This window comes from Erysipelothrix piscisicarius, from assembly GCF_003931795.1.
Lineage (GTDB): Bacteria > Bacillota_I > Bacilli_A > Erysipelotrichales > Erysipelotrichaceae > Erysipelothrix > Erysipelothrix piscisicarius.
In genome coordinates, this window is the sequence record NZ_CP034234.1 from 403701 (window position 1) to 461371 (window position 57671).

The window sequence follows — 57671 nt, forward strand, 5'->3', positions numbered from 1 at the left end:
CATGAACATGGTGTTGTTGGTGATCCAATCTCTGATATTGAAATTATTGAAATTGAACTCATGCTTGCGGATTTACAAAGTGTAGAGAACCGAATTTCACGTGTAGGACGTAAAGCAAAATCGAATGATAAAGAAGCAATGGCAGAAATGAAGTTATTAGATCGTGCAAAGGAAACGCTTGAAAATAACCGTCCATTAAGCGATCTCAATTTGTCAGAAGATGATGAAAAACTTGCTCGTACGTTCCATTTCCTAACTATTAAACCTGTTATTTATGTAGCGAATATCGATGAAGACAGTCTTATGGATATTGAAAGTAACGAAATGTACCAAAAGGTTAAAGCGTATGCAGAAGCGCGATCATGTCGTGTGATTCCTGTATGTGCAAAAGTTGAAGAAGATTTATCAAGTCTTGAAGATGATGAAAAAGCAGCATTCTTGGCCGATTTAGGGGTTCAAGAAAGTGGATTGGATGTATTAGTTCGTAATAGCTATGAAATCTTAAACTTACGCACTTTCTTTACTGCGGGTCCACAAGAAATTCGTGCATGGACTTTTGTGAATGGCATGAAGGCACCACAATGTGCTGGGGTGATTCATACAGACTTTGAAAAAGGATTTATCCGATCCGAAACGTATAATGTGGAAGATTTGGAAGCGTTTGGAAGTGAACAAGCAATTAAAGAAGCAGGAAAAATGCGCTCTGAAGGAAAAGATTACGTCATGAAAGATGGCGACATCGTACACTTTAGATTTAATAATTAATAAAAGACCCCTTACAAAGGTGGGAACTGACCTAGTTCCGTGATTTGTCGAGGGGGTTTTATGTAAATAAAAAAAGAACCATGGATTTATTTTATGGTATAATGAAACAAAGGTAAGAGGAGGGAATCTTATGAAATTAGTATTAGCTATTGTTTCAAATGATGACAGTACTGTAGTTTCAAATGCTTTGAATAAAGAAAACTATCAAGTTACACGTCTCGCTACAACAGGTGGATTCTTACGAGCAGGAAATACAACACTTATTATTGGTGTTGATGATGATCGCGTCGAAGGATGTTTGGAAATCATTGGTAATGAATGTAGTAAACGTACGGAAGTTGTACCATCTACAGCCTCATATGATATCGGACGTTACGCATCATTCCCTGTGGAAGTTCAAGTTGGTGGCGCAACCGTGTTCGTCATGGATGTAGAGCAATTCCATAAACTTTAAAAAAGAAAGAACGATCTCGTTCTTTCTTTTTTAAATTAATTCAAAATATTCTGGCCAGCGATATTCCCGAATGGGCATGGGCCGATTATTATCAAAATAGAGGACAAGCGCAGGCTTAATGCCATTCCAGTTATCCACAATTTCAAAATGAGTGAGATGCCCATCGGCGATAAGTTGTTTTGCTTTCGCATGATAATTAAAATAAGCCATGATTTCCCCTGCTTTCACCCCTATTCTATACGATTTACATGAAAATATAAAGGCGGTAATACGATGAAACTGACACCAAATCTAATGGTTACGAATGTGAAAGAAAGTATTTTGTTTTACCAAACCGTTTTAGAGATGAATGTTTATGATCAAGTGGATACGGATTCAGTCCCGATCTTCGCGATTCTTGGTCGCGGCGAAACAACATTAATGCTTGAAGAAAAAAATACATTGATTGAAGAATATCCAACACTTCATACAGATTCGATTAATCCTTCTTTAACACTTTTTATTAAAGTCGATGATGTAGAGGCGGAATACAAACGGCTCAAAACACATCCAAATTTAATAAAGACACTCCATAAAACATTTTATGATACATGGGAATTTGCGTTAACAGATCCTGATGGTGTCGTCATTACCTTTGCCGGAGGTTCCTATGAAACCGGAAAAAATTAAAGACGTATGCCTTCAAAATAAAGGAACGGTGTATGACTTTAAAGATGAGTGGAATGCGGAACGCGCTCTTGTAGGTGGGAAAATGTATATGATGATGGGAACCAATAAAGAGGGAAATTCAATTGTAACGGTGAAAGCGGAACCCAGTGAAGGGGCACGCTATCGTGAAATGTATCCAGGAGTCATCACTGAAGGTTACTATATGAATAAAGTTCATTGGATTTCAATTCGTATGGATAAGGATGTGGATGAACCACTCATTGAAACACTTATTAACGAGTCGTATGAACTTATCTTTAAGAGTCTAACTAAGAAAATACAAAGTGAGATAAAATAAAAAGTTCCGCAAGGAACTTTTTATTTTGTTTTGTAATAACGTCGGTGTTCGAAAATTGACTCGAGTGAATATTTCGAAGCATCACCTTCAAGCAATTGATGACTGCCATCTGTAACCAACCGTGATTCAAATTGTTTTTCATAATCAGGAATTGATAACTTTGTACGCTGATCAAGGTCATCTTGATGTGTCATGCACAAGTGTTTTTTGTAATTAGGTTGTAAGATCCCCGAGAAGAACTCGCCCACGGCACCAGAACCATAACTGTATAAACCAATACGATCTCCAGCATTTAAGGATCCTTGTTCGAGGAGACTAAGTAAACTTAAGTAGAGCGAACCGGTATAAATATTACCCACTTGACGATTGTAGAGTGTACTTGTTTTAAAGTTTTCAAACAATGCAGGGTGTGTTGCTTCATCTGCGATAAGTTTGAGTGTTTTTAATCCAAGTTTCGTATAAGGAATATGGAAACAGATTGCTTTGAAATCCTCAAGATTTTGATCTGTTTTATTTAAATAATCTTCATATACGGTGGTGAATAGACGTTGGTACTGCTCATTTGAGTACTTCCCATCTACAAAAGCAACATCACTATAATTCGGTCTCCAGAAATCCCAAATATCATCTGAAAAATAAGATGCATCTGCTTCAAGGGTCATGATTTTTGGATGTGCACTGACTAACATTGCGACTGATCCAACACCTTGTGTTGCTTCACCTCCGGTGTTAAGGCCGTATCGCGAAATGTCACTTGCGATTACGAGAACTTTTTTATTGGGATTTAAAGCGATATGTCCTTTTGCAAGTTGAAGACCCGCAGTTGCTCCATAGCACGCTTGTTTAATTTCAATACAACGGGCAAAAGGGTTAATCCCCAATAATGTATGAATTGAGGTTGCGCCTGCTTTTGATTGGTCAATACCGGATTCTGTAGCGAGAATCACAAGGTCGATGGCCTCTTTATCCGCATCATCTAATATTTTTGAAGCGGCATTCGCCCCCAAAGTAACGGTATCCTGTGATAGTGGACAGACAGCTTGTAGATCTTGTCCAAGTCCGAGAATATATTTGTTTGGATCAATCCCGCGTGCTTGCGCGAGATCCGCCATATCAATATACGTTAATGGGGCATAAAACCCTATTTTATCAAGTCCAATTTCCATGGAATATCTCCTTTTTCAATATGCTTTCATTATAATAGTCTCTTGGCTAATAAGCAAAAATTATGTGTAATTCAAGAATAATTCACACGAAGTAGGGTATTTTAGGCATAAACTTATGGTATCTTGTGTGAAAATGAGCGCTTTTTACGCTCAAATGGTAAACTAGGGTTCGAGATAGAGATAGGCGTTAAGGAAAATGTTGTGTTTATAAATTGTAAACGGTATAATTGTCTAGCCGACATTTTAGAAGGAGTGATTTTTTGCGAGACGTAGTTATAGTCAGTGCTGCGCGCACTGCGATAGGTAAATTCGGGGGAAGCTTCTTGAAGACTTCAGCGGTAGAATTAGGGACTGCAGTAATTAAAGAAGCGATTCATCGTGCAAAGATTTCGCCGGAAGATGTTGAATACGTAGTAATGGGTAATGTCATCCAAACTGGATTGGGACAAAACCCTGCACGACAAGCATCGGTGTTTTCTGGAATTCCATATTCAACACCTGCCATGACCATCAATGAGATGTGTGGATCGGGGATGAAGTCAATTCATCTTGGAATGCAATCCATTATGCTTGGTGAAAAGGATGTTGTAGTTGTGGGTGGTTTTGAGAATATGTCACAAGCGCCTCATATAATAAAAAATGGTCGCTTTGGTTCGAAATTTCAAAACTTAGAGACAGAAGATACAATTCAAAAAGATGGTTTTGTTGATGCGTTTACCAATGAGTTGATGGGTGTGACAGCAGAAACGGTTGCTGAACAGTTTCATATATCGCGTGAGGATCAAGATGCATTTGCATTAGAATCTCAAATACGTGCAACGCGTGCACTTGAGGCGGGACTGTTTAAAGATGAAATTGTTCCTGTTAATAACGGACGTGAACTTATTGATACGGATGAGTTTATCCGAACAAATTCAACCCTGAAAGGACTCCAACGATTAAAACCTAGTTTTAAATTAGACGGAACGGTTACTGCTGGAAATGCATCCGGGGTTAATGATGGTGCTGCTGCACTGATTTTAATGAGCCGTGAAAAGGCTGAAGCGATGGATTTAGAGATAATTGCGACAATTAAAGGTTTCTCAGAAGTTGGGGTTGAACCCGAAATCATGGGATACGCACCTTACTATGCTGTAAAATCTTTAGTTGAGAAAACAAATACTGATTTAAATACCGTTGATCGTTTTGAATTAAACGAAGCATTTGCTTCACAATCCTTAGCGGTTTGTCGTGACTTAAATTTAGATTTAGATAAAGTGAATGTTAATGGGGGTGCGATTTCAATTGGTCATCCAATTGGTGCATCGGGCGCGCGTATTATGGTTACTTTAATCTATGAATTAATTCATTCAAATACAAAACGAGGAATTGCATCGTTATGTATTGGTGGCGGCATGGGTGTCGCAATGATGATTGAACGTGAAGAACCTACTAAGTAGGTTCTTTTTTGCAGGGATTATCGCGGTTGTTTAATATTTAATCCTTGACATAACCATGCTATAATAGTATGGAATTTGGAAAGAGGTACTAAAAATGAAAAAAGTTAGAGTTAGATATGCACCAAGTCCAACAGGATTTCTTCATATCGGTAACGCACGTACAGCGTTATTTGATTATTTAGTGGCAAAACATCACGGTGGTGATTTTGTCCTACGTATTGAGGATACAGACATTGAACGTAATGTTGAGGGCGGTGAGGAATCACAACTTTATTTCTTAAACTGGTTAGGGATTGTACCTGATGAATCTCCAGACAAACCAAAACCAGAATATGCTCCATATCGTCAAATGGAACGTTTAGAAATTTATAATGAATATGTGGAAAAGTTATTAGCGAGCGGTGATGCTTACAAGTGTTACTGTACTACGGAAGAACTTGATGAAGATTATAAGCGTCAAGTTGCGGCAGGACACCAATCAACACGCTACAGCCGTACGTGTCTTCACCTTGATGATGAAACCAAACAACGTTATGAAACAGAACAACGTCCTTACTCTGTAAGGTTGCGCGTTCCAACGGATGCGACATATACTTTTAATGATATGGTTCGTGGTGAAATCTCATTTGAGTCAAAAGATATCGGTGACTGGGTTATTGTGAAGTCAAATGGTATTCCTACCTATAACTTTGCGGTTGTTATTGATGATCACTTGATGGAAATCTCCCATGTATTCCGTGGTGAAGAGCACATTTCAAATACACCAAAACAAATGATGTTATATGAAATGTTTGGATGGGATATTCCGCTATTTGGACATATGACTTTAATCGTTAATGAAAACGGTAAGAAGTTATCCAAACGTGATAATTCAGTTATGCAATACATCAGTCAATATAAAGATCAAGGGTATCTTCCTGAAGCAATGTTTAACTTTATGGCACTGCTTGGTTGGTCACCAAAGGGAGAAAAAGAACTCTTTACACATGAAGAACTCATTGCAGAATTTAGTGAGGATCGTTTATCAAAAGCGCCATCCATGTTTGATGTTACAAAACTTACTTGGATGAATCATCAATACTTAAAAGAAAAAGAAGATGGTGAATGGCTAAGCTTTGTGAGACCATTTGCGGAAGCAGCACACGATCTTACAAACAAAGACGAAGCGTGGATTGAAAAGTGTTTACTTCTCTTTAAAGAACAATTGCAATATGGTGCAGAAATCGGTTCATTAATCGAACCCTACTTTGTTGAACCAGAATTAACCGATTCAGAAAAAGAAGTTTTAGAGTGGGAAACAACACCTGTGGTTGCACAAGCATTCTTGAATAATTTACCAGAATCATGGGATGTGGATTCACTGAAAGAAGCATTTAATGCTGCGAAAACTGAATCTGGACTTAAAGGAAAACCGTTATTTATGGGATTACGTGTTAGTGCAACGCATCAAACACATGGACCTGATTTAATGAGTGCGTTATATCTTTTAGGTCGAGACGTTGTTGAAAAACGTTTAAATGAATACATCAATAAAATTTAAACCAACTTCCGAGCACAAGGTCTTACGAGATCCTGTGCACGGATACATTCATGTACATCATCAAGTTATTTGGGATCTGATTAACTCACCAGAATTTCAAAGACTAAGACGCATCCATCAATTAGGTGGAACAAATCAAGTTTATCATGGCGCAGAACATTCGCGTTTCTCTCATTCAGTTGGAGTATACGAAGTGGTTCGCTTAATGATTGAAAATGTGAACGGATTGTCGGATACACTTTCAGATTTGGAACATATTGCATTATTATGTGCCGGTTTGCTTCATGATGTGGGTCATGGCCCTTTTTCTCATGCTTTCGAATCTGTGACATCGGTTAATCACGAAAAGTTTACGGATCGAATTATTCTAGAGGACACACAGGTTCATAAGATTCTTGTTGAGGCGCATCCAGAGTTGCCGCAACTGGTTGCAGATATTATCGCGCACCGTCATTCGCGCAAACTCTTGACACAAATTATTTCAAGTCAATTGGATGCAGATCGCATGGATTATCTCCTGCGTGATTCATACTTTACGGGTGTTAGTTATGGTGAATTTGATTTATCTCGTATTTTAAGAACACTTATTGTAATTGATGATAAGCTTGTGGTAAAAGAGAGTGGAATTCATGCGGTTGAAGACTATATTATGGCTCGCTATCAGATGTACTGGCAGGTCTACCTTCATCCAACGTCACGAAGTTTTGAGATGATTCTTTTCGCAATTTTTGAACGAATGAAAGATTTGGTTCATGAGGGTAAAGCATTAGGGAATGAGTTATCGTTTTTCAAACCCTTTGTTTCGGGGGGGGAAATTAGTACTCAAGAACATTTTGAATTGGATGAATCGACCTGCTATGCCGGATTTATGTCCTTAACGAAATCTAAAGATCCCATCCTAAAAGACTTAGCGTTACGTCTTTTAAATCGTAAACTCTTTAAATATGAAGATCTCGAGTCTTCACAACAATTTGATGCGATTAAAGAACGGGTACAAAGTGCCGGTTTTGATAATCGCTACTATGTTATTAGTGATCAACAATCGCAAATCCTTTATTCACCTTATGTTGAAAATGGTGAAGAGGGGTTATGGGTTGTCCTAAAAAACGGTACACTTGTAGAATTAACCAGCGCATCCTCAATCGTTCGGGGATTCGCGACGGGTGAAAAGAAACAGGACGAAAAGATTTTCTACCCTGAGGAGGTATAATCATGAAAAAACAAACATATATCAATATTCGTGAAAAGGTGATGAATGAATTGCCTGAAAAGACAGTTACGTTTTTATTCAGCGGATGCGGCGTTCGTCGTTCAGCAGATGCGGAATACCCTTTCTCAGCGAATCGAAACTTTTATTATGTAACCGGTATTGAAGAACCTGAAGCGGTTGTTGTTTTTGAAAAAGAAACAAATCATGAAATCCTATTTTTACGTGAAATTAATCCAGACATGGAAAAATGGGTAGGATATTTTATGACAAAAGAAGAAGCGCAAACAATTTCGGGGATTGAAGATGTCCGTTACTTTAATGAATTTGATGCGTATGTAACATCAGTTTTAGATTCAGGACTCTCAATTGGAGTTGATATGGATCACGATACCATTGGCGATGTTGAACATTCATCCGGTCTTGTCTTTGCGGATGCGGTAGGCGAAGAAAATGTTGTGGATATTTTTGAATGTCTTGTACGTTGTCGCCAAATGAAACATCCTGAAGAAGTGGAAGCCATTCGTCACGCGATTGATGTAACGGATCATGCAATCAAAGCAATGGTAGAAGAAATGAAACCAGGTGCCAATGAAAATGACATGGCTGCGCGCTTTTTATATGAAGGCAATAAGGCCCACGGCGATTTAATGTTTGACACAATTTGCGCAAGTGGTAAGAATGCGACCGTGCTTCATTACATTTCAAACAATCAACCGTTAAATGATGGCGAACTTGTTTTACTTGACTTAGGCATTCGTGTTAATGGTTATGGTGCCGATATTTCTCGTACGTTCCCAATCAATGGAACGTTTACACCACGCCAAAAAGAAGTTTATCAAGAAGTCTTGAATACGTTCCACATCATTAATGAATCGGTTAAACCTGGTATTTCAATTATGGAATTAAATGAAATCTCAAAAGAAACATTAGGACAATCATGTATTAAACTCGGACTAATCGATAATATTGAGGAAGTAGGGCGTTACTACTATCACAGTATTGGTCATTCACTTGGTTTGGACACACATGATGTTTGGATTGATCGTGGCCAACCCTTAGTACCGGGTAATGTTATTACAAATGAACCGGGCCTCTATATCGCTGAAGAAGGTATTGGAATTCGCATTGAAACAGACCTACTTGTAACGGAAAATGGATGTGAAGATTTAGCCCCACAAATCATGCGAGAAATAAGTGAAATCGAAGCGTATTTTGTGAAGTAATGTGAATGTAAAATGAAAGTGTGTGTATTGAAGCACACTTTTTTACTTTATGTAATAAACATGTTGACATTGTTGTTCAAAGCCATATAATACATAGGTGAAATACGTAAGGGGGATCTCCATTAAAACTAAAGTCACTATTAAGCAAAAGTCTCGTGATGAATCCATTCATCACACCGATACCCAAGCCGATCTCATAAACTATGGACCGTATCAACGCATAATGTATGACGAAGAAGATGCATATGTTATTCTTGATTTCACCAATGATGAAGTATCATTTAAGCGGCAAGGGGAATGGTTAACACAAGGTGTTTTCTGTAAAGGCGAACAAACAGAGTTGCTCGTCTCAAGCGCACAGGGAATTATCGTGTTCGAGGTTGAAGTAGAAACATTAGAAATTAGAAGTGGTCTTCTTTATATGAGGTATCATTTGAAGCAAGCTGGGTCACACGTTGATACGCTTGAATTCGAATGTAGGTGGGAACCGGAGGTATAAACTATGTCATCAAAATCATTAAGTGATATTGCATATGAAAAATTAAAACGAAAACGTAAGGAAATTGTATTTAGTAAATTATGGAAAGAAGTCGCTGAAGAAGTGAATTTTTCTGAGGAAATTTCAAAACGAAAAGTGGCATCATTCTATAATGCAATGATGATGGATTCACGATTTATCTCATTAGAAGGAAATAAATGGGATTTACGCGAACGTCATACTTTAGAAAGTTTACAAATCGACCCTGATTTATTAGATACTTATGACGATTATGATGAAGATTGCGAAGAATTTGAGATTGTTCCAAGCATTGAAGAAGAATAATTGAAGTCTTTGGTTGAACTCATATATTAAGTTTGCTAAAATATAAAAGGGCAGCAGCTTCCAAATTTATTGGGAGCTTTTATTTTTGTAGTAGAAGGAGATTAGACATGGCAACAAAGTATATATTCGTAACCGGAGGTGTTGTATCCGGAATTGGTAAAGGAATTATCGCTTCATCGATAGGGCGATTGCTCAAAAATCGTGGCATGAAAGTGTTCATGCAAAAGTTTGATCCATACATTAACGTAGACCCAGGAACAATGTCACCATACCAACATGGTGAGGTTTTCGTAACGAAAGATGGTGCCGAAACAGACTTAGACTTAGGTCACTATGAGCGCTTCATTGATGAAGAGTTAACGAGAAATGCCAGCATTACTACAGGTCGTGTCTACTCAAGTGTTATTAATAAGGAACGAAAAGGTGCATATTTAGGTGCAACAGTTCAAGTTATTCCACATATCACAGATGAAATTAAAAATAAAATCTATGATGCTGGAAAAGAATCGGGAGCGGATGTTGTTATCACTGAAATTGGTGGTACAGTAGGGGACATTGAATCACTTCCATTTTTAGAAGCGGTACGTCAAGTCCATGCGGAAAATAAAACTGAGGATGTTGTGTTTGTTCATACAACACTCATTCCTAAGGTTCCTGCAAGTAACGAATTCAAAACAAAACCAACACAACATAGTTTTAAAGAACTCATGTCACACGGTATCAAAGCAAATATTATTGTTACACGTTGTGATGAGCCTTTAACACAAGATATGAAGAATAAGATTGCGCTTTTCTGTGATGTGAATGAGAATGGAATTATTGAATCACGCAATGTGGAAAACTTATACGAACTTCCACTTTCTTTCGAAGCGCAAGGACTTGATAATTATATTCTTCATAAATTTGGTTTAGGTGATTTACCTGCAGCTGACATGACAGAATGGTCTGCGATGATTGACAGTGCAAAAAACCTACAACATAAAGTTAAAATTGGTCTTGTTGGGAAGTACGTTCAGCTTCATGATGCTTATTTATCTGTGAGCGAAGCACTCTTACATGCGGGTTATGCATGCAGCAGTGAAATTGAAGTTGAATGGATTGACTCAGCTGAGATTACAGCCGAGAATGTTACAGAAACACTTAAGGGGTTAGATGGTATTCTTGTACCTGGAGGATTTGGATTACGTGGTGTAGAAGGTAAAATTTTAGCCGCGCAATATGCACGAGAAAATAATGTTCCGTACTTTGGAATTTGTTTAGGAATGCAAGTAGCGATGATCGAGTTTGGTCGTAATGTATGCGATTTAGAAGGTGCACATTCAACCGAACTGGTACCGGAAACGAATTATCCTGTAATTGATCTTATGGAAGACCAATTACAACACACAGATCTTGGTGGTACATTACGTTTAGGTAATTATTCATGTCAACTTGATCATGAGGGTAAGGTGTATGATCTTTACAATCATGAGGATGTTATTTTTGAACGTCATCGTCATCGTTATGAATTTAATAATAAATATCGTGAGCAATTTGAGAAGGCTGGAGTACGCTTCAGTGGATTAAGTCCTGATGGTCAACTCGTGGAAATTATTGAGCTTAAAGACCATGATTATTTCGTGGCATGTCAATATCATCCAGAGTTTAAGTCAAGACCAAACCGTTCACATCCATTATTCTACGGATTTGTGAATGCGTCTTTGCAATTTGCGAAAAAAAGAGTAGAATAGATATATAAATAGGAGGAATTTATTATTATGGCATTAGTATCAGCTAAAGGCATTTTGGAAGCAGCACGTGACGGACACTACGCTGTACCAGCAATCAACATTAATAACTTAGAGTGGACAAAAGCAGTTCTTCTTCAAGCAGAAGAAATGAAATCACCAATCTTGTTAGCAGTATCAGAAGGTGCTGGTAAATATATGACAGGTTACAAAACAATCGTTGGTATGGTAAACGGTATGTTAGAAGAACTAAATATTACAGTTCCAGTAGCATTACACTTAGACCACGGTAGTTTTGAAGGTGCTAAAGAATGCATCGAAGCAGGATTCACATCAGTAATGTATGATGGATCACACTTACCATTCGAAGAAAACTTAGCACAAACAAAAGCAATCGTTGAATTAGCACATTCAAAAGGTGTTTCAGTTGAAGCTGAAGTAGGTTCAATCGGTGGAGAAGAAGACGGAATCATCGGTACAGGTGAACTTGCAGACCCTGCAGAATGTAAAACAATCGCTGACACAGGAATTGATTTCCTAGCAGCTGGTATTGGTAACATTCACGGTAAATACCCAGAAAACTGGGCAGGTTTAAGCTTTGAAACTTTAGAAGCAATTAAAGCTGCTACAGGAAGCATTCCTTTAGTATTACACGGTGGTTCAGGAATTCCTGAAGACCAAATCAAAAAAGCAATCGCATTAGGTGTTTCAAAAATTAACGTTAACACAGAATGTCAATTAGTATTTGCTGAAGCAACACGTAAATACATCGAATCAGGTAAAGATTTAGAAGGTAAAGGATTTGACCCTCGTAAACTTTTAGCTCCAGGTACCGATGCAATCCGTGCAACAGTTAAAGAAAAAATTGATATGATGGGTTCAGCTAACAAAGCTTAATTCGATACATATATAAAACCATTGGCATCGTATGATGTCGATGGTTTTTTTGTGCAATCATGTCGGTTATAAACAAAGTTGACCAAACTGAAACCGATTTAAATTAAAGATGCGTTAATATTCACAAACTTTGTGGATGTACCCTTGAATTGCCGGCCATCTCAACGTAAGATTACATTTGGAACTTGGAGGAGACTTATGTATTCATTAGATGAAACGGTTGAACGTGTATCCGATTTAGGGGTTGTGAAGGTACATAAAACCTTAAAGCAACAATGGATTCTTGGATTTATTGCTGGGGCAATGATTTCGTTAGGGTATCTTGCCTATATTAAAATCGTAGCGACTGTAGATGGCGGATTTGGAAATGTTTTGGGTGCTAGTGTATTTCCGATTGGTTTAATTGTGATTTTGCTTGCCGGGGGAGAATTAATTACAGGTAATATGACCGTAGTGGGAACGTCTTATGCAAATCAAAAAGTTACATTAAAAGAACTCGTGATGAATTGGGTTGTTATTACACTTGCGAACTTGGTAGGGGCTGTGTTTGTGGCGTTGGTTTTAGGACGTGGAGAGCTGAGCCATTACAGTGAAACGGTAAATCGTTTGGCAATGGGTAAAGCATCGTATTCCCCATTCGCGACTTTAATCTCAGGGATTGGTTGTAATTGGTTTGTAGGTTTAGCGGTATGGCTTAATGTCGCAATGAAAGACGGTGCTGGAAAGATTATGGGGATTTGGTTTCCAGTTATGGTTTTTGTTTTGCTTGGTTTTCAACACAGTGTTGCGAATATGTTTTTATTAACTGCAGGGATGCAAAATGGTGTGATTCAATTTTCTGAATTCGCATCAAATATTTTATTTTCCTATGCAGGTAATATCATTGGTGGTGCAGTTTTGGTAGGCTATCTCTATACTCAGGCATCTCATGCAAAGAATCACAATCTGTGATTCTTTTTTTGCGTATGTGCATGTTTTACGCTGTTTCGTATGGATATCAATGATCTTGGATAAAAGATGCCATGCATGTGTTTTGGACGGATAGGGACGCTGTATTGAGCTTTCAGTCCATTTTATTTAAAAATCGGAAGTCATTTATGTACAAACTATTCTTGAAAAATTGAAGCTTATTTTGAAGTTTTCTTGAATTGATTACGGAATGAAAACAGGCGTAATTTGTTTCAAAGTGTATTTTGCGTTATACTATTTATATCATTATGATTAAAAACATCATAATTGACTCTTAATTAAGTTGTGCTTGAATCAACATTCTGAATGAATTTTAAGGGAAATGTCGCGTACATTTTTTTTATGCGACAGCATTAAAATAGGAGGAAAATATATGATCGAATACAGAAATGTTAAGAAGGTTTATAACGACAAAGTCGTTATTGAAAACTTAAATCTAAAAATAAATCAAGGCGAATTTGTATGCCTTATCGGACCATCAGGTTGTGGAAAAACAACAACATTGAAGATGTTGAATCGGATTATCAAACATGATGGTGGGGAAATATATATTAAAGGTCAAAAGATTGATGACATGAATGTCATTGATTTACGTCGAAATATTGGCTATGTCATACAACAGATTGGCCTTTTTCCAAATATGACTCTCGCAGATAATATTGCGATTGTACCAAGGCTTTTGAAGTGGGATGAACAACGTATTGATGAACGGGTACGGGAGTTAATGCCCCTTGTTGGAATGCCTTATGAGACTTATGCCAGTCGTTATCCATCCGAACTTAGTGGTGGACAACAGCAACGTATTGGTGTATTACGTGCACTTGCCGCAAACCCTCCCGTGATTCTTATGGATGAACCATTTGGTGCATTGGATCCCGTAACGCGTGATGCTTTGCAAGATGAAGTGAAGTCAATTCAAGAAAAATTAGGTATTACCATTGTCTTCGTTACTCATGACATGGACGAAGCCATAAAAATGGCAGATACAATTGTCTTTATGGAAGGTGGAAAAATTGTTCAAAAAGCAACACCCGAAGAGATGTTACGTCATCCTGCTACCAAGCAAGTTAAACAGTTTATGGGAAAACAGATGCACGAGAATGGGTCTTCATTTGATTTGACGTGTGGAGACTTAATGAAACCGAATGTCTTTAAAGTGTTTGAGCGAAGACCGATTCTTGAATGTCTGGGGTTAATGCGTACCCGTGATTTAAACAGTGTTGTGGTGGTGGATGAAGCGAAGAGATATTTGGGGGTTGCTTGGATTGATGAGATGATTTCAAAACGCGATACCTATCAACGGGTGTCGGAAGTTGTTGAACGAAGTGTGCCAGCCTTTAATCAAAATGAGGATGCCCAACAAGCAATTGGTGAAATTACCGAAAATAAACGCGATTACGTTATTGTGATTAACGATGATCGTGAGGTGATGGGGATTATTACACGGGGTTCGATTGCACGAAGTCTAACGAATGTTGTTTGGGGTGGTGATAGTAATGAGTAGTGCATTGCTTCCCGAACTTTTAAAAGCAATCATGACACATATTAAATTTGTCGTGGTCGCAGTTACGTTTGGATCCCTTATCGCAATCGTTTTAGCCTCAATCCTATCCCGTTTTAAAACGATTTCTAAGTATGTGATGCCCATAATTGGATTATTTCAAACCATTCCAGGAATTGTTTTTATCGGGGTGCTTTTTGTATATACCGGGATGCGTCCGAAGACCATCTATATTGCCCTTACGGCATATGCGATTTTTCCAGTCTTAAAAAACACTTATGCAGGAATTTTAGATGTGGATGCAAGTTATGTCGAAGCGGCACGAGGTATTGGTATGACCCAATGGCAGTCACTTTTAAAGGTTGAATTGCCTATGGCGGTGCCTTCAATCTTTGCAGGTATTCGAATGTCCACAGTTTACACCGTAAGTTGGGCAGTCCTTGCGGCGATGATCGGTCAAGGTGGACTGGGCGTATTTATTTATCGAGGCATTGATACCAATGTTCAAGAAACAATCTTAATTGGAGCGATTCCATCGGCTATCCTTGCAATTCTTATGGGATACTTTGTAGATTATCTTCAAACAAAATTTATGCCTAAAGGCCTTATAACAGGAGGTACACATCATGACCGTTAGTATGGTTTTAGAACATCTATTTCTTGTTTTAGTATCTGCTTTTTTTCTTTTAATCTTAGGTCTTATGATTGGGATGATTGCGTATGTCTATCCAAAATTTAAGAAACCGATTTTATTAATCGTAGATATTCTACAGACAATTCCAACACTTGCGATGTTGGGGATTTTGATGGCCTTTTTTGGGCCCACAAAGAAAACTGTGATCATTGGTTTGGTGCTGTATTCATTACTCCCCGTTGTATTAAATACTGTTACAGGATTGGAAAGTGTTGATCCGGGAATTCGTGAAGCAGCCCAAGGGATGGGAATGACGAAAATTCAAAGGCTTTTCAAAGTTGAATTACCCATAGCGTTTCCATTTATATTCTCAGGAATGCGTATTGCAGTCGTGACATCGGTAGGGGTTGCGGTATTTGGTGCGCTTGTGGGTGGTGGCGGATTGGGCTCCATTTTATACCGCGGTGTCCGTACACAAAATATGAAACTATTGGGTTATGGAACGCTGGCCTTGGTCGTTATATCCCTTGTGATTGATACCGCGATGGGACAGTATGAAAAACGTCTGATCGCCAAGCAAGGAGGAAAATCGATATGAGAAAAATAATCATCTTAGTCGTTGCGCTTCTCGCTCTAAGTGGTTGTGGAAGCCGTCAAGAGGGTGATCTTGTAATTATTGATGGGGATATTGCGGAGATGAATGTTGCGACCTACATGGCAAAAATCATGATCGAAACGCATACAGATTACTCGGTGTATATCCAACCATCGATGGCATACAATTTAGCCTTTGATCAAATAAAAAGAGGTGCCATGGATATGACATTAAGTTGGGATGGCACTGTACTTACAACATTTTTAAAACAGGATCCTCAGGATATTCCATCAAGTCAATCGCTCTTTGATTTCACAAACAATCTCGCTCAAGAAAATGCAAACGTAAAATTACTCGAACCACTAGGATCTGCGAATTCTTATGTTGTTGCAATTACGGATGAACTTTCCCAGGCCTATAATATTAAAACAATCTCAGACCTTAAACCGCTTGCTCAAGATCTAATCTTTGCGGCAGAGCATTCATTTTTTGATGATAACGGCTCGGTTCGTTATAAGCCCTTAACGAAGTTTTACGATATGGATTTTAAAGAAGCGAATTCAATTGATATTGGCTTAAAACTTGCGGGCTTGGTTAGTGATAATATGGATGTGACTTTGGTGACAAGCGCGGATGGAATGGTGAATCGTTATCCTGTCACAATGCTTGAAGATGATCTGAATTTCTTTCCTCGTTATCAATCCGCTTTTCTTGTTCGAGCGGACTTAGAACACGATTTTCCAGGGGTTGAAGCGGTATTGGAAAAACTTTCAAATTCAATTACGACAGACGAATCACGACATCTAAACTATCTTGTGGATGTAGAAGTTAAAAACCCTGAAACCGTTGCGCGCGATTTTTTAATTCAAAAAAATTTAATTCAAAAACCTTAAATAATTTATTTAATACCTATGTACCGATCTCATTTGATATTCATAATCTAAGAATATCAAATGAGATCGGTACATAGGTATATTTTCTATTCATTATCGGTTATAATATCAATGGACAAAAGGAGTTGTTTGAATGGCAAAAGTTATAAAAATTGAAGGTGGACATCGTTTAAACGGCAAGGTAAGAATTAGTGGAGCAAAAAATGCTACAGTGGCATTGATTCCTGCAGCCATTCTCGCATCTGATAGTGAAGTTAATATTTATGGCGTTCCTAATATTTCGGACGTTGAATCTTTATCAGTATTATTAAGAGAACTTAATGTAAATGTATCCTCCCCAACCCCTGATCATTTCCAAATTAATACAACAGGTATGAAAAACGTGGATTTAGATCATGAAGCAGTTACAAAATTACGTGCATCATATTATTTTATGGGAGCACTTTTAGGAAAATATCGATATGTAAAAATGCAAATGCCGGGCGGGTGTTATCTCGGACCGCGTCCTTTTGATTTGCACTTAAAAGGATTTGAAGCACTGGGTGCTTCCATTGAATACAAGCATGGTTTATATGAAATCTCAGCGGAGCGTCTTGTTGGCGCGAAAATTTATCTTGATTTTCAATCTGTTGGGGCAACAATCAATATTATGCTTGCAGCAGTTTTAGCTGAAGGTAAAACAATCATTGAAAATGCTGCGAAAGAACCTGAAATTATTGATGTCGCAAACTTTTTAAATAAGATGGGTGCGAATATTCGTGGTGCAGGTACAAACGTGATTACCATTGAAGGTGTAGAACGTTTGACGGGTAAGCCACATGAGATGATTCCGGATCGTATTGAAGCGGGAACCTATATTATTATGGCAGCAGCGGCTGCGGATGATATGACGATTGAAAATATCATTCCTCAGCACTTAGATGCTTTGATTTCAAAACTTATTGAGATGGGTGTTGATATTGAAGTGGGTGTGGATTATGCTCGCATTCGAAAATCTGATAAACCGCTCGAAGCAATTGATATTACAACACAAACCTATCCTGGTTTCGCAACAGACCTCCAACAACCGTTAACGGCACTGCTTACACAAACGCACGGCCATTCCACGGTTAAGGAAACAATCTATGCTGAGCGATTTAAACATTGTAATGAATTAAACCGCATGGGCGCAAACATTCAATTGATTCCTGCGCAAGCATCAATCGAAGGTCCTTCGAAATTATATGGATCTAAGGTAGAAGCAACGGATTTACGATGCGGAGCATGTCTTGTGATTGCGGGATTGATCGCCGAAGGTGTCACTGAGATTAGTGAAATCTATCATATTGATCGTGGTTACGACGATATTGATAATAAACTCACTGCTTTAGGTGGCGTTATTTGGCGAGAAGATAAAGCGTAATACGAAAACTTAATCTTTGTGAAATCAAAACGTTTGTATACTAAGTACAAACGTTTTTTTGTGAAATACGTGAATTTGTGAACATTGTTATTTCAGTAAACGCTTACAAAATAAGCCTTAAGCATGTACATTTTAAGATATATGATACACTTGTATTACTAAAAAGGAGATGTGACCATGAAAGACTCTAGAACCGGTTATGTTCGTAAATTTGAAACAATGGGAATGGTGGACGGACCGGGAATTCGTACCATCGCATTCTTATCAGGATGCCCATTACGTTGTTTATTTTGCCATAATCCTGATATGTGGAAAACAGATCCGGAAGATGCCATTACCGTTGATGAATTGATGGATAAGCTTCGCCGATTTAAGCCATATTTTGGTGAAGACGGAGGAGTAACCTTCTGTGGTGGGGAACCGCTCAACCAACCTGAATTTTTATATGAAGCAATGAAAGCATGTAAAGCCGAAGGCATTAGCACATGTTTGGATACTTCAGGTTTTGGACGTCCGGATACGTTTGATGATATTCTGAGTGTGACAGACACAATTCTTTACGATATTAAAGGATTGGAAGAAAAAAAATATCGTGAAATGACGAGTGCTCCAATTCGGGTTACACATCAATTCCTTGAGAAAGCACAAGAACATGGTGTTGCGACATGGATTCGTGTTGTTATTGTGCCAGGATTCCATGATACCTACGAATATATGGATGAACTTGCAGAATATATTGCACCGCTCAATAATATTGAACGCATTGAATTGCTCCCATATCATACAATGGGTGTTAATAAGTACAAACTCATCGATAAAGAATATCCACTTGAAGGTGTTCCGCCCATGAATCGTGATGTTTGTGCTGACTTACAAACATATTTACGTGAAAAAGTAGAAACACTTCGCAAAGAATTATAAAAAAATGACCAGTTCCTTTAGGAACTGGTTGTTTTTCTTTTATCAAATCTCAACCGCACCACTTTCACTTTTATTAAAGTCTATCTCATAGGCCGTTTTGAAGTCAAATATTTTTCGCGGCATTGAGTTAATTTTGAAGCAAATATCATCAAGATATTGTTGCGCTATATCATACATTGATTTTCCTTTTGGTATAAACCTTCTAACGATTGCATTCGCTCGTTCATTGGTTCCACGTTGAAAAGAACAGTATGGATCACACTTATATAGTTTCACACCCAACCGCTTGGCTGTAATTCCTAATGTTTTAAATTCAAGTCCATTATCTACTGTTATCGATTTCGTGGTTATATTATTCTCTTCAATAAATTTTCGAATTAAGTTTGATGTGTAATAGTCATATCGATATTCTGCTTTAATAAGCCAGGTCATTCTTGAGCAGCGGTCTACAATGGATATAATCGCTGCAGATTCATGTTTCTTACCGATTATAGAGTCGATTTCGAGATGGCCAATCTCGTTACGTTCCTCAATGTATTTAGGTCTAAGGCTAATTGGAAGTACCGTTTTCTCTTCCAAGTTCCATCTCAAGTGATTCATCATTCCACTAATTCTCTTTTTACGTTTTCGACGTTTATAGCACATTCTATTTGGTTTTATATCAAGTTTACCTTGATTAATCCAGTTATAGACTTGCTGCGATGAAACACACGGTTTATATGGATGATATCGTTTATAGTTACTCAAGCATACTTCTACCCAATGAACTTTAGGATCATAGTGAGAATGCAGATATTCGATTAAGTGGGAATATTTTTCTCGAATATCAATCGTTCGTTTCTTATAGACATTATTTTTATATCTAGAAATCGTAGAATGAGATATATTGAGTTTACGTGCTGCCTTGCGCATAGAGTAGCCGATGCTTAATAGAATATCAATTTGGTCTTTCATTTTTTTATCTAATTGTTTATACTTCATATGGGAGCTCCTTTTAGTGAACCGCACCCCGAATCTTGGACAAAGATGAGGAGGTGCGGTTGAGATTTGAATTTAGGTTGCTGAGTCCATTAGATTCATAGGTTATGGAAAAGCCTTCCATACCATGTCGGAAATGATGTTGTAAGGGACCGAGTGTACTTTGTTTTTTGCTATCATTAGGATTGGAGTATGAATTACTCATCCCATTCATTGTAATGGAATACGATCCAGAGGTGCCATGAGGGAATTCTGTATAAGCGGACATCGCATCCGATTCAATATCTAAATTACCAATAATTGAGTTGATGTAAGCCGATGTACTTAATCCATTAAGGCGAATTGACCCTCCACCATCATTGATTGTTATTTTGGTATTCATACTATCGATTTTATAGTCAGCGATTAAATTATGTGCGGTAATGTTTGAATTCATACCATCGATTGAAATGGGACGTACCGCATCATCGCCCAACCCTTCCAAAATAATATTGGATTTAATGGTTTCAAAATGTATTGTACCCATATAGGAAACAGGGATTTCAATTTCTAGGGAATCAAAATTTGAGATATTACATTTTCCAAAGTGACATGTGGACGGAATGGTTCCTACCGTCAATGTTTTATGATTGATTTCAGCACGATATTGCTCTAGGTTTCCAAATCCTTTAATTGTGATTTCTGGTTTTTCAACATATTTAACTGTTAATGTATTGATAATTCCTGTTTCAATTCGAATCGCTGAAACATCCTACTTAAATGTATGCGTAACGTCTTCAAAGTCATTAGGATTTAAAATGGTCGTTGAGTCATTGAGTACATTCTTGAGCGGGATTCCGATTGCGAAACTTAAGCAGACACATCCGCAGATTACCATTACAATCGGAATCCAAATTTTACGAACGCTTTTCATCTATGCATTACCTCCTAAATTAAATTGAAAGAATTTCTTAACGAGATAGTTTAGACCTTTAAAACCATAAATTGTAAGCCATGTGGTTCCGACGCCAAGGAGCAAAAGACCAAGTGATGTGAGGGCTAGAAGGCCGAATGTAGGGATGGTAATCATTGGTAAAATGCCTCCAAAAAGGAGGGGAATGGACACAAATGCTAAGACAATTCCTGAAATAAAGAATCCAAATAGAATCGCATAGGCCGCTAAGACAGGACCGATCAAGAAAAATGCAATAATGATTTTAACTAGAATTGTCAATACACGCTCCGAGGAATCGCTTTTAGGTTCATAATGATGTGGTTCTTCATAGATTCTGCCACCAGTATACTGACGTGCCATCTCAATTAGATCACCCAGTGTTCGTGAAATCTCAGCTTCTGTTTTTCCTTCGGCAAGTCCAAATTCAAAGTGCTCGTGGACATCTTGAATAATATCATCAATCTCGTTTTGTGGTAGAATTTGTAGATTTTTTCTCAGTATGTATAAATATTCATTTTTAGTCATGGTTTTCTCCTCCCAATAATTCATTTACATGGCCGGTAAATACGAACCATTCGTCGATGCGTGCTATGGTATAAGTTTTCCCTCGATCGGTTAGTTCATAATATTTCCGCGATGGGCCTTGGGTTGATTCCACCAATTTTGTGGAAACATATCCATCATCCTTAAGACGTTTCAAAAGTGGATAAATCGTTCCTTCAGTAATTTCGATGGTCTCAGAAATCTTACTGATTAATTCATATCCATAATATTCTTTTTGAGATAGCAGTGATAGAACGCAGAGCTCTAAGACGCCTTTTTTAAATTGAGTGTTCATAATCTCACCTCGTTAATACGATATATCACACAGTACCTTATTATACAAGGTAGTGTTTTTGTAATTTATTTCTGACTTGCATTTTCTCGGTAAATAAACCGCTATCGCGTGGATGTTTAAGGTATAATAAAGTTAGTTTAAGAAGAATGAAAGGGAATGAAATGGAAAAGACCGAGTATGAATTATTATTAGATGCTTGTATTTTAGCCGGAAAACTTATGATGGAAAACGGTGCGGAGATGCATCGTGTAGAAGATACAATGAATCGCATTTTGGAGTCTAAGCAAGGTGAAGGTGCTGGGGTTAGTTTTGTTTTACCTACGGGTATCTTTGTAACGACTTCAGATGGTGAACAAATTAAAATGAAGCGAATTCAAAAGCGTCGAAGTAATTTAGCGAAGTTAGCAGATGTAAACCAATTATCACGTCTCTTTAGTGCCAATGAAATTGATGTTTATGAACTCTATATGAGTTTGAAAGAAATAAATAGTGATGCAATGCAATATCCGGTATGGATGAAATATGTTGCGGCAGCATTCGTGAGTGCGTTTATGATGTTGATTTTTGAAGGGTCTCTTTTTGATTTTCCAATTACAATGCTTCTCGGAATGATTGGCTTTGGAATTCATTATTATGCTTCTAAAAAGTTAAATGTTAAGTTTATTGCGAAATTCATTGCCTCGTTTAGTATTGGTGTTTTGACGATTTGTTTACAAAGAAAGGGCCTTATTATAGATTTTGAGACGGTTATTATTGGAAGCATTATGTTGATGGTTCCTGGCATTCCTATCATGAATTCGATTCGTGATTTTCTTGTAGGCAATACAATATCGGGAACCGTATTTATGGTTGAGGCATTGTTTATTGCGATTATGATCGGTTCAGGTATCATGGCGTCACTTCAAGTAATGGCAGGTGTATTTCTATGATGACAATTGTGATACAGCTTGTGAGTGCATTTGCAGCAGCACTTGGATTTGGCATTATTATTGACGTACCAAAGCGTGCGTTGGTTTTTTGTGGCATCACGGGCATGATGGGATGGATTGTGAATTGGAGTTTGATACAACATGGATTTGATACGACATTAGCAATATTTATCGGTGCCGCAACGGTATCCATGTTATCCATGCAGTTTGCGAAGTACTTGAAAATGCCAACAACTGTTTTTAATATTCCTGCAATTTTCACATTAGTTCCAGGGATTATGGCCTATCAAACTGTAAAGGCATTTATTGGTGCTGATTATATATTGGGTATTGAATTACTCGTTCGAACCTTTACATTGTCAGTAACGATTGCGATTGCAATTGTTATGACAGAAGTCATTTATCGATTGGTGGTTCGTGTGATTCAACGTAAGTTTTGTCGTTCATAAAAAATGATAAACAAAAGGGGGAGTTATAATGAGTAAACGTATTTTAGATTGCAATGCGAGTGATTTTCTGACGATGGATGGTACAACCTTAAAGAATGCCATTAAGGCAGCAGAAGGTCGGACAATTTGTTCTGAAAATGTTGTTTTTGGCTCAGTCCAAGGGGGCATTACCAACGCAGAAGTTGCAAAGGCATTTGGTGCAGATTTAATTCTTCTCAATGGCTTTGATACACTCAAACCATTCATAGAGGGGCTTGGTGATTGTGAACCGCATGAAACGATACGAAAGCTTAAAAAGCTGGTAGGACGTCCCATTGGTGTGAATCTTGAACCGGGGGATTTTAAAGCAGCAATGTTAGAGTCGCAAGGCGTTATTGCCGAGGGCCGAATGTGTTCTGAGAAGACACTGAAAGCAGCTGAAAATCTTGGTTTTGATTTTATATGTCTTACTGGAAATCCTGGAACGGGTGTTACAAATCGTGAAATTGAGAAAGCGATTCAAAGTGCACGTACGCACTTTAGTGGAATGATTATTGCGGGGAAAATGCATGGTGCAGGCGTTGATGAATCGGTTGTTCCTAATGAAGCAACGCTAAAATCGTTTTGTGATGCGGGGGCGGATGTTATCTTGATGCCAGCAGTAGGAACGGTTCCGGGATTTACAGATGAAGAACTTATAAGTGCAATTAAAGTAGTTCATAATAACAAGGGTCTTGTCCTTACAGCTATAGGAACAAGTCAAGAAGGATCAAGTAAATCAGTTATTGAGAATATTGCAATTCGCAATAAGATTGCTGGTGCAGACATTCAACATATTGGTGATGCCGGTTATGGTGGACTTGCATTGGTGGAAAATATTTTTGCGCTCTCGGTTGCGATTCGTGGTATCCGCCACACGACAACCATTATGTCCCGTTCCATAAACCGTTAATACAATTTTTTAGAAAATGATACCCATTTTATCTGATTTCGTTTATCATTAGGTATAAATTCAATTTTCAGTTAGGATGGTAGACATGAAGAAAAAACTCGGTTTATTGAGCATCATTTTATTAGGCATTAACGCTATTATTGGTTCAGGTATTTTTCTTTTACCGAATAAAGCAATGGCACTCATGGGAACAGCAAGTTTAGGTGTTTTTATTTTCAATATGTTTGTTGTGATGAGTATCGGATTGTGTTTTGCGGAGGCGGCAACGTATTTCAATAAAAACGGTGGTCCCTACGTTTATGCGAAAGAAGCATTTGGTGACTTTATCGGCTTTGAAGTTGGTTTTATTAAGTGGGCCATTTGTATCATTGCTTGGGCCACCATGGCCGTAGCGTTCGCAACAGCGCTTGGACAAATTATTCCAGCAGCTCAAGACCCAATGATACAAAATTGTGTGGTCGTTTGTATTTTAGTGGGACTCGGGATTGTGAATGTGATAGGGGTTAATGTATCTAAGATTCTAAATAATGTCGTGACGGTTTCAAAACTGGTGCCCATGCTCATGTTTATTGTGATTGGAATCTTTTTTATTCAACCGGGTAATTTCCACCCGGTACAAATCGAATCAACCGGTAATTTTGGAAAAACAGCATTGCTGTTATTTTATGCATTTACCGGATTCGAAAACATTTCGGTTGCTGCAGAGGATATGGAAAATCCGCAGAAGGATTTACCGAAGGCAACGGTGATAGTGATGATTGTTGTTTCGTTTTTCTATTTTTTCATACAGCTGGTATCAATTGGAATTCTAGGACCAGAACTTGCGAACATTCCAACACCGATTCAGACTGCAATGGGGATGATATTAGGTCCTTTTGGATCTGCACTGGTCGCAGCGGGTACGCTTGTTTCTATAGGTGGTATAAATATTGCGAATTCATTTGTTACACCACGATGCGGTGTTGCACTTGCGGATGACGGATTACTTCCTTCATTTATCAGTAAACGAAGTAAACGTAATACACCCACATATGCCATCTTAATTTCAGTTGGTGTTGCAATTCCGATTGCACTCTCAGGGAGTTTCGCAACGCTTGCTGCAATCAGTGTTGTTTCGCGATTTGCACAATATATACCTACATGTTTATCTGTTTTGGTCTTTCGCAAACGCAATCAGCCTACGGAATTTGACTTTAAAATGCCCTTAGGTCCAGTTATTCCGCTTTTTGCGATTACCGTAAGTTTTTGGATGTTATCACAAGCAACCATGGAACAACTGCTTTGGGGGCTTGCAGGCTTGCTTATTGCAGTGCCTTTCTACTTTATAATGAAGTACAAGCGTCAAGATCCAACTGAGGCTTGATTGAACAAACAAAAGGGGTGTTAACATGAAAAAAAATAAAGAGAGTCTTTCCCTTTATGCACCAATCTATATCATCATTGCTATCGGCTTAGGGTGGCTTGTTTTTTCAAGGACCGGTAACTTCTTTTTTATAACGACATATCTTCTCGATATTGCTATCATCATGTCTGGGGTGGGTGTGTATAAATATAATCGAGAGTCCTTAAGTCATTTTGAAACGCCAGTTCTTTCAAAAGAAGTGCGATTTTTAGGTGTGTTTCTTCTGTGTTTATTTGGGATTAGTATCTTTTTATTTTTAACGCATCGTCTCGAGTTGGCCTATCTGATTACAGTGTCGATGCTTGTTGCCGTGGGCACGCTTGATTTTACGTTGAAATACAAAGAACTAAGAAATCGAACAAAGTAAAACCAATGAAACAATGCATCCAGTTGTGTAATCGATTCATAAAGCATACAATAATCATAAAGGTGGTGATCCTTTATGATTACGTATCAACAAGATATCAAACTTGAATTGAACGATGTTTTGAAGCTGTATAAAGATGCGGGTTGGTATACCTATACAAACAATCCGGAAAAACTCATGCGAGCGATTGAAAATTCAATGATCACGCTTACGGCCTGGGATATGAACCAACTTGTAGGACTTATCCGTGCTGTCGGTGATGGCGAGACCATTCTCTATGTTCAGGATTTGCTTATTCTGAATGAATACCAACGTCAGGGAATTGGGCAAACACTTCTGTTGACATTATTATCTCTGTATCCCGACGTTCGACAAACGGTCTTGGTAACCGATAATAATCCAAAACTCATAGAATTTTACAAACGAATTCCCATGACACTTATTGAGGATGCCCAGGGGAAATGCTTCGTAAAATATCGGAAAGGGGTCTCATGAAAGAAAACGGTTATGGCATTGGATTCGGACTCTTAATTGGAACGACGGTCGGAGTTCTGACGAACCACCTATCTACCTACTCAATGGTTGTGGGACCAAGTTTCGGACTTTTAATTGGCATTATCATTGAAAACATCATTAAAGCATACAAAAACTAAGCGCTCATTTTAAGTCGGCTAAAGGCGCAAATAAGGCTTAAAAAGGCATTCATTTCAATTTGAATTCAAAGCAAACTGGGGTGTGTTAAAATTTCATGATATGCATAAGCAATTTTATTGCGCTTTACTATCGGATATGATATTATAACTTAGCACTTATCTAAAGTGAAAAAACTTTAGGCGGAAGGAGACATGTACATATGAAAAAAGGAATTCATCCAGAATACCACCAAACTAAAATTGTTTGTTCATCTTGTAATACTGAAATTGAAGTTGGTTCAACAGCAACAGATCTACGTGTAGATACTTGCTCAAACTGCCATCATTTCTATACAGGTAAACAACGTTTTGCTAATGCAGCTGGACGTATTGACAAGTTCAATAAGAAATATGGTATAAAATAAGGTTCAACCTTATAAACAATGAAAAGAGTGTTGGCGACAACGCTCTTTTTTATGAGTAAATTATGAAATGTAAAAATATAGTGTTATTTTTAGGACTTTGTGTATTAATTTTGTTAAAATACGATAGAATAATAATGATGAGGTGAAAGAATATGATGTATCATCAATATCAAGAGGGTTATATCGAAGTCATTACAGGCTGCATGTTCGCTGGAAAGACTGAAGAGCTAATTCGTCGTATTAATGTTTTAAAATTTGCACATAAAAACATTATTGTTTTTAAGCCAGCTGTGGATAATCGCTACAGTGACAGTAAGGTCGTTTCGCATGCGGGAACTAGCGTGCAGAGTGTTGTAGTTGATAATGCGACAGACATCTTAAAATACGTTACGAAAGAAACGGATGTTGTTGCGATTGATGAAGTTCAATTCTTTGATGAAGAAATTGTTAAGGTGTGTGACCATCTTGCTTTAGAAGGCAAACGTGTGATGGTTGCGGGTCTTGACATGGATTTTCGTGGTGAACCTTTTGGCGTAATTCCTAAATTAATGACTACTGCAGAGTTTGTAACAAAACTAACGGCGGTTTGTACAGAATGTGGCGCACCCGCGACACGTACACAACGCTTAGTAAATGGAAAACCAGCATCCTATCATGACCCCGTTGTGATGATTGGTGCGAGTGAAGCGTATGAAGCACGTTGCCGACACGACCATATTGTTTTGGACAAACCTCAAATTAATGGATATAGCGAAGGTGATAAATAATGATGGAAAAAACAATGAGAGACCGTCTTGAAAAGATCCAAGCACGTGATGAAGAAATCACTGAAATGATGATGTCTTCAGAAGTGTTGTCGGATCGTAAAATGATGGCAAAATTAGGTAAAGAGCAATCGTCCATGCAACAAGTCTTGCATGCATACCGACAATTCTTAGAAGCAGAAGACTTTTTCACGCAAGCACAAGAAATGCTTGCGGTCGATGAGCCTGAGTTGCAAGAACTTGCAGCGATGGAATCTGCGGAATATTCTGAAAAAATGGTAAAAATTATTGAAGAACTCGAAGTTCTGTTGGTTCCTAAAGACCCATCAGATTCCTTTGATGCAATTGTGGAAATTCGTGGAGCAGCGGGTGGCGATGAAGGAAATATCTTCGCAGGTGACTTATACCGTATGTACACCCGATATGCAGAAAGTCTTGGATACAAATATGAATTAATTGAAGCAATGGATGCTGAAGCGGGTGGATATTCTTTAATTTCATTCGTTGTTAAAGGTGCGGAACCATTCCGTCACTTTAAATTTGAATCGGGAGCACATCGTGTTCAACGTGTGCCAAAAACAGAAACACAAGGTCGAATTCATAGTTCAACTGCAACCGTACTCGTTTTAGCGGATGTTGAGGATGAAGAAATTGATATTGATCCAAACGATCTTGAAATCGATACAATGCGATCATCCGGTGCCGGTGGACAACACGTTAATAAAACGGACTCAGCAGTCCGTATTTTTCACAAACCTACAGGGATTGCAGTGAAGTGTCAAGATGGTCGTTCACAACACGATAATAAAGATAAAGCAATGCGCTTAATTCGTGCTCGTGTTTATGAAGAACACCAACGTCGAGTACAAGCAGAACGTCATGGCGAACGTCAGTCGAAAGTTGGTACTGGAGACCGTTCTGAAAAAATACGTACATACAACTATCCACAAAATCGTGTGAGTGATCACCGAATTGGATTAACATTACAAAAATTAGATATTATTATGGAAGGTAAGTTGGATGAAATTGTTAATGCTCTTCTTGAGCAAGAACAAAAAGAAATCCTTGAACAAGGTGCTTAATGACTTATAAAGATTTAGTTAATGAGGGAACAGCGATTCTCGACAAAGCAAATATCTATACGGGCTTCGCTCGTGTTTTGATGCTTGAACTTTTACGAGATCAAGACTTGGATATGTTTGCTATTTACAATGAAACGGTTGATGCTGTTTTCTCTGACGAATATCGAAATAAGATCAATCAATTAACTACAGACGAGCCTTTAGGGTATGTCTTGGGCTATGAATGGTTCTACGGCTATAAAATGTTTGTGAATGAGGGAGTTCTTATACCGCGTTCAGAAACTGAAGAGCTTGTGGGTCATCTTTTATCGGATATTGATGCACATTTTGATACACCCGTAATTGCGGATGTTGCTTGTGGTAGTGGTGCTATCGGCATTGCTTTAGCGAAAGAATTAAACTTAAAAGTATATGCTTCGGATATTAGTGAAGAAGCATTGGAAGTAGCACGCCATAATGCGGATTACAACCAAGCAGATATGGAATTTATGCAAGGAGATATGTTAGAACCATTAATCGAGAAAAATATTAAACTTGATGTTCTAGCATGTAATCCACCTTATATTAAAAATACAGAACATATTCAAACATCGGTATTAAATAATGAACCTCATGTTGCCTTATTTGGTGGTGAGGATGGTTTGTTTTTCTATCGCAAAGTGTTTGAAAAGGCACATCTTGTTTTAAACGATAAAGCAGTGATGGCTTTTGAGATTGGTTTTGATATTGGAGAAGCCGTTGTTTCTTTAGCTCAAGAATTTTTTAGTGACGCTAAGATTGTGCTTCGTCAAGACATCAATGGCCTTGATCGTATGGTCTTTGTCTACAAGGGTATTAATCACGAAGATTAGTATCTTTTTTTGGGGGATGTGTATGATAAAATAGACGTAGAGAGTAGAGGAAACGATATGGATACAAAACGATTTAATAAAGATCAAAGTGATGATATTGCACAAATGATTCAAGAGGGTGGGCTTGTCGCGATTATGACGGATACAGTATATGGCTTGGCTGCAAGCAGTGCCGATGGTGCTTTGTATCAAAAGCTAAAGGATGCGAAGGAACGTCCTGAGAATAAACCATTCCCATTGATGGTTGGTTCCCTTGATCAAATTGAGTGCGTTGCGGAATTAACAGACCGTGATCGTCACCTCATGAAAACCTTTATGCCAGGTGCTGTGACATTTATTTTTAATATCAAAGATGGCGTGTTCCCTTTCTTAGGCGATCAACGCACAATTGGTATTCGTATGGCAGATGATGTATGGGTTCAAGACATTATTAATAAAGTAGGCTATCCAATTTGGCTTCCATCCGCAAATCGTTCTGGGTTTGATACTGCAATTTCATCGGACATGGTTATTGATCAACTTGATGGCCGTATTGAAGGTGTGGTTTTGGGAGAGTGTGTCGGAGGGGTTTCATCCAGTGTGTTTGATATTACAGGGGATGAAATTAAGTGTTTACGACAAGGTGTTATTACATTAGAAGAAATCAATAAGGAGGTAGGATTATGAAAATCGCTATAGCAGCGGACCACGGAGGGTTTGAAACAAAAGAGGGACTCCGTTTAGTTTTAGAAGAAATGGGTCATGAAGTTAAGGATTTCGGGGTTTACTCCGAGGAATCCCAGGACTATCCTGATTTTGCGTATCCTGCTGCAAAAGCAGTAGCAGAAGGTTTGTATGATCGAGGTGTTGTTGTTTGTGGAACCGGTGTTGGGGTTTCAATCGTGGCGAATAAGGTAAAAGGGATTCGCTGTGCGCTTGTGACAAGTACGGAAGTTGCTCAACTTACACGTGAGCACAATGATTCAAATATGCTCGCATTGGGAGGCCGTACAACGCCTTATGAAACCAATGTCGCAATTCTTAAGACATGGATTGAGACACCATACAGTGAAGATGCACGTCATGGTCGTCGTATTTGTAAGATATCTGATTTAGAGACCAAGGAGGGCCGTGAATGAGAGATACAAAAGTATTTGAAGCCATTGAATTAGAAGAGCAACGTCAACTTGATCACATTGAGTTAATTGCTTCAGAAAATTATGTTTCAGATCAAGTACTGGAAGTTACCGGAAGCATTCTAACGAATAAATATGCGGAAGGGTATCCTGGAAAACGCTATTATGGCGGTTGTGAGTATGTGGATGTTATTGAAAATTTAGCGATTGACCGTCTTAAAGAAATTTATGGTGCAGAGCACGCGAATGTTCAACCCCATAGTGGCTCTCAAGCGAATATGGCCGTGTATATGACTGTATTAGAACATGGTGATGTAGTTTTAGGGATGGATTTAAATTCGGGTGGTCATCTTACTCATGGACACCAATTAAACTTCTCGGGAATTAATTACACATTCTTCGGATATGGTGTTGATAAACACACTGAAATGATTGATTATGACTATGTATTGAAAAGAGCCTTAGAAGTTCAACCTAAATTAATCGTGGCAGGAGCAAGTGCATATTCTCGCGAAATTGACTTCAAACGTTTTAAAGAAATTGCGGATGAGGTTGGCGCTTATCTTATGGTAGATATGGCTCATATTGCTGGTCTTGTAGCTTCAGGACTTCATCAAAGTCCCGTTCCTTATGCAGACTTTGTAACAACAACAACGCATAAAACACTGCGCGGTCCGCGTGGGGGAGCAATTCTCTGTAAAGAAAAATATGCTCGTAAACTGGATCGATCCGTATTCCCTGGAATGCAAGGGGGACCTTTAATGCATGTGATTGCAGGAAAGGCTGTGTGCTTCTATGAAGCGTTGCAACCAAATTTCAAAACATATCAAAAACAAGTTATCTGGAATGCACAAACACTTGCAGATGCGTTTGCGGATTTAGGATACCGTTTGGTAAGTGGTGGAACCGATAACCATTTAATTCTTGTGGATGTGAAAAACAGCATAGGAATGACGGGGGCACATGCGGAAAAAGTCCTTGATAAAGTAGGTATTACCATAAACAAAAATGCAATTCCTTTTGATTCGGAAAGACCAGCAGTCACCAGTGGAATCCGTCTAGGATCTCCTGCAATGACAAGTCGCGGCTTTAAAGAGGAAGAGTTTAAAAAGATTGCTTATTGGGTTCATGAAGCATTGACGCACTATGAAGACGAAGAAATCTTGACACGAATTAGTAATGAAGTAAAAACATTAACACGTCAATACCCGGTGAGAGGAGAAAGAATATGATTACAGTATTAAATCACCCATTAATTACACATAAACTTACACAAATGAGAATGGAATCAACAAAAACAAAGGATTTCCGTCAAAATCTCGATGAAATAGCAGGTCTAATGGCCTATGAAATCACACGTGATCTCAAATTAGATCCAATTACAATTCACACACCATGTGGAGAATATGATACATTTGAAATGAAACGTGATGTTGTTTTAGTTCCGATTTTACGTGCAGGCCTTGGTATGGTTGATGGAATTCAAAATTTAATTCCAACAGCAAAAGTAGGACATGTTGGTGTATATCGTGATGAAGAAACACTGATGCCACATGAATATTTCGCAAAATTCCCTGAAAATCTAGCAGAATCTGAAGTCTTGGTTTTAGACCCAATGTTAGCAACAGGTGGTAGTGCAGATGCAGCGATTGAAATCGTTAAAAAACATGGGGCAAAGACAATTAAACTTGTTTGTCTTGTTGGTGCACCTGAAGGGGTAGAGCTTATCAAAAAAGCACATCCAGATGTTGATATTTTCTTAGCGGCATTGGATGAAAAACTCAATGACGATGGCTATATTGTTCCAGGTCTTGGTGATGCTGGAGACCGTATTTTCGGTACGAAATAATTTCCAAACCACAGTTTTTCTGTGGTTTTTTGTTTTGATTCATGCATTACTAAAAGGAGGGGTTCACCATGATTGTGGAAGTGTGTGCAGGAAGTGTAGAAGATTGTATTGTTGCGAATGCATGCGGTGCAAATCGTATTGAACTAAACAGTGGTCTTTATCTCGGTGGTTTAACACCGAGTGTGGGCATGCTTATATCAGCGAAAAAATATACGACGTTACCAATTATTACGATGGTTCGTCCCCGCGGCGGCGGATTTTTTTACTCTATGATAGAGTTTGAGACAATGGTTCTTGATGCAGAGCGCTTAATTCAAAGTGGATCCGATGGTTTGGTTTTTGGGTTTCTAAATGAAGATGCCTCAGTAAATAAAGAACGAACCCAACAATTCGTAGCGATGTGTAAAAGTGCGGGAATTGAATCTGTATTTCATCGTGCTTTTGATTGTGTGAACGATCCCATTCAAGCAATCGAAGATTTAATTGCTTGTGGGGTTGATCGTGTATTAACAAGTGGTCTACAAGCTCAAGCAGGCGCGGGCACCGATTTATTGGCAGACCTTAATGCGAAGTATTCTGGGAAAATTGAATTTTGTGTGGGTGCAGGCGTGAATGAGCACAACGCTTTAGAAATTGTGGATAAAACAGGGATTACACAACTTCACAGCTCATTTAAAACGTGGTATTTGGACCCGACAACTCAAAATGATACGGTATCGTATGCTTATAGTGATTTAGGTGCCTTCGAGGGTGTGAGTGAGGAAAAACTCAAAGTGTTTATCAAGACGATTCAAAGTCGATAAAATCTGTTATAATATTAAAAACGGTGATGGAGTTCACCATAATTGCGACAGCTGATAACTCCTACATAGACCATAGGGTCTTTTTGTAGGAGTTTTTTTTATGGAGGCGTTATGATTTATACAATCGTGTTAATTATTGCTTTAGGTTTTCTTTTGAAAAAGGTAGGACTAAGACTACACCTACCACCGTTGATTTTGTTGGTTCTTATGGGAATGGTTATAGGGCCTTTTGGGTTGGATTGGATTCATCCAACGATTCAAGGGTTATCCCCGACATTAGAGGTGTCGCTCTGATCATTATTCTGTTAAGGGCGGGGTTTGGGATTGATCGCGAAAATCTTATGCACGTGGGTCGACCAGCGTTACTTCTAAGCTTTGTACCGGGAGTTTTTGAGGCGGTGACGGTAATGGCTCTAAGTGTCTACTTATTGGGGTTCACTGTAATACAAGGCGGGATGATGGGGTTTATTTTAGCCGCGGTGTCACCGGCTGTTGTTGTTCCCATGATGGTTTATCTTGAAAAGAGCCAAATAGGCACAGAAAAAAAGATTCCGACACTCATATTGGCTGGAGCTTCCGTGGATGATGTAGTCGCTATCTCAATCTTCTCTGTTTTTCTAAGTCTTGCGACTGCAAGGACGGCCTCAATGCTTCAAATTATGCTTAGATTACCCGTAATGATAGTTTCTGGAATTATTTCCGGGGTAATGCTGGGGCGCCTTATCAGTGCATTGGGGAAGCATACAAAATACACGGTAGTCCTTCTACTCTTTCTCGCTTTTGTTTTACAAAAAACAGAAAGCGTCTTTCCGGTTGCATCACTTCTAGGAATTATGGTGAGTGCCATAACAATTAAAGAGTATAATCCACAGATATCGGATTATCTTTCGCAGGCGATGGATTCACTCTGGATGGTTGCGGAGGTGTTTCTTTTTGTGCTGGTTGGTGCGCAAGTGGATTTTAAAGCCGCGCAGTCATCGGGTATAATCGGAGTTGTGATCATTATTGGTGCTCTTTTGATGCGTATGGTCGGTGTGTTTATTTCATTGATTAGAACAGATTTAAAGCTTAAGGAACACGTTTTTGTAGCAATTTCATACATACCAAAGGCAACAGTTCAAGCCGCGATTGGTGGTACACCCTTGGCGCTTGGATTGGCACATGGCGATGTAATTCTTGCGTTATCGGTGCTTGCGATTTTAATGACAACACCTTTGGGAGCAATTGGAATGAATTTAAGCGCAAAGGGACTTCTGGAATGAACGAAAAACAAGAATATCGTAAATTTTGTTATTTTATATTATCAATGGAATTTCGATGTGTTATTTGGTATAGTAATATAGGTGAATAATTATGCATGATATCCAAAGAATTGTTTTATATTTCGTATGTTTTCTCGCAAGTGCGTATGCGCTCAGTGGGATTGATTTTCATAAAGTGATGCGAAAAGGTAGTGAAACGCGTATTCAATTACTCTACATATTCTTATCTCTTGGATTAGGTTATGTTGTAGCGCAGTTTTTAATGGGATTATCATTCGCTTATTTCATGTAGAAAAGACGAGAGAATTGGAGGACAAAGAATGTTTTCAAAAGCAGTCGGAATTGACTTAGGTACCGCAAATATTTTAATTTATGTAAAAGGCGAAGGCGTCGTTTTAGACGAACCTTCTGTAGTATCCATTGATGCTGAAACTAAAAAATGCCTTGCTGTAGGACAATCAGCAAAAGATATGTTAGGACGTACACCAGGACGTGTTCTAGCAATTCGTCCATTGAAGGATGGGGTTATTGCAGATTTTGAAGTGACAGAAATGATGCTTCAATATTTTGTTAGAAAATTAAACCTGAAGGGGATGTTTTCTCGACCAACAATTTTAATTTGCTGTCCATCAAACATTACATCTGTAGAACGTAAAGCGATCAGTGATGCTGCTTACCGTGCAGGTGCAAAACGTGTTTACATCGAAGAGGAACCAAAGGTTGCTGCAGTAGGAGCAAATCTTGATATTTCTAAACCAGCGGGATCAATGGTTTTAGATATAGGTGGAGGAACAACGGATGTTGCAATCCTTTCACTTGGAGAAATCGTAACAAGTACCTCACTAAAAGTTGCGGGAGACCGTTTAGATCATGACATTATCAAATATGTTAAAGATACTTATAAACTTTTAATTGGTGATCGTACCGCTGAAGAAATTAAAACACATATTGGAACTGCTCGTATTGACAGTGTCAAAGACATGGAACAAACTACAATTGCGGTCAGTGGTCGCGATTTAGTTACAGGTCTTCCAAATACAATTACATTAAAAGCGGAAGAAACAGCGAATGCAATGCACGAAAGTCTTCAAGATATTGTTCGCGCATGCCGTACTGTTCTTGAACAAACACCTCCTGAATTATCAGCAGATATTGTAGGACGAGGAATTGTCCTTACAGGTGGTGGTGCTCTATTACATGGCCTTGATGAATTAATTTCACATGAATTAAGTATTCCAGTTTATGTTGCTGAAAACGCATTAACTTGTGTAGCTGAAGGAACAGGAATCATGTTAGAAAACTTAGACTTAGTACGATAATTACAACTAAGTGTTTTAAAAAGAGCCAATGGCTCTTTTTATTTAGGGAGTATTCTATTAAAAGATTATCTAGTTTCGGAGGGATTTTTATGATGAAACTAGAACCTGGTTGGCTAAAAAATGTGAAAACCGGTCCATTCATCGGACGGTTGAAGATTATTTAAATACATATCGAAGTTATATTTATCTGTTGCCACCCTACTATATTCGAAAAGAATGTATCAGTGGTCTGAATCGAATGTGTCGGCAAAAAAATTGGTCGTGTGAATCGTTGAATTTGAGTGTATCGATTGGGGATATCTGTTATATGGAGTTTGGGCAGGCTTTTATCAATGAAGCCGGTTATCAACATTTTGGATTGGTTATGGGAATTTTCAACTATAAACTATTTGTCGTACCGATGACTTCAAATTATGAAATTATTCAGCAGGCGCGCAATATTAATCAGTTGGGAAAGCGCCATTTATATTACATTGGGCAGATTCCGGGTCTAAATAAGTCTTCGGTACTCTTCCTTAACGATTGTAAATATGTTAATTCAGCAAGAGTGATTTCAATTAATGGACGAATTGATCCGAATGGACCGATGTTTAAAGAAATTCGTGATCTGATTATAAAAGAAACGTTTGGTATGGAGGTAAGTGAAGATGCATAAACAATGGATTGTAGGTGTATCGGGAGGCCCTGATTCAATGGCCCTTCTCGATAAACTTTCGCAACAAGGCATAGATTGTGTTGCGGCCCATGTTAACTATGGTAAAAGAGAAACAAGTCAACGTGACGAAGACATCGTCAAAGCATATTGTGAAAAACATCAGATCACATTCGAATGCTTGAACTATATCGATGATGGTCAAAACCATAATTTTCAACACCAAGCGCGGGAGTTTCGTTATGCCTTCTTTAGAAATCTTGTAAATAAGTATCAAGCCGAAGGCGTCGCGGTTGCCCACCACTTTAACGATGATTTGGAGACGTATCTTTTCCAAAAAAAACGAAATATGGAAAGTGAGCACATTGGCTTGGCCGAGTATACACAAATCATGGGGATTACAGTTTGGCGTCCGCTTTTGGATATGACAAAAGCAATGATTCTTAAGTATTGTGAAGAACAGCAAATTCATTTTGGTATTGATGAATCGAATTTAAGTCTTGACTATACACGCAACCAAATACGTCATGAGATTTCGAAGATGGATAAGGCATCATATGAAAGTTTAGTTAAAGAAATGGTTGCTGCAAAGCAATGTGGTGAAAAAAGGAGTAAAATAGTGAGGAGTATCGCCTTACAATTGGGTTCTAAAGTTAAGGTCGATATGTATGCTCTAATCCAGGATGGAATACGGACACGCGTGCTTCGTTTGTGGATGTCACAACATGGAGTCGATACGCATACAATGAGTGGACGTTTTCTGAAAGAACTTGATGAACTCATTCTGCAAGAAAAGGCATTTCTCCAGTTTGGGGACATGCGGCTGAGTTCAAGTTATGGTGAACTATCCCTTGCAAAAAACGCTGCATTTGAATATCACTATAATGAGATAAGGTATGAATCTACGAATCATTTTATCTTAAGTAAGACGGGTCAAACGATTCAAGGTGTAACCCTTTCTGAATCTGATTTTCCAATTGTGATTCGAAATGCCCGTGAGGGAGATGCAATTAAAATGCGGTTTGGAACGAAGTCATTAAATCGATTCTTTATTGATCGAAAAATACCACGTCATGAACGTGAATTGTGCCCTGTTATTGTGAATTCTTCGCAACAAATTGTGTTTGTTGTGGGAATGGGTTGTGATGCGCATCATTACTCTAACAATCCCAATCTTTTTATGTTAGAATTATAGTTATCGCAGGAGGATTATTTATAGTATGCACCAAGATGTAGAGAGTATTTTGATTAGTGAACAAGAAATTGAAAAAAGATGTGAAGAACTCGGACAAGTTATCACAGAACATTATAAAAATGTAGAAGGTCCGCTCGTACTTGTGGCACTTTTAAAAGGATCCGTACCATTCCTTGCACGCCTCATTAAGTATATCGACCTTGATATCGAATTTGATTTCATGGATGTTTCAAGTTACGAAGGTACGGAATCATCACGCGATATTCGAATTTTAAAAGATTTGGATCGTTCAATTAAAGGCACGAATATCTTACTTGTAGAAGATATTGTGGATACAGGAAATACCCTAAAAGCAGTTATTAAACTCTTAATGAATAAGGGCGCTAATGATGTAAAAGTTATCACATTGTTGGACAAACCATCACGTCGTGACGTTGATGTATATGCTGACTTTATTGGGTTTGAAATCGAGAACCTATTTGTAATCGGTTTTGGTATGGACTATTATGAAAAATATAGACAATTACCATACATTGGAATTTTAAAAGATACAGTCTATAAGTAAGGAGTGAATCCCGTTGAAAAACAATAAAAAGAATAATATTATCTTGATGGTAATGACTGTAATGATGGCACTTGTTATCATGCAGTTAGCTGCACATCAAACACAAAAAGTTTTACCTGTTAAAGAATTCTACAGTGTTGTAGAAACAAAAAAAGTTGAAAATACAATTATTAAACCAAATAATAATGTTATTGATATTACAGGTGTGTATGTTGAAAATGATCGTAAGATTGGATTTTCAACACGTTTACCCAATACACCAGAACAACTTAACGCAGTAACGAAGTTACTTGCTGCGAAAGATGCCGCAATGTTGACAGCAGACCCAAATGAAAGTAATTTCTTTGTGGATTTCTTGCTTGTAATCATTCCTTACATCTTATTGGGTGGATTTATGTTCTTCCTTTTCTCAAAAATGGGAAATGGTGGTAATAATAAAGCCTTTGAATTCAGTAAATCTCGTGCTAAGGTCCAAGGTGATATTAAAGTTCGCTTTAAGGATGTAGCCGGTGCTGAAGAAGAAAAACAAGAAATGGAAGAGCTAATTGAGTACTTACGCCATCCAAAACGCTTTGAAGCGATGGGAGCTCGAATTCCAAAAGGGATGCTGCTTGTAGGCCCTCCAGGAACGGGTAAAACATTGCTCGCGAAAGCAGCTGCTGGAGAAGCAGATGTACCATTCTATGCAATCTCCGGATCTGACTTTGTGGAAATGTTTGTGGGTGTTGGTGCGAGTCGTGTTCGTGATATGTTTAAAAAAGCAAAAGCAACAGCGCCTTGCATTATTTTCATCGATGAAATTGATGCTGTCGGACGCCAACGTGGTGCTGGTATGGGTGGTGGACACGATGAACGTGAACAAACACTTAACCAACTTCTCGTTGAGATGGACGGTATTGAAGAAAATTCAGGGGTTCTTGTATTAGCGGCTACAAACCGTGATGATGTCTTAGACCCTGCGTTGCTTAGACCAGGACGATTTGACCGCACAATTACGGTTGGGTTACCTGATGTAAAAGGTCGTACTGAAATCTTACAAGTTCATGCACGCAATAAAAAAATTGCAGATGATGTTGTCCTCAAACACATTGCGCGTCGTACTCCAGGGTTCTCAGGAGCTGATCTTGAAAACGTATTGAACGAAGCAGCAATTCTTTCGGTTCGAGAAAATAAAACGGAAATCACGACCGATATTATCGATGAGGCGATTGACCGTGTTATTATGGGACCTGCTAAAAAATCGAAAAAATATACTGAAAAAGAACGTTATATGGTTGCGGTTCACGAAACCGGACATGCAATTATTGGTATTAAACTAAAAAGTGCTGATAAAGTACAAAAAGTCACAATTATTCCACGTGGACAAGCAGGTGGTTATAACTTGATGACACCTCGTGAAGAAACCTTTACACACAGTCGTTCAGACTTAATGGGTAAAATCACAGGGTATCTTGGTGGTCGTGTTGCTGAGGAAATTGTCTTTAATGAAATTTCTACAGGTGCATACTCTGATATTCAATCCGCTACCAAAATTGCACGTGCAATGGTTACTCAATATGGTATGAGTGACTTAGGACCAATTCAATATGATAGTAACGATGGAAATGTTTTCTTAGGAAGAGATATTTCTCAACCGCAAAACTACTCCGGTCAGATTGCATTTGAAATTGATAAAGAAGTTCGTCATATTATTGATCAATGTAAAGAAGATGCACGAAAACTTATTGAAGAAAGCCGTGATCTACTTGATCGTATTGTTGAAGCACTTCTTGAATATGAAACAATTACTGCAGAACAAATTCAAAATATTGTTGAAGGCCGTGAAGCCAATGACGATGGTGTGATTGCAGCTGAAGTTGTCAGCGAAACAGTTCAAGAACCTGACACAACAATTGATACAGAAATTTAAGCTTAGAGGGAGCCCCAATTCGTTGGGGCTTTTTTAAGAAAAAGGAGATAATGATGAGTGATAAAATCGTTCGCGCAATGGCGCTAAATGGCAATGTTCGAATTTTTGTGGCCAAAACAACAAATCTCGTGCAAAAAGCACATGAACTTCATGGGACCTATCCGGCTGCATCCGCTGCACTAGGTCGCACCCTCAGTATTGGTGCAATCATGGTAACAACATTAAAAAATGATGATGAGAAATTAGTTATTGAAGTTCGTGGTGATGGCGAATTAGGCCATATTTTTGTTAATGCAGATAACAAGGGGTTTGTGCGAGGTCTTGTATCAAATCCTTATGTACATAAAGTAAACAGCATTGGTAAACTTGATGTTGGTGGATCCATCGGTAATGGAACCCTTCGTGTAACACATGATGTGTTAGATGGAATGGCGTTCAGTTCTCAAGTAGAACTTCAATCAGGTGAAATTGGTGATGACTTTGCTTATTATTATGCACAGAGTGAGCAAATTCCATCAGCGGTTTCAGTGGGTGTCTTAGTTAATGAAGATCTATCCATTAAATCTGCAGGTGCAATTTTAATTCAGGTTCTTCCTTCCGCAACAGAAGAAGATATTTTGGAAATTGAAAAAACACTTGCTAAGCTTCCGCCTGTATCAAATCTTATGATTGAAAAAGATGCGATTGAAGTGTGTGCAGACCTATTTAGTGATGTTTTGATTCTTGAAACAACGGATACGCAATATTATTGCGGATGTAATAAAGAACAGATGGCGGATGTCTTACGTACCTTAAGTACGGACGAGCTTAAAGAACTTATTGCGGAAGATAAAGGGGCCGTTTTAGAATGCCATTATTGTCATTCAAAATATGAATTTAGTGAAGACGATTTAAATGAAATCATTTGCGAACGCAAGAAGAACTAGATTGTATCTTCTTGAATTTGGGGAATACGAATACACAGAAACCATAAATTATGGTATGATACAACACGAAAAGCGATGAATTTGTTTCATATTAGTTAGATGCTTGCGATAGTATTAAGAATAAATTGTTGTTATGTGTGATTTTAACGGCCGTTTCACTAAATTAGATGAATTCATTGGTAGAATTTGATAAGATAGAATCAGATTATTTACATAAGAAAGAGTGATAATATGGGACATGAATTAACAGAACAAGAAATTGTTCGTCGTGAGAAAATGGAGGCTTTGCGTGAACAAGGTATTAATCCTTTTGCGAGTGGATTTAAACCTGAAGAACGCTCATCCGACATTGTTGGTGCTTACGATAGCAAATCAAAAGAAGAACTCGCAGAATTGGAAGCGACAACTAAAATAGCAGGTCGTGTTATGACGAAACGTGTTATGGGTAAAGCGGGTTTTATGCATCTTCAAGATCGTGATGGACAAATCCAAGTTTACGTTCGAAAAGATACCGTTGGAGACTTAGCATTTGAGTACTTTAAGGAGCTTGATTTAGGGGATATTTTAGGTGTTGAAGGAACAATTTTCCGTACTAATCACGGTGAATTATCCGTTAAAGCAAGTGAATTAACACACCTTACCAAAGCATTGCGACCATTACCTGATAAATTTCATGGTCTCCAAGATAAAGAAGAACGCTACCGTCGTCGTTATTTAGATTTAATTATGAACGAAGACTCACGCCGGACTGCCATGTTGCGTCCGTTAATTATGCGTTCCATTCGAAAATTTTTCGATGATCGCGGTTTGGTTGAAGTTGAAACTCCTGTTTTAACACCAATCTTATCTGGTGCAGCTGCACGTCCTTTTGTGACACACCACAATACATTAGATATGGAATTTTACTTAAGAATTGCGACAGAACTTCCTTTAAAACGCTTAATCGTTGGTGGTATGGAAGGTGTTTATGAAATTGGTCGTTTATTCCGAAATGAAGGAATGAGTCCAAAACATAACCCAGAATTTACAACAATTGAAGCTTATGTCGCATACGCAGATATGTATGACATGATGGATATCAGTGAAGGTTTGCTTGAATACCTTGCGCATGAAGTTTTAGGAACCACTGAAATTGTATATCAGGGTACAGAACTTTCTTTGAAAGGACCATACCGTCGTGTACATATGGTTGACTTAATTAAAGATGTAACTGGTATTGATTTTTGGAATGTTACATCAGATGAAGAAGCTGTTGCGATTGCGAAAGAACATAATATTAATATGGCAAAACATCAATTATCATTTGGTCATGTTGTAAATGAGTTCTTTGAAACATTCTGTGAAGAGAAGATCGTTCAACCTACATTTGTTTATAGTCATCCTGTCGAAGTATCACCATTAGCAAAGAAAAATCCTGAAGATCCTCGTTTTACTGATCGATTTGAGATGTTTATTGATGCACGTGAATATGCGAATGCATTCTCCGAGCTTAATGATCCAATCGATCAACGTGAGCGCTTTGAGAGTCAATTGAGTGAACGTGAACTTGGAAACGAAGAAGCGAATGAGATGGATGTTGATTATGTTGAAGCGTTAGAATACGGAATGCCACCAACAGGTGGAATCGGTATCGGTTTAGACCGCCTCATTATGCTCTTAACAGACAGCGCAAGCATTCGTGACGTCTTGTTGTTCCCACATATGAAAAAAAGATAAGAGAAAAAAGATACTAACACAGCGTTAGTATCTTTTTTTATAAAAGCCATAGTAAACCAAGACAAGCCGATACAATAAGAATATGAGTAGTTTGAAGCTTAAATTTATAACTTAAGCCAAGCACGATTGCAAATGACACAACGGTCAAAGCACTAAACTGACTTTCTTTTAGGATTAACATGGAAAAAATGGTTACCGTTGCAAGGCTAATCAGTGTAGCAGAACTAATACGTAATGACTTAAGAATAATTTCCCAAAGTTTTTTGTGAGTCGCATTAACGTAGGAACGATACACAGTAAGGGTCAATACGACGCCGATTAGGACACAACCCAAGGTTGCGGTCATGGCCCCAGGAACTCCAGCAATGTTTAGTCCTAAAAAAGTGGAGATGTTTACTGTTAACGGACCGGGTGTCATTTGGGAGATGGTTATCATATTGATAAACTCTTGGGTGGTAATCCAACCATGGACATTGATAATTCGATTTTCAATCAAAGGAATGGTTGCATAACCACCACCTAAACTAAACAATCCTACATATAAAAATTCTACAAACAATTTAATCAACGCTAACATGGCGCAGCTCCCATCGGTTTAAAAGATATACAAACATAAAATTGAGGATAAGAATAAAAACAATGTGTATTTTGAACACCAGCGAAAGGATTAATCCCGTAGCATAAAACATGATTGCGGATTTTTGATCTCTTTGGTATAGATCCTTCACCATGTCGATGACAAGGCGCACCATAATGACAGCAACACCAACCTCTAATCCCTTAAAAATTGCTTGGATAAGGGGTTGGCCCATAAAAAAATCATAAGAATAAGTAATCACTGAAATGATAAATAATGGTGGCAAGACGGTGCCAATAAATGAGGCGAAGCCTCCAGCTTTACCGTTAATTTTATAGCCCACACCCGTTGCAAGATTTACGGAAATGGCACCCGGTGCAGATTGAGCAATCGCCGCTAGGTCTTGTAATGTGTCTTCGGTGATTAATTGTTTCTCTTCCACATATTTTGTACGTAAAATGGGGATGGTTATGTATCCACCACCAAAGGACACCGCGGATAAGAAAAAGGATGTATAAAATAGTTCGAAATTTGTAATTTTCTTCATAAAAAACCTCCGCTTGTATTCTAGGTAATTCTTAGAGATAATTATAATAGATAGAATGAATAAAGGTATAACCGTATCGTTATGGAGGAAGGCATGAATATCCGTTTATTAAAAATTTTTAAGACAGTTTATGAATTAAAGTCAATTACAAAGGCTACAGAGATTTTGTACATATCACAGCCCGCTGTATCGCAAGCAATTAAGGAACTTGAGACGGTTTTAAAACGTAATCTTTTTGTGCGTAAATCAGGAGGAATCGAACCAACACCGTTTGGTACTCAATTTTACGTTCAGGTTACTCATTTTTTAAAAGGGTATCATCAGTTTGAGTCAGATGTTTTTAAATTGGATCAGTCCAATCCATTACGAATTGGTTCCAGCATTACGGTTGCCAAGACCACACTCCCGGATATTATTAAAGATTTTGAGGCATTGAATTCAACCAATAAAACAGTAACAACGATTGCGAATGCTCAAGATGCCCTTGAACTGTTGGTTGAGGATAAAGTCGATGTTGCCATTATTGAAGGGACAATGCAAGACGATGGTTTTGAAACGATCCATCTTGGTTCTGATGAACTAAAATTTTTCTCAAAAACTCCATTTGATATTTCGACACTCGAGTCATTACTTCAACATCGAGTCTTGCTCCGAGAGCCGGGCAGCTCAATTCGGAATGCATTTGAAGAATTGCTTTTAAGAAATGGATTGGTTTATCAAGCAACATGGCAAGCTGTGAATTCTGAAGCAATCCTATTTGCGGTAAGTCAAGATTTAGGAATTGGTTTTTTACCGGAAGTTCTCATTGATGATGTATTTTATATTTATAACGATATCAAGTCAGATATTCGTACACCGATAACTCTGTGCTATCGGAAAAATCAAGTTTTTGAAGATCCTTTAAATGAATTTGTGGAGATTATAATCAAGGCGTTTGGTAAATAATACGAATTCCTTTAATCCGAGCGTGTGATATGTTAGAATACTAAAAAAGAAGAGGTGACTTATGGATTATTCAGTATTAATTGTTGCCGCTGGAAAAAGCAGCAGAGGGTGCAAGTTACGCAAAAGCACTTGCCTCATTTAATGACTCTAAAAGTGTTTTAGGTCAGACAATTTCCGTGTTTATGCATGACACGCAATGTAAACAAGTCGTAATTGTTGCGAGTTCTGCCGATATGACACGTGTTGTGAAATCGAATGGAAGCGGTAAAATTGTTTATGTTAAAGGTGGGAAAACACGTCAAGAGAGTGTGCTAATTGGTCTAACAGCCGTCTCTGAAGATGTTGTTTTTATTCATGATGGAGTACGTCCATGGTTGCGTCAAGGTTTAATTGATAAACTTCTTGTGCGTATGCAAACTGAAAAAGCATGTGTACTCGGGTTACCTCCTACCAGCCGCATGTGCCGAGTTGTAGATGGTTATATTGAGTCAACAGTTGATACGGATTCTTTCATTCAAACCCAAACACCACAGGCATATCACACTTCATTTATTTTGAGTTGTTATGCGAAAGCAAATCGATCGGGTGGAACGTTTATGGATGATTCAGAAGTTGTCTCCGCATTCTCAGACGTTAAGATTGCAGTTGAAGCGGGCGATTCGCGAAATCGGCGATTTATACTTAAAAAAGAAGATTAGGACATTAGGTCTGTGAAACTTATTTAGTGATGACGGAATAGGTTTACATAGACCTTTTTGTTTGATATAATGAAGAACGGATAAAATATAAAAAAATATCCTTGCTCGAAAGAGCCATAGACCAGAAGGAGGTGTACAAATGCGCAAATATGAAGTAATGTACATCGTGAAACCTACATTAGACGAGGAAGCTCGTACAGCAGTTATTGCTAAATTACACGCTATCTTAACAGATAACGGAGCAACAATTGATGATGTTAATGAATGGGGTTTACGTGAACTAGCATACGAAATTGAAGACTTCAAAAAAGGTTACTATGTAGTAACTCAATTTACATCAGGTGACGAAGCAGTTAATGAATTTAACCGTTTAACACGTATCAATAACGATGTAATCCGTCACATGATCGTACGTCAAGACGAAATCTAATCAAAAACACAAGGGGTGATTATTTATGATTAATCGCACTATATTAGTGGGTCGTTTAACTCGAGATCCAGAACTTCGTAAAACACAAACAGGTAAATCAGTCGTATCATTTACTGTAGCGTGCAACCGCCGCTTCGGTCAACAAGATGAAACTGATTTCATTAACTGTGTGGCTTGGAATCATACAGCTGATTTCATGGCGAATTACTTGCTAAAGGGTGCTTTAGTAGGGCTAGAAGGTCGAATTCAATCGAGATCATACGAAGATGCTACTGGCAAACGTGTGTATGTTCAAGAGGTAGTTGTGGATACACTTCAGTCACTTGAATCACGCGCACAACGTCAAGAACAAGGCGCAAGCCAAGGTCAATATCAGAATCAAGGCGGAAATCAAGGTGGATCAAGTTATACACCTTCATATCAACCAGATCCTGAACCATCATTCTCAATGGATGATGAACCTGTTCTCGATATAACCAGTGACGATCTTCCATTCTAATCGAAAGGAGATTTGTTATGTCATTCAGAAAATTCCGTGGACCACGTCGTAAAGTTTGCTATTTTACAAAAAATAACGTAAAAACAATCGATTACAAAGATGTGGAATTACTAAAACGCTTTATCTCAGCAAATGGTAAAATTATTCCTAGACGTGTTACAGGTACAAAAGCTAAATACCAACGTCCATTAGCAACAGCTATTAAACGTGCTCGTCAAATGGCTTTATTACCATACGTATCAGATAACTAAGATATACAAAAGCCTCTCTAACGAGAGGTTTTTACTTTATGGAGGATACTATTATGAAGAAAACATTGAGTCTTACTTATGGCGCAATGACTGTTGCTTTAACAGGTATTATTTTATTTTTTGATCGTATAACTGCAGGTTTTTTTATGACGTTTCTTGCGCTGCCTTTAATTGTTTATGGTTCGTATTGTGAGTGGTCGTATGCTTTCGTTGTCTATCTCTCATGTATCATTATGGCGGTTATTATGTCTGGGCTTTTCTCAACTGTTTTAATGATGGCGGGTTATGGTGCCGTAGGCTTAGCGTATGTTTACTGTATGAAAAAGAATGCCTCCCCATCGCGGAGTTATCTTGTTATGGGAGCGGTTATTGCATTGTTTTACTTTATAATGATTCGATATTTTGGACCTGCATTCGGTATGGATTTTCAAGAAATCATACAATCTGTGAAAGGAATACTAAATGTTCACAATTCATGGGTGCTTTATGGGATTTCCATCGGTATGGTTCTGTTTACAATGGCTATGGAGCTCTTTATTATTAAAACGGGTTCGGACATCATTTTAGTGATGTTACATCGCAATAGAAAATAGTGTTATTTTGTGATAAAATTTAGGGTGAAAACCTAGGGGGTTTATTATGTCAAATCGATTTGAGACTCTTAAAACACGTTTAATGATTTTAACTTTGACCCAATTGGTGGTCCTCTTCTTTTTCCATGTTTTTATTAATAAATACTTATATGTTGTTCAATACATTTTCCTTGTGATTGATTTTGCGATTATCTTTTATATCTTTGCAACCGCGATTACAAGTCGTAAGGAGCGTGTTATCTCTGTTGCGGATGTATTAGGTCAGGAAGCACGGTACGCTTTTGAGTATGCAAATATGGGGATTATTACGCTTGATGATCAAAATACAATAACGTGGATGAGTGAACTTTTTGATGAACTTAATATTCTCGGAACGGGAGAATTGGTTACCGATATTTTTCCATCAATTGTGAAAATAATAAAAGGAAATCAAGAAACCATGACAATTCGTTTTGATTCGCATGTTTTTGAAGCATCAACAATGGGTCAGAAAAACATCGTTTTCTTTAAAGATGTTACCGAATTGAATGAACTTGAAATTATTAATAAAATAACCAAGTTGTATTGGGAATTGCCCATCTTGATAATTATGAAGAAACAACACAGTACGAAGAAGAACAAACGATTGCCTTTATTGATTCAAACATTCGTCAGGCTGTTGTGCGATGGGCGGATAATCATGAGATGTTTGTGCGTCGTATTCGACCAGACCGTTATCTTTTAGTACTCAATGAGCAAGTGTTTCAGCGACTTGAGAGTGAACGATTCTCGATTGTGAATGAGATTCGAAAACAAGCTACAAAAATTGACGCAAGCATTACCTTGTCATTGGCTTTTGCACGACACAGTGATAATTTTAAAGATTTAGAAGATATGTCGAATAAAGCACTTGAAATGGCACAGAGTCGTGGTGGTGACCAGGTTGCAATTAATACTAAAAATGAAGTAATGCGATACTTTGGTGGAAATACTGAAGCTGTGGAGAAACGAAGTAAGGTTCGTGTACGGGTCATGGCTCAAAACCTCGGTGAACATATTTTAGAATCCAGTAATGTCGTAATTGTAGGACACCGCATGATGGATTTTGATTGCTTCGGTAGTGCCTTGGGTGTCTCATCAATTGTTTCAGTTTACAATAAAGAAGCATCTATTGTGATTGATTTAGAGGACACTGAGGTTAATCTTGCAGGCGGAATTCGAAAGCATCGTGAAGAATTTGAGAAGGATCACAATTTAGTAACACATGAAAAGGCGCGCGAACTTATTGGGCCCAATACATTACTTATTATGGTAGACCATCATTCCTTACAACAATGTCAATTTCCAGATTTAGTGGATAAAGCAGAAACGATTGTGGTGATTGATCATCATCGTCGTACGGGTGATTTCAAGTTTAAACCAACACTAACATATATTGAATCTTCCGCGTCATCTGCAAGTGAGCTAATTGTTGAGTTGTTCCCATATCACCGTCGAAATGTTGTTATTTCAAAGTTGGAAGCAACCTTTATGTATACGGGGATGTTGATTGATACAAATCGATTTAGAAATCGAAGTGGAAGTCGAACATTCCAAGCAGCTGCTGAGTTACGAAAATATGGCGCTGACTTAATGGAAGTTGAGAACATGCTTCGAGATGAATATGAAAGTTTTGAAATGAAGAATAAAGTATTAAGCAAATGTGAATTTTTCGATGATTACTATGTGATTGCGGCCTATAAAGATGAGTTATTACCACGGCCACTCATGTCACAAGCGGCTGATGAAATTCTCACGGTTAAAGAGGTTGAGGCTTCATTTGTGGTTGCTTATGTTGATGAAGATATTGTGGCCATCTCATCGCGTTCAAAAGGAGAACTTAACGTTCAAGTTGTGATGGAACGCCTTGGTGGTGGTGGACACTTTACGGGTGCCGCGGCTCAAATTAAAGGACAGTCGATTCATGAAGTAGTGGAATCGTTGAAAAAATCTATAGAAAATGTAAGAGAGGAAAGTGAATAATATGAAGTTGATTCTATTAAAAGATGTTAAAAAAGTAGGTAAGAAGAATGATATTGTTGAGGTAGCCGATGGTTATGCACGTAATTTTTTATTACCCAATAAACTTGCAGTTATGGCAAGTGATCAAAGTCGTGAAATTTTAGACCACCAAAAAAAAGAACATGCTGCAGAAGTGCAAGCGGAGATTGAAAAAGCGAAAGAACTCGCAAAAGAACTTGAAAAAATCACTTTAGAATTTAAAGTAAAAGTGGGTGAAGGGGGTCGTGTATTTGGATCTGTATCCACAAAACAAGTAGAGGATGCATTGAAGAAAGAACACAAAATCAAAGTAGATAAGCGTAAATTTAAACCAAATGGTCCAATTACTCATTTAGGATCGAACCGTATCCAAGCAACATTGTATGGAGATGTAACCGGAGAAATCCATGTTAAACTAATTGCTGAATAAAAGGAGGAACTATGCGTAAATTGCCTTACAGTCAAGACGCGGAGATGGCACTTTTAGGAACACTATTGGTGTTTCCAGAGTCTGTTGCAGTTGTTGAAGAATATGACATGCAAGTCGATGACTTTTATAATACCGAGCACCAAAGAATATTTTCTCATATGTTAGAAATTATTGAACGTGGCCGTGTTTTAGATGCGACGACTTTAATAACACGATTAAAAGATCAACATGAAATTGATAGTGTAGGTGGTGTTGAATACTTATTTGCCCTTACGGAAAACAGTGCGACACCAGCAAGTGTGAAGCATTATATCGAAGTAGTTCAAGAAAAAGCACAGATGCGACGTCTTATCGATGTTGGGCAGTCTATCGCTGAAAAAGGGTTTGACTCTACAACAGAACTTACCGCACTCCTTGATGAAGCAGAACAGAGGATTTTAGAAGTAACGCGTGTCCGTCGAACGACTGAGATGCAACAAAGTCGTGATGTTGTACGAGAAGTAATCGACAATCTAAATCGTATTCGTGATAATCATGATCGTATTACAGGTTTGAAAACAAATTACAGTCATTTGGACAATGTCACCAATGGATTACAACGGGGTGACCTAATCATCTTGGCGGCGCGTCCCTCTGTAGGGAAAACCGCTTTTGCGTTGAACCTGGCATTGAATGCTGCACGTCACAACAAAGATGAAAAAGCAGGTATGGCAATCTTTTCTCTTGAGATGCCTGCAACACATTTGATATCTCGGATGTTAAGTGCTCAATCTTCCGTTAAAAGTGAGTATTTACGAACCGGCAACCTCAATGATGAACAACTCAATAATGTTTATGCTGGCGCGAATGTTCTATCGAAACTGAATATTTTTATTGATGATAGCTCAACAATCACCGTTCCAGAAATCTTTTCGAAGTGTCGAAAACTTAAAGCTGAAGGAAATCTCGATATGATTGTAATTGACTATATTCAGTTAATTACAGGACGCGGTAAAACCGAATCCCGTCAACAAGAAGTATCTGAAATTTCCCGTGGACTGAAACAATTAGCTCGTGAGATGGATTGTCCAGTTATTGCTCTGTCTCAGTTATCACGTTTAGTAGAACGACGAGACAGTAAAATTCCTCAATTGAGTGATTTACGTGAATCCGGTTCAATTGAACAAGATGCGGATATTGTTATGTTCTTATATCGAGAAGATTACTATAAAGATCGTGAAGGCGAGGATGACGACGCACCTCAAATGCCAAAACCAGAACAACAAGAAGTATTACTTAAAATGGCGAAACACCGTAATGGTGCACTGGCAGATATTACCCTTATGTTCAATGCTTCCATCAGTAAATTTTATGGAGTAGCCGGAGAAGGAGGTAGATTGTAATATGAAAAAACATAAAAACCTCATTATGATATCCGTTGCATTTCTTTTTGCGATTGGATTGGGTTACCTTTACAAGTCGCCAACTTCCGCAACAGAAATAAAAACCGCGTATGAAGCAATCGATTCGTCATCCGCGATTTTTCCTCAAGAAGTAGTTACTGTAAATGATAATCCAGTGGTTATTACAAAACTTTATCGTGAACAGAAACTTGTCGGCGTTATTAAAGATTCAACACGCTTACAAAAAATGTTCGATGAAGTATATGAAAATGAATATAAAGAAGAATTTCCAGACTCAAAGCTTGGATTTATTGATGACTTGATTCAAGTCGATGAGATGAGTTTTAATATTTATGAAGATCGCGATAATGATATTTTTGACTACCTTTATAAAGAAAATTTATTTGCGATTGAAGCAAATAAGGTAACGTTTTCAAATGGAGCCATTATCTACGTAAAAAACTCCGAAGATTTTGATTCGGCGCGCGATAAATTTATCCAGAACTTTACCAGTGAAAGCACATTTGATGCCATTAAAAACAATAAAAAAATTCCAGCGATTACCGATTATGGAACGAAGGACATCGATGTAAAAGTTAAAGAAACCGTTAAAGTAACGCGGGGTCTGGCAACGAAAGATAAGATTTTAAAAGATGAAACGGAAATTCTTACGTTCCTTAGTTATGGGTATAATCCTAAAGTTGAAACGTATAAAATTAAGCCGTTTGATACATTAGAAGGTATTGCATACCATAGTGGAATGAACGTAAATCAAATTCAGTCCATCAATGCTGATAAAATTAAAGACGTAAATCAAGTGCTTGAAGTCGGTTCGGAACTACGAGTAAGTAAGTTTGACTCACCATTTACCGTTACCGTAACAAAACAACGTATGACGACGGAACCCGTTTATCCTGAAAAAACGGTATATCAATCTGATCCAGAACTTGCAGAAGGAAAAGAAGTTGTGGATGTTGTGGAACAAAATGGTGCACGAGATGTTATTTACGAAGACGTTTATGAAAATGGTGCATCCATCTCAACGAAAGAAATTTCAAGTAAAGAAACTAAGAAACCAGTTCGTGGTGTCATTCGTTATGGAACTAAAGTTGAACCAAAAGTAGGTAGTGGAGCTTGGCGTTGGCCATTAGACAATGCCTATGTCCTCTGTGGATATGGTTGTTATCCAAATCACTCGGGTACTGACTTCTCGACACACGGTAGTGGATACGGTCCAATTTATGCGATTGACCGTGGTGTTGTAACTACAAACTCCTATGATCCAGGTGGATGGGGTAATTATATTGTTATTGACCATGGTAACGGATACCGTTCCCTCTACGCGCATATGGCAAGCCCAGGATATTTCCAAGCAGGGCAAACGGTTGCGAAGGGTGAAAACATTGGTTATGTTGGTATGACGGGTCGAACAAGTTATCCACACGTTCACCTCGAAATTATTGTAGGTGGAGGAACACGTGTTGATGCATGTGGTGTTATTGGCTGTTAAGGCTTAATCAAATCGAAGTATAAACGAGATTACGGTGTCGTTTGTGCTTTCCAAAAGGAGTTGGTTTAATGAAACAACATAAAGAACTGAAATTAATCCTGATAACTTTTGTAGTCTCAGTACTTATTGCGTATGCAATCGAAACTGTGAGTGCGAATGCGAGTGTTGTGGATTTATACAAATTAACCGATACATCTACATCAATTTTCCCACAAGCGGCTCAAGGGAAGTCCGACAAACCGATTGAGGTTACAAAACTTTATCGCGATAATAAACTAGTGGGGATTATCAGCGATGGCTATAAACTTAATAAGATGTTTGACAAAGTATATGAAGAAGAATATAAAGCGGAATTTCCGGATTCAAAATTAGGGTTTATTGATGATCTAATTCTGGTTAAAGAGCTAAGTTTTAATCGCTATGAAGATCGTGATGATGAAATCTTTCAATATCTCTATGATGAAAAATTATTTGCGATTGAAGTAAATCAAGTGAAGTTTTCAAATGGTGCGATTATTTATGTCAAGAATATTGATGACTTCAACAAAGCGCGTGATACCTTTATCCGAAACTTTACGGATGAGAAAACTTTTGAAGCGATGAAAAACAACCATAAAATCGAAAGTATCAAAGATTATGGAACTCACGATGTCAATGTGGAAGTTGAAGAGACGGTTCAAATAAGCAAAGGACTCACGTCAAAAGAAAACATTCTTATGAATGAAAGTGATGTATTAACCTTTTTAAGTTATGGATATAATCCTAAAGTTGAAATTTATGAAGTTCAGCCTTATGACACAATTGCAGGGATTGCTTGGCATAAAGGTATGGATGCAAATCAAATAAAATATATAAATAGTGATATAATTAAAGACGTAAACCAAGTACTTGAAGTTGGATCAAAACTTCGAGTAAGTAAGTTTAATTCTCCATTTACCGTTAAAATTACTCGCGAACGAATGACTTCTGAAGTTGTTTATCCCGAGTCGACCATCTATGAATCGGACCCGGAATTATCGGAAGGGAAAGAAGTTGTGGATGTTGTGGAACAAAATGGTAAACGAGATGTGGTTTATGAAGATGTTATTGTGAATGGTGCTCCGAAGTCTTCAGAAGAAATTCGGACTCAAATGACCAAAGAGCCAATTCGTGGAAAAATCCGTTATGGAACTAAAGTTGAACCGCGTATTGGATCGGGTAACTATCGTTGGCCTTTAGATAACGCGAATATCTCTTGTGTATACGGAAATTCCTGTTATTACAATCACAATGGAACAGATTTTGTACTTAATGGTGGAGGATTTGGTCCAATCTATGCGGTTGACCGTGGTGTTGTCTCGGAGACGGTAAGTGGTTGTTTCGAAGGGAATTATGGCTGTGGAAGTGGCTGGGGAAACCATATCGTAATTGATCATGGTAACGGCTATACAACACTTTATGCACATATGGCTACCGGACCATACTTTAATGTTGGAGATCTTGTAAAGCGCGGAGATAATATTGGCTATATGGGTATGACGGGAACGACTTATGGTCCTCATGTTCATTTAGAATTCCGTTATCATGGCGTGCGGGTGGACCCATGCTCTGTTATGGGATGTTAGATAAAGGAAGATGTTTATGAAATATTCAATGCTTGCAAGTGGATCTAAAGGGAATTGCTGTCTTGTGGAATCGCAAGGGGTTCGAATTATGATTGATTGTGGAACCACCAAGCGTTATCTTAAGCAAAGTTTTGAATCACTTGAACTAACATTTGATGATGTAGATTGTGTGTTGATTACGCATGATCATAGCGATCATACAAGTCAGCTTAAACATTTTTCACACCATCAAATCTACTGTCCTTCTGATATTGTGTTCAATCATATCAGAGTTGAACCGTATACAAATTATCACGTTGGACCATTCGTAATTACAGCCGTGAAAACATCTCACGATGCGGATGATTCAGTTGGCTATATTGTGGATGATGGACATCGAAAACTTGTTTATATTACTGATACAGGATATATTCGAGAACAAGATTTTGAACTGATTCGTGATGCAGATTACTACATACTTGAGAGTAACCACGATCCTGAATTGTTAATGCAAACCAATCGTCCTTATGCCATAAAGCGTCGTATTTTATCGGATACAGGTCACTTGTCAAATGAAGAAGCGGGTGTTCTGTTATCAAAAGTTGTTTCGGAAAAAACAAAGGAAATTTTACTAGCCCATCTTAGTTCGGAAGCTAATGATGAATATTTAGCCCTATCAACAGTTCGTGAATTAGTTGATAATGAGGGGATTGAATTCAATGTCGCTAAACAATTTGAAATTGTAATTGGAGGATATCAAATATGAAAAAAGACCAAGGCTTTAAAAACACATTTATCGGAATTTTAGTTATTTTACTTGCTTGGAATGGATTTTTAACATACCAAGTGTATGATTTAAACAATCGCCCTACAGTCACAGAAAAGACAGAAGATGGAAAAACTGTTGAGAAAGTTGTCACAGAATTTGAAACAGATCCAACAAAAGTCGTTGAGAATGTTCGCGACCAAGTAGTGAGTGTCTTAAATGTTCAAGGTGGACAACTGGCGGGTAGTGGATCTGGAGTTGTATACAAAAATGAGGGTGGTAAAATTCATATCATTACCAACAATCATGTAACGGAAAAAGGGGAACAGTTTTATGTTCAGTTCTCTAATGGTGAAAAAGTCGAAGCGAAATTGTTAGGATCAGATCCATTTACCGATCTCGCATTGCTTCAGGTAGAAACCGAATCGGACGTAAAACCCATGAAACTTGGAGATTCATCGGTTGTTAAAGTAGGGGAATTTGTACTTGCAATCGGAAGTCCCGTCGATTTGGAATTCGCAAACTCAGTAACGTTCGGGGTTATTTCGGGTAAAGACCGAAAAGTTCCGGTAGATTTAAATGGTGATCGTAATCCAGATTGGGATATGGTTGTTATGCAAACAGATGCCGCAATTAACCCGGGAAATAGTGGTGGTGCCCTTGTGAATATGAATGGCGAATTAATTGGTATTAATTCAATGAAACTTTCTTCGGCTCAAGTTGAGGGGATGGGATTCTCGATTCCAATCAATGAAGTGGTTCCAATCATTAAACAAATTGAAGAAACAGGTAAGGTTCAATATCCCGTGATCGGAATTTCGGGTGTTTCCGTTTCAGAAATGAATCCATTCCTAAGAAATTACTATAAAGTGCCTGCGGATGTAAGTGCCGGCGTCTTTATTGCGGAATTAACACAAAATGGCCCAGCCCGAAAAGCAGATATTAAAGAGGGTGACATCTTAACTCACATTAATGACAAAGCTATTTCGAGTTATCGAGAATTTAGACGCGAACTTTATACACATAAAGTGGGCGATGCTGTTAAACTCACCATAAATCGAAATGGCGCAACACATGAGGTAGAGGTAACATTGCAGTGATTAAAATAATCGCAATTGGAAAAATAAAAGAGAAACCAATGCAAGCACTGATCCAAGAGTTTGAAAAACGTCTTAAACCCATTCATGCCGTTGAGATGGTTGAACTTACGAATTCCAATAAAACAGATATTACAAGCATCATCGAAGATGAATGTCAGCGTATTATGGAAAAAATTGATGATCGTGATTACGTGATTCTTATGGACTTAAAGGGTAAAGATTTGGATTCTGTATCAATGAGTGAGAAAATAATTGACCTGATTGATATGGGAAAACCAATCATCTTTATCATCGGAGGTTCTCATGGTGTGAACCAAGCGATTCGAGATCGTGCGAACTATCGATGGAAGATTTCAAACCTTACATTTCCGCACCAACTTGTACGACTCATGTTGTACGAACAAGTGTACCGTTTTTTTATGATTTCAAAAAATCATCCATATCACAAGTAAAAAAAGACTAATCATTGTATTAATCTTTCAAATAGTATAAAATTGAAATGAAAAGTAGGAGGTTATACTTATGAAAGAGATTACAGTAACAGTTATTGATCCTGTTGGATTGCATGCACGTCCTGCAACCGTAGCAGTAAATGCAGCAAGCAAATTCAAGAGTGAAATCAAAATCAGCTACAAAGGTAAAGCTGTAAACATGAAATCAATCATGGGCGTTATGTCATTAGGAATTCCAACTCAGTCAGAAATCGTTATTTCAGCTGAAGGCGAAGATCAAGATGATGCAATCGCTACAATTGAAGAAGTACTAAAAGCACAAAAAGTAATTGCTTAATTTTATAATTAGAATAAAATAGAAGATGAGAATCTTCTATTTTTTTTATGCAGGAGGGAATTATGTCATTAGATAGATGGAATGAGTTGGCTCGCAATTATTCATGGATTGAGGAAGCAATGAAATCAATGGATAAAAGCACAAAACAGGACGCTTTTTATAAGTCATTAGAATTTGGTACTGCAGGAATGCGCGGATTATTAGGAATCGGACCTAACCGCATTAATGTTTATACGGTAGCGAAAGCAAGTGTGGGATTTGCGAAATACTTAGTTGAGACATTCAAAAATCAAGAATTAAAAATAGCGATTGCATATGACAACCGTCATATGTCTAAAGAATTCGCGGATGTGAGTGCAATGGTATTGTCCACATACGGTATTAAAAGTTACATTTTCTCACAACCTCGACCAACACCGGAGTTATCGTTTGCGGGAAGAACTTTAAACTGTGTTGGGGGAATTGTTATTACAGCAAGTCATAACCCTAAAGAA

Annotated in this window: 70 protein-coding genes and 1 riboswitch (2 of these 71 cut by a window edge); of the genes, 61 read left to right on the plus strand and 9 right to left on the minus strand. The window is 38.1% G+C overall.

Annotation, left to right across the window (positions count from 1 at the left end; all coding sequences use genetic code 11):
- Both ychF and EEI45_RS01955 read left to right on the plus strand, forming a co-directional pair.
- Positions 1-765, plus strand: partial view of a redox-regulated ATPase YchF gene (gene ychF / locus EEI45_RS01950; RefSeq protein ID WP_125163933.1) — the 3' portion only. 339 nt of this gene lie to the left of the window's left edge; 765 of the gene's 1104 nt are visible here — the last part of the coding sequence; its start codon lies beyond the left edge, outside the window; its stop codon occupies positions 763-765.
- A 130-nt stretch (positions 766-895) separates the two neighbouring features.
- Complete coding sequence (locus EEI45_RS01955; RefSeq protein ID WP_125163934.1) at positions 896-1219, plus strand: cyclic-di-AMP receptor; 324 nt, start codon at positions 896-898, stop codon at positions 1217-1219.
- A 30-nt stretch (positions 1220-1249) separates the two neighbouring features.
- Here EEI45_RS01955 and EEI45_RS01960 read toward each other — a convergent pair whose 3' ends face one another.
- Positions 1250-1429 carry a thermostable hemolysin delta-VPH gene (locus EEI45_RS01960; protein ID WP_125163935.1) on the minus strand — a complete coding sequence of 60 codons (180 nt, stop codon included), beginning with the start codon at positions 1427-1429 and terminating at the stop codon, positions 1250-1252.
- Between the two features lie 63 nt (positions 1430-1492).
- Here EEI45_RS01960 and EEI45_RS01965 point away from each other — a divergent pair, with 63 nt between their 5' ends.
- Together EEI45_RS01965 and EEI45_RS01970 are read left to right on the plus strand one after the other, a co-directional pair.
- On the plus strand, positions 1493-1888 hold the full coding sequence (locus EEI45_RS01965) for a VOC family protein (protein WP_125163936.1): 396 nt from the start codon (positions 1493-1495) through the stop codon (positions 1886-1888).
- Positions 1869-2225, plus strand: coding sequence for an MmcQ/YjbR family DNA-binding protein (locus EEI45_RS01970; RefSeq protein WP_125163937.1), 357 nt, complete (start codon positions 1869-1871; stop codon positions 2223-2225). Before EEI45_RS01965 ends, EEI45_RS01970 begins: the two co-directional genes overlap by 20 nt.
- Before the next feature lie 20 nt (positions 2226-2245).
- Here EEI45_RS01970 and EEI45_RS01975 read toward each other — a convergent pair whose 3' ends face one another.
- Positions 2246-3391, minus strand: coding sequence for a hydroxymethylglutaryl-CoA synthase (locus EEI45_RS01975; RefSeq protein ID WP_125163938.1), 1146 nt, complete (start codon positions 3389-3391; stop codon positions 2246-2248).
- A 260-nt stretch (positions 3392-3651) separates the two neighbouring features.
- Between EEI45_RS01975 and EEI45_RS01980 the strand changes: the two genes are divergently transcribed.
- From EEI45_RS01980 to pflA, 15 genes are all read left to right on the plus strand, one after another.
- The gene (locus tag EEI45_RS01980; RefSeq protein WP_125163939.1) at positions 3652-4830 is read left to right on the plus strand and encodes an acetyl-CoA C-acetyltransferase; all 1179 of its coding nucleotides are present in this window, start codon (positions 3652-3654) and stop codon (positions 4828-4830) included.
- Between the two features lie 94 nt (positions 4831-4924).
- Complete coding sequence (gltX, locus tag EEI45_RS01985; RefSeq protein ID WP_125163940.1) at positions 4925-6370, plus strand: glutamate--tRNA ligase; 1446 nt, start codon at positions 4925-4927, stop codon at positions 6368-6370.
- Positions 6348-7580, plus strand: coding sequence for an HD domain-containing protein (locus tag EEI45_RS01990; RefSeq protein ID WP_125163941.1), 1233 nt, complete (start codon positions 6348-6350; stop codon positions 7578-7580). The genes gltX and EEI45_RS01990 overlap by 23 nt, the downstream gene beginning before the upstream one ends.
- Positions 7581-7582: 2 nt before the next feature.
- Positions 7583-8803, plus strand: a complete 1221-nt coding sequence (locus EEI45_RS01995) for an aminopeptidase P family protein (RefSeq protein WP_125163942.1) — start codon at positions 7583-7585, stop codon at positions 8801-8803.
- A 97-nt stretch (positions 8804-8900) separates the two neighbouring features.
- Positions 8901-9302, plus strand: a complete 402-nt coding sequence (locus tag EEI45_RS02000) for a DUF1934 family protein (RefSeq protein WP_125163943.1) — start codon at positions 8901-8903, stop codon at positions 9300-9302.
- Between the two features lie 3 nt (positions 9303-9305).
- Positions 9306-9626 carry a DNA-directed RNA polymerase subunit delta gene (gene rpoE, locus EEI45_RS02005; RefSeq protein WP_125163944.1) on the plus strand — a complete coding sequence of 107 codons (321 nt, stop codon included), beginning with the start codon at positions 9306-9308 and terminating at the stop codon, positions 9624-9626.
- A gap of 107 nt (positions 9627-9733) precedes the next feature.
- Complete coding sequence (locus EEI45_RS02010) at positions 9734-11356, plus strand: CTP synthase (RefSeq protein ID WP_125163945.1); 1623 nt, start codon at positions 9734-9736, stop codon at positions 11354-11356.
- 27 nt (positions 11357-11383) lie between these two features.
- A complete protein-coding gene (gene fba / locus EEI45_RS02015; protein WP_125163946.1) occupies positions 11384-12250 on the plus strand; it encodes a class II fructose-1,6-bisphosphate aldolase in 867 nt (288 codons plus the stop codon).
- A 198-nt stretch (positions 12251-12448) separates the two neighbouring features.
- Entirely contained in the window at positions 12449-13201 is a 753-nt protein-coding gene (locus tag EEI45_RS02020; protein ID WP_125163947.1) for a formate/nitrite transporter family protein, read from the plus strand.
- A gap of 391 nt (positions 13202-13592) precedes the next feature.
- On the plus strand, positions 13593-14723 hold the full coding sequence (locus EEI45_RS02025) for a betaine/proline/choline family ABC transporter ATP-binding protein (RefSeq protein ID WP_125163948.1): 1131 nt from the start codon (positions 13593-13595) through the stop codon (positions 14721-14723).
- The gene (locus tag EEI45_RS02030) at positions 14716-15357 is read left to right on the plus strand and encodes an ABC transporter permease (RefSeq protein ID WP_125163949.1); all 642 of its coding nucleotides are present in this window, start codon (positions 14716-14718) and stop codon (positions 15355-15357) included. Before EEI45_RS02025 ends, EEI45_RS02030 begins: the two co-directional genes overlap by 8 nt.
- Positions 15347-15952, plus strand: coding sequence for an ABC transporter permease (locus EEI45_RS02035; RefSeq protein ID WP_125163950.1), 606 nt, complete (start codon positions 15347-15349; stop codon positions 15950-15952). Before EEI45_RS02030 ends, EEI45_RS02035 begins: the two co-directional genes overlap by 11 nt.
- Entirely contained in the window at positions 15949-16842 is an 894-nt protein-coding gene (locus EEI45_RS02040; RefSeq protein WP_125163951.1) for a glycine betaine ABC transporter substrate-binding protein, read from the plus strand. Before EEI45_RS02035 ends, EEI45_RS02040 begins: the two co-directional genes overlap by 4 nt.
- 133 nt (positions 16843-16975) lie before the next feature.
- Positions 16976-18244, plus strand: a complete 1269-nt coding sequence (locus tag EEI45_RS02045) for a UDP-N-acetylglucosamine 1-carboxyvinyltransferase (RefSeq protein ID WP_125163952.1) — start codon at positions 16976-16978, stop codon at positions 18242-18244.
- A 177-nt stretch (positions 18245-18421) separates the two neighbouring features.
- Positions 18422-19165 (plus strand): pyruvate formate-lyase-activating protein, encoded by a 744-nt coding sequence (gene pflA, locus EEI45_RS02050; protein ID WP_125163953.1) that lies wholly within the window; start codon positions 18422-18424, stop codon positions 19163-19165.
- Between the two features lie 42 nt (positions 19166-19207).
- On the opposite strand, the gene EEI45_RS02055 is transcribed toward pflA, so the two are convergent.
- From EEI45_RS02055 to EEI45_RS02070, 5 genes are all read right to left on the minus strand, one after another.
- Positions 19208-20146 (minus strand): IS30 family transposase, encoded by a 939-nt coding sequence (locus EEI45_RS02055; RefSeq protein WP_125163807.1) that lies wholly within the window; start codon positions 20144-20146, stop codon positions 19208-19210.
- 13 nt (positions 20147-20159) lie between these two features.
- Positions 20160-20669 (minus strand): hypothetical protein, encoded by a 510-nt coding sequence (locus EEI45_RS08885; RefSeq protein WP_228410450.1) that lies wholly within the window; start codon positions 20667-20669, stop codon positions 20160-20162.
- Positions 20670-20894: 225 nt separating this feature from the next.
- Positions 20895-21056: a hypothetical protein gene (locus EEI45_RS08890; RefSeq protein WP_228410451.1), complete on the minus strand. Its 162-nt coding sequence runs from the start codon at positions 21054-21056 to the stop codon at positions 20895-20897.
- Positions 21057-21602, minus strand: coding sequence for a DUF1700 domain-containing protein (locus EEI45_RS02065; protein WP_125163954.1), 546 nt, complete (start codon positions 21600-21602; stop codon positions 21057-21059). It lies immediately after the preceding gene.
- Positions 21595-21915: a PadR family transcriptional regulator gene (locus tag EEI45_RS02070; protein ID WP_125163955.1), complete on the minus strand. Its 321-nt coding sequence runs from the start codon at positions 21913-21915 to the stop codon at positions 21595-21597. Before EEI45_RS02070 ends, EEI45_RS02065 begins: the two co-directional genes overlap by 8 nt.
- 146 nt (positions 21916-22061) lie before the next feature.
- Here EEI45_RS02070 and EEI45_RS02075 point away from each other — a divergent pair, with 146 nt between their 5' ends.
- From EEI45_RS02075 to lysS, 25 genes are all read left to right on the plus strand, one after another.
- Complete coding sequence (locus EEI45_RS02075) at positions 22062-22844, plus strand: threonine/serine exporter family protein (protein WP_228410452.1); 783 nt, start codon at positions 22062-22064, stop codon at positions 22842-22844.
- Positions 22841-23293: a threonine/serine exporter family protein gene (locus EEI45_RS02080; protein ID WP_125163957.1), complete on the plus strand. Its 453-nt coding sequence runs from the start codon at positions 22841-22843 to the stop codon at positions 23291-23293. Before EEI45_RS02075 ends, EEI45_RS02080 begins: the two co-directional genes overlap by 4 nt.
- A 28-nt stretch (positions 23294-23321) precedes the next feature.
- Positions 23322-24224 (plus strand): DUF7916 family protein, encoded by a 903-nt coding sequence (locus EEI45_RS02085; RefSeq protein ID WP_125163958.1) that lies wholly within the window; start codon positions 23322-23324, stop codon positions 24222-24224.
- An 85-nt stretch (positions 24225-24309) separates the two neighbouring features.
- Complete coding sequence (locus EEI45_RS02090) at positions 24310-25587, plus strand: APC family permease (RefSeq protein WP_125163959.1); 1278 nt, start codon at positions 24310-24312, stop codon at positions 25585-25587.
- Positions 25588-25612: 25 nt separating this feature from the next.
- Positions 25613-25993, plus strand: coding sequence for a hypothetical protein (locus tag EEI45_RS02095; RefSeq protein ID WP_125163960.1), 381 nt, complete (start codon positions 25613-25615; stop codon positions 25991-25993).
- A 75-nt stretch (positions 25994-26068) separates the two neighbouring features.
- Positions 26069-26488 carry a GNAT family N-acetyltransferase gene (locus EEI45_RS02100; RefSeq protein ID WP_125163961.1) on the plus strand — a complete coding sequence of 140 codons (420 nt, stop codon included), beginning with the start codon at positions 26069-26071 and terminating at the stop codon, positions 26486-26488.
- Positions 26485-26646, plus strand: coding sequence for a hypothetical protein (locus EEI45_RS08525; RefSeq protein ID WP_164503747.1), 162 nt, complete (start codon positions 26485-26487; stop codon positions 26644-26646). The genes EEI45_RS02100 and EEI45_RS08525 overlap by 4 nt, the downstream gene beginning before the upstream one ends.
- A gap of 200 nt (positions 26647-26846) precedes the next feature.
- On the plus strand, positions 26847-27050 hold the full coding sequence (gene rpmE / locus EEI45_RS02105; RefSeq protein WP_125163962.1) for a 50S ribosomal protein L31: 204 nt from the start codon (positions 26847-26849) through the stop codon (positions 27048-27050).
- Positions 27051-27205: 155 nt separating this feature from the next.
- Complete coding sequence (locus EEI45_RS02110; protein WP_164503768.1) at positions 27206-27817, plus strand: thymidine kinase; 612 nt, start codon at positions 27206-27208, stop codon at positions 27815-27817.
- The gene (prfA, locus tag EEI45_RS02115) at positions 27817-28896 is read left to right on the plus strand and encodes a peptide chain release factor 1 (protein WP_181950064.1); all 1080 of its coding nucleotides are present in this window, start codon (positions 27817-27819) and stop codon (positions 28894-28896) included. Before EEI45_RS02110 ends, prfA begins: the two co-directional genes overlap by 1 nt.
- Complete coding sequence (prmC, locus tag EEI45_RS02120) at positions 28896-29747, plus strand: peptide chain release factor N(5)-glutamine methyltransferase (protein ID WP_125163965.1); 852 nt, start codon at positions 28896-28898, stop codon at positions 29745-29747. The genes prfA and prmC overlap by 1 nt, the downstream gene beginning before the upstream one ends.
- Positions 29748-29804: 57 nt before the next feature.
- Positions 29805-30413 (plus strand): L-threonylcarbamoyladenylate synthase, encoded by a 609-nt coding sequence (locus EEI45_RS02125; protein ID WP_125163966.1) that lies wholly within the window; start codon positions 29805-29807, stop codon positions 30411-30413.
- Positions 30410-30865 carry a ribose 5-phosphate isomerase B gene (gene rpiB / locus EEI45_RS02130; RefSeq protein WP_125163967.1) on the plus strand — a complete coding sequence of 152 codons (456 nt, stop codon included), beginning with the start codon at positions 30410-30412 and terminating at the stop codon, positions 30863-30865. The genes EEI45_RS02125 and rpiB overlap by 4 nt, the downstream gene beginning before the upstream one ends.
- On the plus strand, positions 30862-32094 hold the full coding sequence (locus EEI45_RS02135) for a serine hydroxymethyltransferase (protein WP_125163968.1): 1233 nt from the start codon (positions 30862-30864) through the stop codon (positions 32092-32094). Before rpiB ends, EEI45_RS02135 begins: the two co-directional genes overlap by 4 nt.
- Positions 32091-32711, plus strand: a complete 621-nt coding sequence (gene upp, locus EEI45_RS02140; protein WP_125163969.1) for a uracil phosphoribosyltransferase — start codon at positions 32091-32093, stop codon at positions 32709-32711. The genes EEI45_RS02135 and upp overlap by 4 nt, the downstream gene beginning before the upstream one ends.
- A 68-nt stretch (positions 32712-32779) precedes the next feature.
- A complete protein-coding gene (locus EEI45_RS02145; protein ID WP_125163970.1) occupies positions 32780-33514 on the plus strand; it encodes a copper homeostasis protein CutC in 735 nt (244 codons plus the stop codon).
- Positions 33515-33527: 13 nt separating this feature from the next.
- Positions 33528-33585, plus strand: a riboswitch (Fluoride riboswitch).
- Between the two features lie 270 nt (positions 33586-33855).
- Entirely contained in the window at positions 33856-34776 is a 921-nt protein-coding gene (locus EEI45_RS02150; RefSeq protein WP_267128137.1) for a cation:proton antiporter domain-containing protein, read from the plus strand.
- A 91-nt stretch (positions 34777-34867) separates the two neighbouring features.
- Positions 34868-35068: a DUF1146 domain-containing protein gene (locus EEI45_RS02155; protein ID WP_018580299.1), complete on the plus strand. Its 201-nt coding sequence runs from the start codon at positions 34868-34870 to the stop codon at positions 35066-35068.
- A 28-nt stretch (positions 35069-35096) separates the two neighbouring features.
- The gene (gene mreB / locus EEI45_RS02160) at positions 35097-36095 is read left to right on the plus strand and encodes a rod shape-determining protein (RefSeq protein WP_003774334.1); all 999 of its coding nucleotides are present in this window, start codon (positions 35097-35099) and stop codon (positions 36093-36095) included.
- 109 nt (positions 36096-36204) lie between these two features.
- Entirely contained in the window at positions 36205-36750 is a 546-nt protein-coding gene (locus EEI45_RS02165; protein WP_228410453.1) for a hypothetical protein, read from the plus strand.
- A complete protein-coding gene (gene tilS, locus EEI45_RS02170) occupies positions 36743-37942 on the plus strand; it encodes a tRNA lysidine(34) synthetase TilS (protein ID WP_125163971.1) in 1200 nt (399 codons plus the stop codon). Before EEI45_RS02165 ends, tilS begins: the two co-directional genes overlap by 8 nt.
- A gap of 25 nt (positions 37943-37967) precedes the next feature.
- Positions 37968-38507 carry a hypoxanthine phosphoribosyltransferase gene (hpt, locus tag EEI45_RS02175; RefSeq protein ID WP_125163972.1) on the plus strand — a complete coding sequence of 180 codons (540 nt, stop codon included), beginning with the start codon at positions 37968-37970 and terminating at the stop codon, positions 38505-38507.
- A gap of 13 nt (positions 38508-38520) precedes the next feature.
- Positions 38521-40416: an ATP-dependent zinc metalloprotease FtsH gene (gene ftsH / locus EEI45_RS02180; RefSeq protein WP_125163973.1), complete on the plus strand. Its 1896-nt coding sequence runs from the start codon at positions 38521-38523 to the stop codon at positions 40414-40416.
- Positions 40417-40469: 53 nt separating this feature from the next.
- On the plus strand, positions 40470-41342 hold the full coding sequence (gene hslO, locus EEI45_RS02185; protein WP_125163974.1) for an Hsp33 family molecular chaperone HslO: 873 nt from the start codon (positions 40470-40472) through the stop codon (positions 41340-41342).
- A gap of 231 nt (positions 41343-41573) precedes the next feature.
- Complete coding sequence (lysS, locus tag EEI45_RS02190) at positions 41574-43058, plus strand: lysine--tRNA ligase (protein WP_125163975.1); 1485 nt, start codon at positions 41574-41576, stop codon at positions 43056-43058.
- 37 nt (positions 43059-43095) lie between these two features.
- Here the strand turns inward: lysS and EEI45_RS02195 are convergent, their stop codons facing one another.
- Both EEI45_RS02195 and EEI45_RS02200 read right to left on the minus strand, forming a co-directional pair.
- Positions 43096-43635 (minus strand): chromate transporter, encoded by a 540-nt coding sequence (locus EEI45_RS02195; protein ID WP_125163976.1) that lies wholly within the window; start codon positions 43633-43635, stop codon positions 43096-43098.
- Positions 43619-44182 (minus strand): chromate transporter, encoded by a 564-nt coding sequence (locus EEI45_RS02200; protein ID WP_125163977.1) that lies wholly within the window; start codon positions 44180-44182, stop codon positions 43619-43621. The genes EEI45_RS02195 and EEI45_RS02200 overlap by 17 nt, the downstream gene beginning before the upstream one ends.
- 93 nt (positions 44183-44275) lie before the next feature.
- On the opposite strand from EEI45_RS02200, the gene EEI45_RS02205 reads away from it, so the two are divergent.
- The 17 genes from EEI45_RS02205 to EEI45_RS02280 all read left to right on the plus strand — a co-directional run.
- A complete protein-coding gene (locus EEI45_RS02205) occupies positions 44276-45127 on the plus strand; it encodes a LysR family transcriptional regulator (RefSeq protein ID WP_125163978.1) in 852 nt (283 codons plus the stop codon).
- Between the two features lie 83 nt (positions 45128-45210).
- Positions 45211-45825 carry an IspD/TarI family cytidylyltransferase gene (locus EEI45_RS02210; RefSeq protein WP_228410454.1) on the plus strand — a complete coding sequence of 205 codons (615 nt, stop codon included), beginning with the start codon at positions 45211-45213 and terminating at the stop codon, positions 45823-45825.
- 139 nt (positions 45826-45964) lie between these two features.
- Positions 45965-46255: a 30S ribosomal protein S6 gene (rpsF, locus tag EEI45_RS02215; protein WP_018580287.1), complete on the plus strand. Its 291-nt coding sequence runs from the start codon at positions 45965-45967 to the stop codon at positions 46253-46255.
- Between the two features lie 25 nt (positions 46256-46280).
- On the plus strand, positions 46281-46754 hold the full coding sequence (ssb, locus tag EEI45_RS02220) for a single-stranded DNA-binding protein (RefSeq protein WP_125163979.1): 474 nt from the start codon (positions 46281-46283) through the stop codon (positions 46752-46754).
- A gap of 17 nt (positions 46755-46771) precedes the next feature.
- A complete protein-coding gene (gene rpsR / locus EEI45_RS02225) occupies positions 46772-47005 on the plus strand; it encodes a 30S ribosomal protein S18 (protein WP_003774357.1) in 234 nt (77 codons plus the stop codon).
- A 53-nt stretch (positions 47006-47058) separates the two neighbouring features.
- Entirely contained in the window at positions 47059-47598 is a 540-nt protein-coding gene (locus tag EEI45_RS02230; protein WP_125163980.1) for a DUF2232 domain-containing protein, read from the plus strand.
- 46 nt (positions 47599-47644) lie between these two features.
- On the plus strand, positions 47645-48322 hold the full coding sequence (locus EEI45_RS08895) for a hypothetical protein (protein WP_228410455.1): 678 nt from the start codon (positions 47645-47647) through the stop codon (positions 48320-48322).
- The gene (locus EEI45_RS08900; RefSeq protein WP_456073050.1) at positions 48232-49599 is read left to right on the plus strand and encodes a GGDEF domain-containing protein; all 1368 of its coding nucleotides are present in this window, start codon (positions 48232-48234) and stop codon (positions 49597-49599) included. The genes EEI45_RS08895 and EEI45_RS08900 overlap by 91 nt, the downstream gene beginning before the upstream one ends.
- Before the next feature lies 1 nt (position 49600).
- Positions 49601-50047, plus strand: coding sequence for a 50S ribosomal protein L9 (rplI, locus tag EEI45_RS02240; RefSeq protein WP_125163981.1), 447 nt, complete (start codon positions 49601-49603; stop codon positions 50045-50047).
- An 11-nt stretch (positions 50048-50058) separates the two neighbouring features.
- Positions 50059-51429, plus strand: coding sequence for a replicative DNA helicase (gene dnaB / locus EEI45_RS02245; RefSeq protein ID WP_125163982.1), 1371 nt, complete (start codon positions 50059-50061; stop codon positions 51427-51429).
- 1 nt (position 51430) lies between these two features.
- Positions 51431-52939: a M23 family metallopeptidase gene (locus tag EEI45_RS02250; protein ID WP_125163983.1), complete on the plus strand. Its 1509-nt coding sequence runs from the start codon at positions 51431-51433 to the stop codon at positions 52937-52939.
- Between the two features lie 68 nt (positions 52940-53007).
- Positions 53008-54543: a M23 family metallopeptidase gene (locus EEI45_RS02255; RefSeq protein ID WP_125163984.1), complete on the plus strand. Its 1536-nt coding sequence runs from the start codon at positions 53008-53010 to the stop codon at positions 54541-54543.
- 16 nt (positions 54544-54559) lie between these two features.
- The gene (locus EEI45_RS02260; RefSeq protein ID WP_125163985.1) at positions 54560-55288 is read left to right on the plus strand and encodes an MBL fold metallo-hydrolase; all 729 of its coding nucleotides are present in this window, start codon (positions 54560-54562) and stop codon (positions 55286-55288) included.
- Complete coding sequence (locus EEI45_RS02265; protein ID WP_125163986.1) at positions 55285-56388, plus strand: S1C family serine protease; 1104 nt, start codon at positions 55285-55287, stop codon at positions 56386-56388. Before EEI45_RS02260 ends, EEI45_RS02265 begins: the two co-directional genes overlap by 4 nt.
- Entirely contained in the window at positions 56385-56840 is a 456-nt protein-coding gene (locus EEI45_RS02270; protein ID WP_125163987.1) for a 23S rRNA (pseudouridine(1915)-N(3))-methyltransferase RlmH, read from the plus strand. The genes EEI45_RS02265 and EEI45_RS02270 overlap by 4 nt, the downstream gene beginning before the upstream one ends.
- 70 nt (positions 56841-56910) lie before the next feature.
- A complete protein-coding gene (locus EEI45_RS02275) occupies positions 56911-57177 on the plus strand; it encodes a phosphocarrier protein HPr (protein WP_003774368.1) in 267 nt (88 codons plus the stop codon).
- Positions 57178-57239: 62 nt separating this feature from the next.
- Positions 57240-57671, plus strand: the 5' end (the start) of a protein-coding gene (locus tag EEI45_RS02280) for a phospho-sugar mutase (RefSeq protein ID WP_125163988.1). Its footprint extends 1236 nt past the window's final position; only the first 432 of its 1668 coding nucleotides appear in the window; the start codon lies at positions 57240-57242; the stop codon falls past the right edge of the window.

Coding starts and splice junctions, on each gene's coding strand:
- EEI45_RS01955 (WP_125163934.1), top strand. CDS start 896: ATGAAATTAGTATTAGCTATTGTTTCAAATGATGACAGTACTGTAGTT.
- EEI45_RS01960 (WP_125163935.1), bottom strand. CDS start 1,429: ATGGCTTATTTTAATTATCATGCGAAAGCAAAACAACTTATCGCCGAT.
- EEI45_RS01965 (WP_125163936.1), top strand. CDS start 1,493: ATGAAACTGACACCAAATCTAATGGTTACGAATGTGAAAGAAAGTATT.
- EEI45_RS01970 (WP_125163937.1), top strand. CDS start 1,869: ATGAAACCGGAAAAAATTAAAGACGTATGCCTTCAAAATAAAGGAACG.
- EEI45_RS01975 (WP_125163938.1), bottom strand. CDS start 3,391: ATGGAAATTGGACTTGATAAAATAGGGTTTTATGCCCCATTAACGTAT.
- gltX (WP_125163940.1), top strand. CDS start 4,925: ATGAAAAAAGTTAGAGTTAGATATGCACCAAGTCCAACAGGATTTCTT.
- EEI45_RS01990 (WP_125163941.1), top strand. CDS start 6,348: ATGAATACATCAATAAAATTTAAACCAACTTCCGAGCACAAGGTCTTA.
- EEI45_RS01995 (WP_125163942.1), top strand. CDS start 7,583: ATGAAAAAACAAACATATATCAATATTCGTGAAAAGGTGATGAATGAA.
- rpoE (WP_125163944.1), top strand. CDS start 9,306: ATGTCATCAAAATCATTAAGTGATATTGCATATGAAAAATTAAAACGA.
- EEI45_RS02010 (WP_125163945.1), top strand. CDS start 9,734: ATGGCAACAAAGTATATATTCGTAACCGGAGGTGTTGTATCCGGAATT.
- fba (WP_125163946.1), top strand. CDS start 11,384: ATGGCATTAGTATCAGCTAAAGGCATTTTGGAAGCAGCACGTGACGGA.
- EEI45_RS02020 (WP_125163947.1), top strand. CDS start 12,449: ATGTATTCATTAGATGAAACGGTTGAACGTGTATCCGATTTAGGGGTT.
- EEI45_RS02025 (WP_125163948.1), top strand. CDS start 13,593: ATGATCGAATACAGAAATGTTAAGAAGGTTTATAACGACAAAGTCGTT.
- EEI45_RS02030 (WP_125163949.1), top strand. CDS start 14,716: ATGAGTAGTGCATTGCTTCCCGAACTTTTAAAAGCAATCATGACACAT.
- EEI45_RS02035 (WP_125163950.1), top strand. CDS start 15,347: ATGACCGTTAGTATGGTTTTAGAACATCTATTTCTTGTTTTAGTATCT.
- EEI45_RS02040 (WP_125163951.1), top strand. CDS start 15,949: ATGAGAAAAATAATCATCTTAGTCGTTGCGCTTCTCGCTCTAAGTGGT.
- EEI45_RS02045 (WP_125163952.1), top strand. CDS start 16,976: ATGGCAAAAGTTATAAAAATTGAAGGTGGACATCGTTTAAACGGCAAG.
- pflA (WP_125163953.1), top strand. CDS start 18,422: ATGAAAGACTCTAGAACCGGTTATGTTCGTAAATTTGAAACAATGGGA.
- EEI45_RS02055 (WP_125163807.1), bottom strand. CDS start 20,146: ATGAAGTATAAACAATTAGATAAAAAAATGAAAGACCAAATTGATATT.
- EEI45_RS08885 (WP_228410450.1), bottom strand. CDS start 20,669: ATGGGTACAATACATTTTGAAACCATTAAATCCAATATTATTTTGGAA.
- EEI45_RS08890 (WP_228410451.1), bottom strand. CDS start 21,056: ATGAAAAGCGTTCGTAAAATTTGGATTCCGATTGTAATGGTAATCTGC.
- EEI45_RS02065 (WP_125163954.1), bottom strand. CDS start 21,602: ATGACTAAAAATGAATATTTATACATACTGAGAAAAAATCTACAAATT.
- EEI45_RS02070 (WP_125163955.1), bottom strand. CDS start 21,915: ATGAACACTCAATTTAAAAAAGGCGTCTTAGAGCTCTGCGTTCTATCA.
- EEI45_RS02075 (WP_228410452.1), top strand. CDS start 22,062: ATGAAAGGGAATGAAATGGAAAAGACCGAGTATGAATTATTATTAGAT.
- EEI45_RS02080 (WP_125163957.1), top strand. CDS start 22,841: ATGATGACAATTGTGATACAGCTTGTGAGTGCATTTGCAGCAGCACTT.
- EEI45_RS02085 (WP_125163958.1), top strand. CDS start 23,322: ATGAGTAAACGTATTTTAGATTGCAATGCGAGTGATTTTCTGACGATG.
- EEI45_RS02090 (WP_125163959.1), top strand. CDS start 24,310: ATGAAGAAAAAACTCGGTTTATTGAGCATCATTTTATTAGGCATTAAC.
- EEI45_RS02095 (WP_125163960.1), top strand. CDS start 25,613: ATGAAAAAAAATAAAGAGAGTCTTTCCCTTTATGCACCAATCTATATC.
- EEI45_RS02100 (WP_125163961.1), top strand. CDS start 26,069: ATGATTACGTATCAACAAGATATCAAACTTGAATTGAACGATGTTTTG.
- EEI45_RS08525 (WP_164503747.1), top strand. CDS start 26,485: ATGAAAGAAAACGGTTATGGCATTGGATTCGGACTCTTAATTGGAACG.
- rpmE (WP_125163962.1), top strand. CDS start 26,847: ATGAAAAAAGGAATTCATCCAGAATACCACCAAACTAAAATTGTTTGT.
- EEI45_RS02110 (WP_164503768.1), top strand. CDS start 27,206: ATGTATCATCAATATCAAGAGGGTTATATCGAAGTCATTACAGGCTGC.
- prfA (WP_181950064.1), top strand. CDS start 27,817: ATGATGGAAAAAACAATGAGAGACCGTCTTGAAAAGATCCAAGCACGT.
- prmC (WP_125163965.1), top strand. CDS start 28,896: ATGACTTATAAAGATTTAGTTAATGAGGGAACAGCGATTCTCGACAAA.
- EEI45_RS02125 (WP_125163966.1), top strand. CDS start 29,805: ATGGATACAAAACGATTTAATAAAGATCAAAGTGATGATATTGCACAA.
- rpiB (WP_125163967.1), top strand. CDS start 30,410: ATGAAAATCGCTATAGCAGCGGACCACGGAGGGTTTGAAACAAAAGAG.
- EEI45_RS02135 (WP_125163968.1), top strand. CDS start 30,862: ATGAGAGATACAAAAGTATTTGAAGCCATTGAATTAGAAGAGCAACGT.
- upp (WP_125163969.1), top strand. CDS start 32,091: ATGATTACAGTATTAAATCACCCATTAATTACACATAAACTTACACAA.
- EEI45_RS02145 (WP_125163970.1), top strand. CDS start 32,780: ATGATTGTGGAAGTGTGTGCAGGAAGTGTAGAAGATTGTATTGTTGCG.
- EEI45_RS02150 (WP_267128137.1), top strand. CDS start 33,856: ATGCACGTGGGTCGACCAGCGTTACTTCTAAGCTTTGTACCGGGAGTT.
- EEI45_RS02155 (WP_018580299.1), top strand. CDS start 34,868: ATGCATGATATCCAAAGAATTGTTTTATATTTCGTATGTTTTCTCGCA.
- mreB (WP_003774334.1), top strand. CDS start 35,097: ATGTTTTCAAAAGCAGTCGGAATTGACTTAGGTACCGCAAATATTTTA.
- tilS (WP_125163971.1), top strand. CDS start 36,743: ATGCATAAACAATGGATTGTAGGTGTATCGGGAGGCCCTGATTCAATG.
- hpt (WP_125163972.1), top strand. CDS start 37,968: ATGCACCAAGATGTAGAGAGTATTTTGATTAGTGAACAAGAAATTGAA.
- hslO (WP_125163974.1), top strand. CDS start 40,470: ATGAGTGATAAAATCGTTCGCGCAATGGCGCTAAATGGCAATGTTCGA.
- lysS (WP_125163975.1), top strand. CDS start 41,574: ATGGGACATGAATTAACAGAACAAGAAATTGTTCGTCGTGAGAAAATG.
- EEI45_RS02195 (WP_125163976.1), bottom strand. CDS start 43,635: ATGTTAGCGTTGATTAAATTGTTTGTAGAATTTTTATATGTAGGATTG.
- EEI45_RS02200 (WP_125163977.1), bottom strand. CDS start 44,182: ATGAAGAAAATTACAAATTTCGAACTATTTTATACATCCTTTTTCTTA.
- EEI45_RS02205 (WP_125163978.1), top strand. CDS start 44,276: ATGAATATCCGTTTATTAAAAATTTTTAAGACAGTTTATGAATTAAAG.
- rpsF (WP_018580287.1), top strand. CDS start 45,965: ATGCGCAAATATGAAGTAATGTACATCGTGAAACCTACATTAGACGAG.
- ssb (WP_125163979.1), top strand. CDS start 46,281: ATGATTAATCGCACTATATTAGTGGGTCGTTTAACTCGAGATCCAGAA.
- rpsR (WP_003774357.1), top strand. CDS start 46,772: ATGTCATTCAGAAAATTCCGTGGACCACGTCGTAAAGTTTGCTATTTT.
- EEI45_RS02230 (WP_125163980.1), top strand. CDS start 47,059: ATGAAGAAAACATTGAGTCTTACTTATGGCGCAATGACTGTTGCTTTA.
- EEI45_RS08895 (WP_228410455.1), top strand. CDS start 47,645: ATGTCAAATCGATTTGAGACTCTTAAAACACGTTTAATGATTTTAACT.
- rplI (WP_125163981.1), top strand. CDS start 49,601: ATGAAGTTGATTCTATTAAAAGATGTTAAAAAAGTAGGTAAGAAGAAT.
- dnaB (WP_125163982.1), top strand. CDS start 50,059: ATGCGTAAATTGCCTTACAGTCAAGACGCGGAGATGGCACTTTTAGGA.
- EEI45_RS02250 (WP_125163983.1), top strand. CDS start 51,431: ATGAAAAAACATAAAAACCTCATTATGATATCCGTTGCATTTCTTTTT.
- EEI45_RS02255 (WP_125163984.1), top strand. CDS start 53,008: ATGAAACAACATAAAGAACTGAAATTAATCCTGATAACTTTTGTAGTC.
- EEI45_RS02260 (WP_125163985.1), top strand. CDS start 54,560: ATGAAATATTCAATGCTTGCAAGTGGATCTAAAGGGAATTGCTGTCTT.
- EEI45_RS02265 (WP_125163986.1), top strand. CDS start 55,285: ATGAAAAAAGACCAAGGCTTTAAAAACACATTTATCGGAATTTTAGTT.
- EEI45_RS02275 (WP_003774368.1), top strand. CDS start 56,911: ATGAAAGAGATTACAGTAACAGTTATTGATCCTGTTGGATTGCATGCA.